Origin of the sequence: Rothia sp. HMSC061D12, assembly GCF_001836735.1 — a bacterium.
In the GTDB taxonomy this organism is placed as follows: domain Bacteria; phylum Actinomycetota; class Actinomycetes; order Actinomycetales; family Micrococcaceae; genus Rothia.
This window is the reverse complement of record NZ_KV830305.1, coordinates 713998-769455: the sequence shown is the minus strand read 5'-3', so window position 1 is coordinate 769455 and position 55458 is coordinate 713998. Positions and strand designations below refer to the sequence as shown.

Genomic DNA, 55458 nt, shown 5'->3' with positions numbered 1-55458 from the left:
CCCCATTTTTTTGGGGGGGGGGGAGAGAGGCGAGAAAAATGCCCGCGCTCGCTGTCATCTTGTCATGTTTTGGTTCTTTCGCTTTTCCCTTTGGCTAGAGTTTGGGTAAGGGATACCATAGAGTGAGGTAGTAGAGGCTAACTAACGATAATGCGCCTCCTCACCGATTCTCACCGATTGAGTGTTTCCACAGACCAAGGAGGAACCGTTGGGCGAGCACGAACCCACCGCGACCGTTCCCGCACAGGCTACTTCTGTGCAGACTGCCCCTGCGCAGCCGCGTACCGTTGCGCCGGCTGTGCGCCCGACCCCTCCCAAGACTCCGCGCCCCGTACCGGCACCGCGCGTGGACAGCCCCCTCATCAGCGCCCTCATCGCTGAGGCGGTCAGCCCCGAAGAGCTGAACGCCCGCATCGTTGAGGTCGTCTCCGAGGGCACCCCGATTATTGAGCCGGTACACCGCGAAGACGGCAGCATCAGCGAGAACGAGCGCATCGTCACCTTCCTCTACCACAATGAGCAGGCGGAGCAGGTGCTCATGTTCATCAACCGCCTGACCGATGAGAAGAACCTCGACCGTTCCCTCATGACCCGCATTGAGGGCACCGGCTGGTGGCAGCTGAGCATGCAGATGGAAACCACCTGGCGTGCCTCCTACAACTTCCTGCCGGCGCTGCCCGGCGAGCGCCCCGCCTGGCTGGGTGACGACGACCAGGTGCGCCTGCGCGCCGCCCTGGACTCCGGCGAGGGCGACCCGCTGAACCCCGAGACCGTGTGCAACCGCATCGGCCGTTGCATGGGTGTGGTGCAGCTTGAGCACGCGCCGGTGCAGGAGTTCATTCTGACTCAGGAAGAGATTGACGCGTTGCCCGCCCCCGAGTGGATGCAGACCTCTGACGGTCACCAGTACGTGCTTGGCCGCGTGGGTGACCCCGCCCCGGACGCGCCGCTGTTCGTGCAGTTCGACGGTGAGATGTGGTTTAGCCAGGGCATGGAGCAGACCCTCAACCGCGCCCATGAGGCGGGCCGTATTCCGGCGATGCACGTGTTCTTCCTTCACTCTGGCGGTCGTGAGAACCGTTGGAAGGAACTGAACGGCGACAACCCGATTGCCGACTACCTGGTGGAGATTGCGTTCCCGCACCTGGAGGCGGTGCACGGCATTAAGACCGACCCGCAGAACATTGTGATTAACGGTCAGTCGCTGGGTGGCCTGTCCTCCCTGTTGGCGGTGCTGAGCCGTCCGGAGGCGTTTGGCGGCGCGATTGCGCAGTCTTCGTCACTGTGGCAGCCGCAGGTCATGGACCGCTTGGACGAGCTAGAGGCGGCGGGCGAGATTGACCGTCTGCGCCACCTGCAGCTTGAGATTGAGGTGGGGGAGCAGGAATGGATTCTGGTACCGCCTCACCGCGAGTTGAAGGAGCGCCTGGAAAAGCTGGGCCTGAAGAATGCGCGTTGCACGGCCTTCAACGGCGGTCACGATTATGCGTGCTGGCGCGGTGCAATTGTGCCGGCGTTGGAGCGTATTATTGCTGCCTGCCGGGAGGCTGAGCGCGCTGAGCGGAGCTTAGCTGAGGAGTAGCGAGAGGTCGCCTATGAATCCTGCACGGGTAGAGCACACCCCGCATGGTGGGCGTGCGGGGGTCCTGTTAGGGTAAACACCGCCGCGCCCGTATCCTAGAGAAGTACAGCCTAAGAGAAGTGCAACACTACCGCGCCGCGAGGGGTGCCGAAGGGTACCCGGCGCAGGTTGCGCACCCGCCCTCATTGACGAGATGGCATCACGCTGCGAACGCACGCAGCACGTGAGCGCTATAGAAACCGCAAACGACACAGAAATCGAGAGAAGATGACCGTAGAACGTAGCCCCCTGGCCCCCACGCCGCTCATCCCCGAGTCTTTTGCCGCGAAGTACCGCGAAGCCGGCTACTGGATTGACCAGACTATCCCCGAGTTCCTGCTAGATACATGCCGCGCAAAGCCGCACTTCCCGGCGCTGGTGGCGCTCTCGCACGCGCAGCTCGATGAGGACGGCAAGCCCCAGCAGATTCGCCTCTCCTACGGTGAGCTGGAGGCGGCAGGTCGTGCCGCTGCGGCGCGCCTCGTTCAGGCTGGCGTGCAGCCGGGCGACCGTGTGCTGCTGCAGCTGGGTAACACCGCCGAGTACCTGGTGTACCTGCTGGGTATTTTCTGGGCGGCGGCGCTGCCGGTGTTCTGCCTGCCGCAGCACCGCACCACCGAGCTCGTGCACTTTGCGACCCGCACCGACGCTGCGGCGCACGTGTTCTCTTCGCTGACCCCGGGCGCAGATTTCACCGCCCTGCACGAGGACGTTGCCGCCGAGCTGCGCAAGAACTCCCTGGAGCCGCCGGTTGCTATTGACGTTGCGGAGCCGCTGACCCCGCTGACCGAAGAGGAGCTCGCTGAAGAGTTCGTGCCCGGTGTCATTCAGAACACCGAGAACCTGCGTGCGAGCGAGCAGGTGGCGTTCCTGCAGCTCTCCGGCGGTACGACCGGCATTTCGAAGCTGATTCCTCGCACCCACGCCGCCTACCTGTACTCGGTGCGCGGCTCGGTCGATATCTGCAAGCTGAACAACAACACGACCATGCTCGTGGTGCTGCCCGCCGCCCACAACTTCACGATGAGCTCGCCCGGTATTCTGGGCGTCATGTGCGCCTCCGGCAAGCTGGTGTTTGCGGCGGATCCGTCCCCGCAGACTGCGTTCCACCTCATTGAGATGGAGGGCGTGACCACCTCCGCGCTGGTGCCGCCGCTGGCTCAGGCGTGGGTCGCCTCCGCGGAGAAGCGCGGCGTGTCCCTGCCGTCCCTGCAGACCCTGCAGGTGGGCGGTTCGAAGCTGGCTCCGGCGGTTGCAGGCAAGATTGAGTCGGTGCTCGGCTGCACCGTTCAGCAGGTGTTCGGCATGGCTGAGGGCCTGGTGAACTACACCCGCTCGACCGACCCGATTGAGATGCGTCTGAGGACTCAGGGTTACCCGATTAGCCCCGACGACGAAATCCTGATTGTTGATGATCAGGATCAGCCGGTTAAGCGCGGCGAGAGCGGCCACCTGCTCACCCGCGGCCCGTACACGATTCGCGGCTACTACCTGGAGGAGAACGCGAACCGCTACGGCTTCACCGAGGACGGTTTCTACCGCACCGGCGACATTGTGCGACTGGTCGCAGGCAAGTACCTTGAGGTGACTGGCCGCGCGAAGGACCAGATTAACCGCAACGGCGAGAAGATTGCCGTGGACGAAATCGAAGAGCTGGCGCTGACCCACCCCGACGTTTTTGACGCCGTGGTTCTGGGCATCCCGGATGAGACTGTGGGCGAGCGCGTGGGCCTGGTCATTGTGCCGCTGGAAGGCGCCGACCTGGGCGAAAACCCGCGCCGCACGATGCACGAGTTCTTCACTTCGAAGAAGCTCGCCGACTTCAAGATCCCGGAGCGCGTGCAGGTTCTGCAGGAGCTGCCCACCACGAACGTGGGTAAGATTTCTCGCCGCGAACTGCGCGCCAAGCTTGCCGAAATTTTCGGCTAAACCCTTTGAGCTGACCATTTTCGGCTAAACCGTACGCCCTTATTCCTACCCCTATTGAGGAGAAAAATGTCCGCATTTGAGACCCTGCGCCCCATCATGGAGAAGTACATCGTCGAGCCCGACTCCCTGCAGACCGCTTTTGACGAGCCGACCACCGACCTGTTCTCCCTAGGCATGGACTCTATGGGCGCATTCGCCCTGCTCGACGACCTTGCCGCTGAGGGCGCCGTGATTGAGTTTACCGAGCTGGTGGAGAACCCGACCGTGGAGTTCATCGCCTCCCGCCTGGGCTAAGCGTTACCGCACCCCGAGTGCCCGCCTGCCGCGAATGCAGGCGGGTACCCGGGGTGTTTGCTACTCGCCTCGTTTTTCTTTGCGCAGGTTTTGTGCCGTGTTGTGTGGCTGCGTTTACCCTTGTCAGCGCACTTCTGCCAACGCACTTCTGCCAGCGTGAAGCGGCGGAGCAGTAGCCTACCTTTCACACTTACCTTTCACACACCGCATATCATCCCTAATCCAGACCCCTAATCCAGACCTTTGAGAGGCCACCATGGGCGTAGCTGATACTACCGCACCCGCTAGCTTCGGGACTGCTTCCGACCTTCGCACCGCCGCGAACCCCTCCGCACAGCACAGCGCTGACAGCCCCTGGCTGCCGCTGACCACTAACGCGCGCGGCATCTACTTTGCCGCCGCGATTGACCCGACGAACCCCTGCTACAACACTGCGGAGGTTCTGCAATGCCCCGCAGATACCGACCTCGCTCTGCTGCGTGAGGCTTTTGAACAGCTCTACCGCGAGAACGAGGGTTTCCGCGTGCGCACCCGCATTGCCGATGGTGCCGCCTCCCAGCAGATTCTGCCGCTTGAGGCGTTCCTCGAGGGTATTGACCTGCTCGTGGACGGAGGCGAACTGGACGGGGGCGAACTGGAGGAGGGCGAGCTGAACGGCACCGCAGAGGCGGGGGAGGAGAACGCCTCTGACCTGCCTGACTCAGCCCTGCCTGACTCTGATTTGCCCGCGCCGGTGCGCGCCTGGGCACAGCGCCTGCTCGCCCAGCCCCTTACCACCGATGAGGGCGTGACCGTGCGCAGCGCCGTGGCGCGTTACGGCGGGTTCCTCTGGGTGTACCATTCCTTCTCCCACGTGGTTGCCGACGGATTCGCCGCGTTCAACGGCCTTTCCCGCGTGGCGGCGATATACCGCGCCCTGTCCGCCGGTCAGCCGGTTCCGGCAACCCGCCGCATGAGTCTGCAGCAGCTGCTCGACGCGGACGATGCCGCCTCCAGCGCCCGTGACGAAGACGTCGCCTTCTGGGAGGCGAGCGGCGCCCTGGAGCAGGAAGACACCTCCCTGGCGGGTCGTACCGCATCCCCGTCGGCGCAGTCTGTGCGCCTGGCGTTCAGCATTGATGTGCCCACCCAGCAGGCTCTGCTGGATGCGGCAAAGCAGCACGCTGTCTCCTGGCCGGTGCTGGCGACCGCGGCCGTCGGCTCGTACCTGGCGCGTGTGGGTGGCTACCCGCAGGCTTCGTTCGGTGTGCCGCAGATGAACCGCATGTTCGCCCGCACCCTGCCGGAGGCGACCCGCGCCCTGGGCACGGCGAGCGCGCAGACCGGCTGTACCGCGGTGAACGTTCTGCCGGTGCAGGTTGCGGCGACTGGCCCCATCGCGGAGTCCCTGCACTCGGTGAAGGAACAGTACGCCCGCAATGCGGAGCATCCGCTGGCTCGTCAGGAAGACCTCGAGCGTACTGCGCGTAATGCCCAGTCCAGGCTGTTTGGTGCGCAGATTAACGTGGTGCCCTTTGATGCGGTGCTGCCGCTGGCGGCGCCCTCTAAGGACGAGTCCGGAACCGTACAGCCGATACCGATGGCACGAATCCACAATATCTCTGCCGGTCCCGTTGCCGACGCGACCTTCACCCTGCGCGGCATGCCCGGCCGCGGCAACAGCATCTCCTGCGAGATTGACATGAACCCGGCGCTCTACACCGCTGAGGAGCTGGAACGTCACGCCGCCCGCCTGAGCGAGTGGCTGCCCGCCTACGCGGCGGAGGCGCAGCGCGAGGACGCCTCCCTGAACAACCTCGGCTTGGCGACCGAGGCTGAGCTTGCGACCCTGCGCGAGCTGACCGCCCCGGCGCTTACCGAGCACCCGATGGAGTACAAGACCCTGCTGGATCGTTTCCGTGACGCGGTGGCAGCGCATCCGCAGGCGCTCGCGGTGCTGGATTCTGCCCCCGTGCCCGGTGAGGTGCTCACCCCCGAGTCGGAGCGCGCCTACACCTTTGACCGCGCCCTCACCTACGCCGAACTGGACGAGCGCGCCCGTGTGCTTGCCGCGCAGCTGCTGGACTGGGGCGTTCGCCCTTCCGACGCGGTGGGTCTGCGTGTGCACCGCGGCGCCGAGCAGTACGTGGCGCTGTACGCCCTGCTGTACGCTGGCGCCACCTACGTTCCGGTGCTTCCGGATCTGCCCGCCGAGCGTGTGGGCGTGATGATGGAAGACGCCGAATGCTCCCTGCTGTTGCACGGCCCCGGCCTGCACCCGCTGAGCGCGGAGGAGCTGAATCCGCAGGAGCCGCAGCGTCACGCGAACCTGCCCCAGCACACCCTACCGCAGCTGACCATCGAGGAACCTGTACAGGCACCCGCCGCCGAGGAGCTTCCGGGTGTCAAAACCGGCCTGGACGAGGACGCTTACGTGCTCTTCACCTCCGGTTCCACGGGTCGCCCGAAGGGCGTTGCCATTAGCCACCGCGCGATTGATAACCGCCTGCGCTGGCAGCAGCACCAGATTCCGGTGGGGGAGGGCGACCGCGTTCTGCACAAGACCCCCATTTCCTTTGACGTGCACGTGTGGGAGCTGTACTGGCCGCTCGCCGAGGGTGCCGCCGTGGTCATTGCCGCCCCGGATGGTCACCGCGACCCCGCCTACCTGGCGCGCGTGTTCGCCGAGCAGTCCGTCACGGCGGTGCACTTTGTGCCGACCATGCTGTCGGCGCTGACCTCTTCGCCGGCGGCGCGCCGCATCCTGGCTGATGCCGGCTTCGGTCGGGATCGAGACCAGCCCCTGCGCTACGTGGTCTGCTCTGGTGAGGCTCTGCAGAAGGACCAGGTGCAGGTGGCGGGCGAGGTTCTGGGCGTGTACCCGCTGAACCTCTACGGTCCGACCGAGGCGGCGGTGGATGTGACCTTCTGGGAGACCTCCACCGACCCGCAGCGCGAGAGCGTGCCCATTGGTGAGCCGGTCTGGAACACCGGCACCCTGATTCTTGACCCGACCGGCCACCCCGTGCCGGTGGGCGTGACGGGTGAACTGCACCTGTCGGGTGTGCAGCTGGCGCGCGGCTACAAGAACAACCCGAAGGCGACCGAGGCGGCTTTTGTGGAGCAGGCTCCTGCCGGTGCGCTCGCGCTGCTGAACGGTGAGAACCAGCGCCTGTACCGTACGGGCGATTTGGCGTGCTGGGAGATTCTTCCCGATGGCCGCGCCGTCATTGGCTACCGTGGTCGCACGGACTATCAGATTAAGGTGCGCGGTCAGCGCCTGGAGCTGGGCGATATTGAGATGGCTCTTGCCGCGGTTGAGGGCGTGAGCGCTTCGGTGGCTCTGCTGTACCGTGGCCTGCGTGAGCCTGCCCTGGCGGCGGTGCTGGAGGTGGGCGACGTGCCCGCCGAGCGTGCGGAGCAGCTGGTGGAGGCGGCGCGCGAGCATTGTGCACAGGTTCTGCCGGACTACATGGTTCCGACTCTGTGGCACACCCTGCCTGCGTTGCCGGTGAGCCCCTCCGGTAAGGCGGATCGCAAGCTGTTGGCTACCCTGGACCTGACCCCGCAGACTTCTGATGCTGAGGGCCCGCACGGTCTGCTGGAGCAGCAGCTGTGCTCGATTATTGCGGGTGTGCTGGGTCGTGAGCGTTTCGGCGTGGATGAGGATTTCTTCGCCTCGGGCGGTCATTCGTTGGCAGCTCTTGAGGTGATTGCCGCGGTGGAGGAGCAGCTGGGCCTGAGCGTGAGCATCGGTGCGCTGTTTGCGCATCCGACCGTGCAGGCGTTGGCGGCGTCCATTGCGGGCGAGCGCGGCGAGGGCGCGGAGTTCGCGCCGGTTCTGCCGCTGCGTGAGCACGTTGTGGCTCAGCGTGAACATCCTGCCGCGCACGACGAAGCCCCCGCCCCGCTGTTTATTCTGCCGCCCGCGGGTGGTTTGGGCTGGTGCTATGCGGGGTATCTCTCGCATCTTCCGGCTCAGCAGGGCGTGTATGCTTTGCAGGCTGAGGCGTTCTCTGACCCGCAGGCTGGGTTTGCGTCGAGTTTGCAGGAACTGGCTGAGGGCTACCTGGCGCAGATTGAGAAGACCCTGGCGGCGCGTTCGTTGCCGCGTCGTTTTGCCCTGATGGGTTGGTCTGTGGGCGGTACTGCTGCGGTGCAGGTGGCGGCTTTGGCGCAGGCTGCGGGTGCGCATGTTGAGCGCGTCATCCTGTTGGATGCGTATCCTTCGGAGCAGTGGCAGGGTGTGCCTGCGCCGGATGAGCAGGAGAGCTTCCGCGCGCTGTTGCGTATGGGCGGTTTGCCGGAGCCTGCCGCTGATGAGCAGCTTGATTTGCCGGGTACGTTGGAGCGTCTGCAGCGGGCGGGTTCGGCGATGGGGTACCTACCGGAGGAGAAGCTGGGCGTGTGCCTGGGTAGTATGCGTGCTTCGGCGGCGTTGATGCGTGGTGCTGAGCAGGCGTTCTTTGATGGTGATGTGTTGCTGGTGGGTGTGCCGCATGAAGATCAGCCGTATTTGGATGCGGCGGGTTGGGCGGCGCATGCGTCGTCGTTCCGTTCGGTGCTGCTGGAGGGTACGCACCCTGATTTGGTGAACCCGGCGCGTTTGGCGGAGGTGACCGGCCACTTCGCCAATTAGCCCGCTCTATCTGTAGAGTAATTAATAAATATAAATGTCCCCGATTGATGATTCATCAATCGGGGACATTTATATTTATTGGTTTTTGAGAACCCACTCTTTATATCGGAGATTAACTTCTGATTGCTGCCGTCGCTGTTCTTCTAGTTTTGTTTCATTATCTCGAATGAGCGGTTTTTGGTATGAGGCTACAAGATTGGCAAGACCTTGAGCCATTCCTGTATCTTTACTACATTGTGCTTCAATGACGCTGAGCCGAATTTCTTCTTCTGATGCCGGGGCATTATTATCACCGCTAGCGCGGGTTGCATCTGATAGTTCTTGTGTTTCCCATTCTTCGTCGCCCTTTCGTGGTGTTAAACCTTTATCCGATAGGCATTTCCACCATGCTTCACGGTATTTTTTCCATTCGGGATGATTCATGGCAGCTGCATAGGATTCACCGTGGATTCGACGATAGGCTTCTGAGAGGCCACTTTGCTCTTCGAGGCTAATGCCCGCGATCTCTTTCAACGTGGCTAAGATTTCAGGCATGCACTGTTCCATGATTTTTGTGTCATAGCCCGCGGATGATGGTGCATTCCCGGGTCGCTTGTAGTTTCCATATTTGGCGGCGTATTCGGGGTTCCAGAGACCAAACTCGCGACCGGATGAAAAGAATTTCCTATCTTCTACATCCGGGATATATATTTCGTAGGACTGGCCGTGCTTTGCGAAACAGCGCTGCCTGAGAATTTCCAAGGCTTGAGTGTAATACTGGGAATTTTCATCGAAAATGTCATTGTATTCTTCGAGTGGAGTAATGATTTGGTTGTTTTTATAGTCTAGAGTTGCTTGGGCTGTTTCATCACGTTCTAGTTGCGGGCCTGTAGAACAGGATGTGCAGGCTAGCGTGAATGCAAATGTTAAAGCCATTGCGGGCTGAAAGAATTTCTTGAGGTTCATGATTCTCCCTCCGTAATTGGATAAAGAATATGTAACAGTAAAGAAAGCGGGACTGTGTTCTACTGATGATTGGAAAGCACATGACCCGGTGAATATGGGTGTTGAGAGAATCTGGAATCTATGTGAATCCCAGAGCGATAAGCAGAATCTTGGGGGAGTGCCTGCTAGCTTGGGAGCACCCATAGCGAAAGGCCAAGACGCTATGTGCAGACCACGCACAAGGGTGTTTCTGCAGCGTCGTTACTGCTGGGAGAGTGTTCTAGAGCTTCATCATGAACCCCTATGGGTTATGGAGGGCAAATACTCATAGATGAGTGAGTCGTGCCCCCCCCGTAATGTTGATTGGGCACCCTAAAATATCCACCGATACTATGGCGAATATCATAGTTGAAGGGTGGTTAAAGCCTACCACCGGCTAGACGCACCAGGCAACCAAAATCCCGGTCACGTCTGATTTATTACATAAGAAACGCATAGTCAACGAGAATACCAACAGGAAAAAGCTCGGGCGCCCTGCACCTCGTCACAGTTAAAACACGAATGCCCCCGGTTGATAAATCATCAACCGGGGGCATCGTTTAGCTTCTAACGCAGAACCGAGGTTCTACCGCTAAATGCTTAGTGCTGCTCCAGCTCGGAGTTAGCGTTCACGTTCAGCAGGTCGTACTTAGCGAATGCCTTCGCGGGAACGTCTGCTGCAACCTCGCCGCGCTTTGCCAGCATCTGCAGGGTGCGGACAACAACCGACTCTGCATCGATGTGGAAGAAGCGACGTGCACCCGGGCGGGTGTCTGCGAAGCCGAAGCCGTCAGCACCCAGGGTTGCGAAGTCGTTCGGAACGAACTGGCGGATCTGGTCGGGAACATCCGAAGCGAAGTCGGTGGTCGCGACGATCGGGCCAGCAGCGCCTGCCAGCTTCTGGGTCACGTAAGGAACGCGAGCGGGCTGGTTCGGGTTCAGCAGAGCCTCTTCCTCAGCGGCAATGCCGTCGCGGCGCAGCTCGGTCCACGAGGTGACGGACCAGAGGTCTGCGGAGACGCCCCAGTCCTCAGCCAGCAGCTTCTGAGCCTTCTCAGCCCACGGAACAGCAACGCCGGATGCCAGCAGCTGTGCCTTGGGGCCGGAGGTCAGCGGGGACTCGCTAATCTTGTGGATACCCTTGATGATGCCCTCAACGTCAACGTTTGCCGGCTCAGCAGGCTGGTGAATCGGCTCGTTGTACACGGTCAGGTAGTACATGACGTTGTGGTCTTCGTCCTTGGTACCGTACATCTGCTCGATACCGCGCTCCACGATGTGAGCGATCTCGTAGCCGTAAGCCGGGTCGTAGATCTTGAAGGCCGGGTTGGTGGAGGCCAGGATCGGGGAGTGGCCGTCGTTGTGCTGCAGGCCCTCACCGGACAGGGTGGTACGACCTGCGGTTGCACCGATGACGAAGCCGCGGCACAGCTGGTCGGCAGCAGCCCAGAAGCCGTCGCCGGTGCGCTGGAAGCCGAACATCGAGTAGAAGATGTAAATCGGAATCATCGGCTCGCCGTGGGTGTCGTAGGACGAACCCAGAGCGATGAATGCAGCGGTTGCGCCTGCCTCGTTAATACCCACGTGAACAATCTGGCCCTCGGGGGACTCGGTGTAGGTGAGCATGAGCTGGTGGTCAACGGGCACGTAGTTCTGGCCGTTGGGGTTGTACAGCTTAGCCGAGGGGAAGAAGGAGTCCATACCGAAGGTACGTGCCTCATCGGGGGTGATGGGAGCGATACGGTGGCCGAAGCCCTTCACACGCATGAGGTCCTTCATCAGGCGGACGAACGCCATGGTGGTAGCAGCGGTCTGCTTGCCGGAGCCCTTCTTGGTCTGTGCGTAGACCTTGGACTCGGGCAGGATAATCTCAGGCTGGGTGTTTGCACGGCCGGGGATGTAACCGCCGAGTTCCTTACGGCGTGCCTGCATGTACTGCAGTGCCGGGTGGTTTGCCTCGGGCAGGTAGTACGGCGGGTTGTACAGATCCTTCTCCAGCTCCTCGTCGGAGATGGGGATGTTCAGGTGGTCACGGAAGCCCTTCAGTGCTTCCATGGTGAACTTCTTGATCTGGTGGGTGGAGTTACGTGCCTCGAAGTAGGGGCCGAGCTCCGCACCCTTAATGGACTGTGCCAGGATGACGGTGGGCTTGCCCTTGGTCTCCATAGCTTCCTTGTAGGCTGCGTAGAGCTTCTTGTCGTCGTGGCCACCCAGGCGCAGGTTGAAGATCTGCTCGTCGGTCAGGTCTGCAACCAGTTCCTTGGTCTCGGGGTACTTGCCGAAGAAGTGCTCGCGGATGTAGCCGCCGTCTTCGCCACGGAAGGTCTGGTAGTCACCGTCGAGGGTCTCGTTCATCAGCTGGATGAGCTTGCCGCTCTTGTCCTTCTTGAGCAGCTCGTCGTAGTCGGAGCCCCACAGGACCTTGATGACGTGCCAGCCTGCGCCGCGGAAGAATGCCTCGAGCTCCTGAACGATCTTGCCGTTACCACGAACGGGGCCGTCCAGACGCTGCAGGTTGCAGTTGACGACGAAGGTCAGGTTGTCCAGGTGCTCGTTTGCAGCCAGCTGCAGTGCACCACGCGACTCGGGCTCGTCCATCTCGCCGTCGCCCAGGAATGCCCAGACGTGCTGCTCGGAGGTGTCCTTGATCTTGTGGTTGTGCAGGTACTTGTTGAAGGATGCCTGGTGGATTGCGTTCAGGGGGCCCAGACCCATGGAAACGGTCGGGAACTGCCAGAACTCGGGCATGCAACGGGGGTGCGGGTACGAAGGAATACCGTTTGCGCCCTTGGTCTTCTCCTGGCGGAAGCCGTCCATCTGCTCTTCGGTCAGGACGCCTTCAACGAATGCGCGGGAGTAGACACCGGGGGAGGAGTGACCCTGGAAGAAGACCTGGTCGCCGCCACCGGGGTGGTTACGGCCGCGGAAGAAGTGGTTCTGGCCCATTTCGTAGAGGTCAGCAACACCTGCGAAGGTGGAGATGTGACCGCCAACGCCGATGCCCTTCTTCTGGGCACGCTGAACCATGATTGCTGCGTTCCAACGAATCCATGCGCGGTACTGGCGCTCGAGTTCCTCATCACCGGGGTACTCGGGCTGCTGGTCGGCGGGGATGGTGTTGATGTAGTCGGTCTTGACCAGAGTGGGGACCTTTACGCCCTTTGCACCAGCTTCCTTGAGCAGTGCGCGAAGGATGTACTCTGCACGCTCGGTGCCGTGAGTCTTGATAAGGTCCTCGAGGGACTCAGCCCATTCCTGGGTCTCTTCTACGTCGATGTCCTTGAGGCCATCAAGAAGGGTGCTCAGGGAGTGCTCGTTCGGTACGTTAGCCAAACTAATCCAACCTCTCTTCTGTGCGGTTGTGAGATCGCCCGCCGCGCGATGTTGCGTTGTCGAACAATCTTTGTGTTTAAGCGCTATAGGTCTGTGAGACCTACTTCGCTTCTTATCTCTACTATCTTAGACCTAAAGGTGCCTCTCTTGGTCTCAAATGGGGGTTTTTGTGATGTGGGTTTCGCATTGTGGCTCTCTGAGTGGAAAAAATGCGCATTAAAAGTGCTAGTTATGGTCTTTTTGCACCTAAATAGCGCGGAATGGTGGGGGCGGCGGAATGGTGCGGCATAAGGGGGCATGGTCCGTCTGAGGGGAGGGGGTCAACTATGGCTTGGTGTGGCTTGGTGTGGGGTGCAGTGGGAAAACGAAAAAAATACTGAGACATAGAACACGTTCTATTGAGTTGCGTGTTTCGGTAGAAGCCCGTATAGTTTTTTCTTGTGTTCGCCACTGGAACGGAAACGAAACAGTGAGAACTATGGGTCTTTAGCTCAGCTGGTAGAGCGCCACGTTTACACCGTGGATGTCATCGGTTCGATCCCGGTAGGACCCACCGATTACCCCGGTACCGCAAGGTACCGGGGTTTTTGTTTACCCGGTTGTATTTACCCATTGACCTGCCGCGAGAGTACCGGGCGGGAGGCTCACGAAAATAATTCGGTCGGAACTGCGATTCCTTCGAGCATAAAAGTGCACTCCACCTATATATAGCCTGCCCTCAGCGCGTATCCTTATATACATGACTGAAAACAAGAAGGCACAGATTGGTGTCACCGGCCTTGCTGTCATGGGCGCAAACCTCGCCCGCAACCTGGCACGTAACGGCTACACCGTGGCACTGCACAACCGTTCCGTAGAGAAGACCGACGCACTGCTGGCTGAGCACGGCGCAGACGGCGACTTCATCCGCACCGAGTCCCTGCAGGAACTCGTCGACTCCCTCGAGTCTCCCCGCCGCATCCTGATTATGGTCAAGGCGGGCGCACCCGTCGACGCTGTTATCGAGCAGCTCACCCCCATGCTCGATGAGGGCGACATCATTATTGACGGCGGTAACTCCCACTTCCCCGACACCATCCGCCGCGAGCACGCCCTGGCTGAAAAGGGCCTGCACTTCGTGGGCGTTGGCGTCTCCGGCGGTGAAGAGGGCGCTCTCTGGGGCCCCTCCATGATGCCCGGCGGTTCCGCAGAGTCCTACAAGCACCTCGGCCCCATGCTCGAGAAGATTGCAGCGAAGGCACCCCAGGACGGTGCACCCTGCTGCGCATGGATCTCCACCGACGGTGCGGGTCACTTCGTGAAGATGGTCCACAACGGCATCGAGTACGCCGACATGCAGGTGATCGGCGAGGCCTACGACATTCTCCGCTCCGTGGCAGGCATTGAGCCGGCACAGCAGGCAGAAATCTTCAAGACCTGGAACGAAGGCGACCTGAGCTCCTACCTGATCGAAATCACCGCAGAGGTGCTCGCACAGGTAGACGCAAAGACCGGCAAGCCCCTGGTCGACGTGATTGTTGACGCAGCTGGCCAGAAGGGTACCGGCCTGTGGACCGCTAAGGCTGGCCTGGACCTCGGTTCCCCCGTCTCCGCTATCGCAGAGTCCGTGTTCGCACGCGCCCTCTCCTCCTCCGAGCGTGAGCAGCGCGAGCAGGCACAGCGCGAACTGCCCGCAGGCCTGATCGCAACCACCGGCGTGGGCGCAGGCGACCCCGAGTTCGTTGAGGACGTGCGCCGCGCACTCTTCGCGTCCAAGCTCGTTGCATACGCACAGGGCATGGACCTGCTCACCCGCGCAGGCAAGGAATACGGCTGGGACCTGAAGCTGGACACCATCGCATCGCTGTGGCGTGCAGGCTGCATCATCCGCGCAGAACTGCTGGGCGACATCATGGCTGCCTACGCTGATGAGGCTCCCGCGAACATGCTGCTGGCACCCGCCTTCAAGAACCTCATGGAGGAGCTCGTTCCTTCCTGGCGTCGCGTGGTGGCTAAGGCAACCGCACTGGGCATCCCCGTGCCGGTGTTTGCTTCCGCACTGTCCTACTACGACGGTCTGCGCCGCGACCGCCTGCCCGCATCCCTGATTCAGGGTCAGCGTGACTTCTTCGGTGCGCACACCTACGGTCGTATTGACGAAGAGGGCGCCTTCCACACCATGTGGAGCGGTGACCGTTCCGAGGTGAACGCAGCGGACATTCACGTTCACTAAGCTCCCGTAGCTAAATACGTCAAAGCCCGCCTTCGGCTGGATGAGAATCCGGTCGGGGCGGGCTTTCGTTATGTCTTGATAAGGCAGTCCCCGAGGTATCTCACGATATATCTCAGGGGTGCAACAGGGGAGAGGAGCTGTGGATATTAGCTAGGAGCCTCCAGGCGCGCCTCTACGGGCTCAAAACGCTAGCGAGTACTAAATCCACATGGCGGGGTCAATGTACTCCACAGCGTCCACCAGGGGCTTCTTCTTCTCTGGAGTGCGCGGGCGGTGCTTCGCGGGAATGCCGGTAATAATCGAGTCGGCGGGGTGATCGTTGACCACCACGGCGTTCGCGCCAATCGCGCTATCGGCACCAATAACCACCGGACCCAGCACCTTCGCGCCGGCACCAATGGTCACGCGGTCGCCGATGGTGGGGTGGCGCTTCACCTTCTCCAGGGAGCGACCACCCAGGGTCACGCCGTGGTACAGCATTACGTCGTCACCGACCTCAGCGGTTTCGCCAATGACAATGCCCATGCCGTGATCAATGAAGAAACGGCGGCCAATGGTCGCGCCCGGGTGAATCTCCACGCCGGTCAGAAAACGCGCAAACTGCGAAAGGGTACGCGCCAGAGCCTTCGTCTCATCCTTCTGCCAGAGCTTATGGGTCAGGCGGTGAACCCAAATGGCGTGCATACCCGAATAGTTCAGCGCAATCTCGACAGCGCCACGCGCAGCAGGGTCGTGCTGGCGGACGTTCTCAATATCTTCACGCAGACGCGCAATAAAACTCATTGGGTTCCCTTTCCCTCATCGGTCGTGCTCTGTGTATGCGACCTTTCCAAAGGTACCAACAATGAGGCCCATTCACCTATTCCCGCACCCTCAGCTGTCATAGTGGACGCCCCCTCCGACATCTCAGTCACAATTCCGTGCAGAACGTAATATTTACGCCCTGCATAACTCTGCACAACCCCGCCAAGAGCCTCCACCCGCAGACGCTAGATTGGGGCACGCAAAACGCCCCGCCTGCCGTGTATGCAACCGGCAGACGGGGCGTAGCACTATAAACCTGAAACCTCCCACTAACGGGGGCTCAGAAGCTCAATTAGCCGCGGATATCCTCGTACAGAGCGGTAGAGATGTAACGCTCACCGAAGTCAGGAACGATAGCCACAATCAGCTTGTCCTTGTTCTCAGACTTCTTAGCCTCATCCAGAGCAGCCCAAACAGCCGCACCGGAAGAAATACCGCCCAGAATACCTTCCTGGGTAGCCAGCAGGCGGGAGGTGCGCATAGCGTCCTCAGCGCTGACCGGGGTCACGGAATCGTAGATGCCGCGGTCCAGGGTGTCCGGAACGAAGTTAGCGCCCAGGCCCTGAATCTTGTGGGGGCCAACGCGACCCTCAGAGAGCAGCGGGGAGTCCTTCGGCTCAACCGCAACAACCTTCACGTTGGGGTTCTGCTCCTTCAGGTACTTACCGGTACCGGAGATGGTGCCGCCGGTGCCAATACCCGCCACGAAAATGTCGACCTTGCCGTCGGTTGCTTCCCAAATCTCGGGGCCGGTGGTGTTGTAGTGAATAGCGGGGTTCGCCTCGTTAGAGAACTGAGACGCCAGGATAGCGTTCTCGGTGGTCGCAACGATTTCCTTAGCCTTCTCCACAGCACCGCGCATACCCTCGGTACCGGGGGTCAGCACAATCTGAGCACCGTAAGCGCGCAGCAACACGCGACGCTCAGCAGACATGGTCTCCGGCATGGTCAGGATGACGCGGTAACCGCGAGCAGCACCCACCATAGCCAGCGCAATACCGGTGTTACCGGAAGTACCCTCAACAATGGTGCCGCCGGGCTTCAACGCACCCGACTTCTCAGCAGCGTCAATGATGGCGCGGCCGATACGGTCCTTGACCGAACCAGCGGGGTTGTAGAACTCAAGCTTGACCGCGACGTTACCGGGAAGACCCTCGTCCAGTCGGTTCAGCTTAATCAGGGGGGTCTGGCCGGTTGCTTCAACAATGCTGTTGAGAATCTTTGCCATGGGGTGCTCCTTACATGAGCCTGGGGGGAGGCCAGCCGCGACGGGGTCTCCGCAATGAATAATCGGTTACGTGGCAACTCTACTACGCCAAACGCGCCGGGGTAACCCTGCCGTTCACAGTTCGTAATAATGACTGAAAAACTTCAAAAGAGCCGAAGGCTCAGCCTCAACCTCAACCGGCACAAAAAAGGGGCTGAAAAAGGGGCTAGAAAAGCTACCCGAAAGAGGGTACAGAAAAGCGCCGCACAAACCCTTTCTCGATAAAGGATGATGAATGTGCGGCGCTCTCTAGAAACATTATGTAGCCCAAAAGACAACCTCTGTATATAAGAGTAGTGATGAACTCTGTTCACCGCAAGCTGGAGCCACAAATTTTATTGCCATCAATGGAAAAAACAGTGAAAAACCGCATCCTGAGATGGAAAAGACGCAAAAGCGGGGGAGAGAACCAGCCCAGGGGACTAGTTGATGTCCATGTGCAGGTCCCACTTGTTGTTCAAGTAGCGACCAACTGCCTCACCGAACATCTTCACGTGACGCTTATCAGCCGCCACGGTCTGCTCCTTGCCGTCCTTGAACAGCTTCTCGCCCAGATCAACGTTCAGAGTCACGGTCCAGTTGTACGCACCCTGCGCCAGAACCGGCTGCTTAGTACCGATAGTCAAGGTAGCGGTCGGGTTCACGTACCAGGTCTTCTTCTCTTCAATACCTGCCTTAGTGGAATCCGCGTACTTCTTCATCGCCGCCAGGGTCTCCTGGTCGGTGCTGACCTCGTTCATGTAGTGCATATCACCGGTACGCAGCAGGTACTCAAACGCCGCACCGAAGTACGCCAGAGCCGCCGCGAAGCCAGCCACCGAATTCTGGTGCATAGCCTCCGGAACAATCGGGGACGGCACGTTCTGCGGCGGGTGCTCAGCATTACCCGGCTGGTACTCGCCGTGCTCCTCCATCTTCTCCAGCTTTGCCACGCCGCTGTAATCCTTATTGTCATTAGGCAGCGGAGAGCTCGACGCCGAAGCAGAAGCCGACGCAGAAGCGGAAGGGGAAGCAGACGCCGAAGCCGAAGCGCTCGGCGAAGCGGTAGCAGACTCAGAAGCCGCAGCAGAAGCGCTCTCAGAGCCAGAAGCGGAAGCAGACGCCTCAGAAGTAGCCTTAGAGCCACAAGCCGCCAGCAAAGCCATAGAGCTGACGCCCAGCACACCCAGCGCCGCGCGGCGGGTCAGGTTCTCGGACATAGTGATACCTTTCAGTCAGTCGGTGATTGCAACCAGTTTAGCCGCAAACCCAACAGGATACAGAGTTGAGTGGGCGAAGCGTGAGAAGCGCCTCGCAGATAAAAGCGTTATGACGAACTATGACGCCGCGGAGGTGGCGGACGCCTCAACGGAAGCCTCAGCAGAAGCGGCGGCAGAAGAGGAAGCGGAAGCCGCGCCGGACGCTGCCGCGCTCGCGGTAGAGGCGCCGCCCTGGGCAGCGCCTCCCTGAATGGTGGCACCGTACGCCACGCTCAGCTCCCACATCTTCGAATCAGCGTGATAGCGGCCGCGGAAATCGCACTCCTGAATCGTCACTCGAGAAGCCGGACCCGCAGCAGTCGCAGAGGCAGAGGCGCTCGGGGACGCCGCATCAGATACCAGCGCATCCTCAGACGGCTCAGTAGGCTCCGCAGACGCGGAGGCAGAGGCGCTCGCCGAGGCGGCCACCGGCTGGATCTTACCCTCAGCCACCGCTTCCGTACCAAAGTCCAGAGTGTACTGACCCTTGAACAGCAGGTTGCCATCGCTCATAATCGACGGCTGAGCGCTCGCCAGGGCATAAGACGCCGACGGGTTCACATACCAGGAACCCTTTTCCACACCCGCCAGAATCGATGCCGACAGGGCATCCACCTCAGAGCGAGTCTTCGAGGACAGCTGAATGCCGGTCGAGAACGCATCCGTGCTACCGGTCTTCACCAGGTAATCCATAGCCGCCGCAAAATAAGCAACCGCCTCATGGAAACCCGTCACCGTATTCAACGAGAGCTTATCAGTCACCTTCGGCTTCGGAGCATTACGCGGCGGATGATCCACCGTACCCTGCTCATAATTCAGCGCACCATCATAATGGGTGTACTCCACCAGACCCGAATAGTTCTGACCATCATCGCTGTACCCATTCGGGTTAGCGCTCGACTTCGAACCGCTCAGGCTACCGCCCTGAGAACCCGACTGCTGGCTAGAGCCACCCGAGCCGCACGCGCTCAACAGCGCCGCAGAACCCGCAACAGCGGAGGCGCCCACACCCAGACGCAGCAGGGAGCGGCGAGAGAAAGACTGAGAAAAAGAAGACATAAGAGAAAAACCTTGAATTCGGGAAAGCTCGTTACTACCAGAGTAAAACAGATCATGCCCTAACCCGAGTGCGAGTTAGGGCATGATGCCTCATCCTTCTGAGGGCTTAAAGGTTGTCACCATTAGAGTTGCCGCCGTTACCGGAGTTACCGGAATTGCCAGCATTACCGCCGTTAGCGGCACCACCATTAGCGCCACCATTCTTCGGCTGAGCCGACGCCTGAACCTCGTACTCATCCTGAATGGTCAAAGTCCAGTCATTATCGTGGCGCACACCGGTAATCACCAGGCCACGCTCAGTGCGGCGCACCTTCTCGGACATCTCCGCAGGAGCACCGTCAATCACCACGGTCGGACCCAAATCAATCACCAGGTCAAAGGTCCACTGAACGCTCTTCTTCACCAGAGCAGGAACAGCAGTAAACGCCGACATAGTCACCTTCGGCGACACATACCAGTCACGCGCCTGCGAGCTCTCATTCGACTCATCCATGAACGACGAGAACGACGCAACGAACTTCTCATCAGCCTTCGACTCACGTAGCGGGCCGGCGTCACCGGTCAGCACCAGGTAGTTAATCGCCGCATACACGAACGCAATCGAATCGTACAGACCCTGCACCGAGTTCTCCGAGGCGCTCGCCGGGCGCTTAGGGAACGGCACGTTCTGCGCGGGCGCAGACTCGGTCGCCGGAACGAAATTACCCTTCTTCTCATAGTTGTCGAAGGTGACCTCGCCGCTAAAATCAGTGCGCGCAGAAGCCGACGGAGAAATCTGAGGGGTATCCGCATCAGCGTTCTCGCTGGAGGAAGAACCACCGCCACACGCAACCAGCAGGGTGCTCAAAGACACGCCCGCAACGCCCGCACCCGCGTAACGCAGAGCAGAACGGCGGCTAATGCCGGTAGTGGAACTGGGAAGCCCGGAGGTCATGGGGAAAAGCGCCACGGAATACCTTTCGAGTGAGAATCTCAGGTGAGAGACGAGTGAGAGAACGCCTCGACGAGCGGATATCACACGCGGACATCCCTCTAGAGACAGTCCTAAGTATAACGCGCCCCCGCCTTCACACCCGTGCGTACCAGCGCCCAAAGGAGCGTGATATGCCGCCCATCAGCGAACTTACCGCAGTCTTACTGTAACCAGCGGGAGCATCGCGCCGAATGGGGCATAGCGGGTATAGCGAAGGAGAGGACGCGTTCATCGTCTATAGGGGAGAGGCTACTGGGCGCCCTCACCGGGAACACCGGCAGGTGCCTCAGCGCCGCCAGCAGCACCGCCCGCATCTGGGGCGCCGGGTGCTACAGTCGGCTGAGCCGTCGCAGCTGCAGGCTGAGTCGCCACGGGCTGCGCGGGAGCGGTAGCCGCAGGCGCCTGGGTAGCGGCAGGCTGAGGAGCCTGTGCGCCACCGTTCTGCGCTCCACCGTTCTGGGAGCCGGTGTACTGTCGTGCGCCGCCGTTCTGGGAGCCGCCGTTCTGGCCCGCACCGCTCTGACCTGCGCCATTCTGGGCGGCACCGTTGTTAGCGGTACCCTGTGCGGCACCGTTACCCGAAGTGTTCGCGCCAGTGTGAGCGCCGCCATTAGCCGCCACGGTGCTGTCATCAGTCACCGTCGGGGTATACGTCGAGGAAGGATGCGCGCGCGGAGTCTGAGTCGGCTTCGGAGTCAACGCCGGATCATACTGCTGAGGCGAAATCACCAACCAGCGCTTCGCTTCCTCATCGTACTCAGCGTAGAGAGCCTTAATCTCCTGTGCCTCTGTGTCCTCCAGGGGCTTGGTCGTGTTCGTCGCCTTCTCAACCTGCAGACCGTGCGCCTGAGTCACGGTGCACGCCCACGAATACTTAGTGCCGCGAGTAGTCGGCTGCTTATCGGTCAGGCGGAAGGTCCACTCACCATCAACCAGCCAGTTCGTGCCGGGCGCATAGAAGGCGCGCAGCTTCTCCAAAGAAGCACGCTGAACAGAATTATCCTGATGAACCACCTGCAGGGCCGGACCGGGATCACCGGTCATGCGGGCGTAGTTCACCGCCGCCGCAAAATACGCGAAGGTGGCGCGCAGGCTGCGGGCGTTCTTCTCGTACATGGTCTCATCCTCAACCGGGATGGGCACGGCGCTCGCCTTAGAATCAACGCTCGCGGGGCCGGCGGTCGGCTCAATCGTGTAGACCTGACCGGTCTCCGGGTCGGTGCTACTCATCGGAGCAGCACCGGTACCGGCAACGTACTTGGTCCACTTCAGCTCGCCCGACAGGTTATCGTAGGCACCCGCAATCGAAGCGGAAGGAGTGGGGGAGGCGGTCGCCTCCGCAGTCTTTTTGGAACCGCAAGCGGCAAGCATCGCACCCAGGGCGGCAGTGCCCGTGAGCGCAATAAAGTGGCGGCGGCTGTGAATCATAGTGATCCCCTTGAATGTGCTGTGATGCGGAAGTATCGGTGATAGGTGAAGAGCTCACGCCCTAATCCTCAGCCTAACATCAGCCCCTGTAAGAAAGGCGTGAAGCAGTCACCCGCGGGGCGGGTAGAGGCGTATTGAGGTGAAAATGGGCGGACCTCATCTAGCCCTAGCCTATAGATTTCACGCGTGGCACACAAATAAAAGCCCTCATCCGTGCCTCATATCACCCAATATGACGGGTTCTTTGAGGCACGGATGTAAAGAAGCTTTAGGCTGAGCCTCGAATATAACGAGCCGCCTTAGAAGAGGAGCTCTCATTCGGGGTCGGGTGCGCGCTCGGGGCGTTCGCGGACGGTTCAGTGGTAGCCGCCGGGGTGGCGGTAGCGCTCGGGGAAGACTTCGGGTCCTCCAGCATCTGCCAGCCCTCTTCACCAAAGTAGACGTACGCATCCGCCTTCTGATTGCTGCCGTAGATACCGGTGAGCTGCTCACGCTGACGGGTCTCATGGTTGAACAGGAACGCGTTCTCATCCACCTTCAGGGTCGCCTTCCAGCAGTAGACGTCCTGCTCGGTGGCGGGTACCGGCTGCGGGGAGCTTAGATTGATGCACATGGGGTGGTTGCTCTTAGAGACCAGCCAGCCAATGTTGTAGCGGTAAATGTCGCGGTACATCTGCGCCATGTGGCTAAAGTGCTCCTGGCCGGGCAGGCTCATGAAGGGGTCGGTATCGCCGGTGAGGAGCATGTAGTTCTGCGCCGCACCCCAGTACTGCAGGAAGGCGTGCAGGCCCTCAACGGTACGTTCCTTAGCCTCCGGAGGCATGGTGGGGCGAGGGACATTGACGGCACGGTGACTGAGAGTGCCGTTCGAGAAATTGCCGACGCGCTCAAAGAACTGATCGGGCAGGATCGCCGGGCCGCGGCCGTCCAGAGCGGATTTGGGTAGAGGCTCGGCGTAGGTGATGCTGCGCGTGGTGGTCGCAGATTTGGTCTGGGCGCTCTGAGGTGCCGGTGCGGCATTAGTGGGAGAGGATTCAGTGAGTGGTTGAGGGCGAGAAACTGCGTTGGGGCTGCAAGCGCTTGCGAGTGCACTCAATGCTGCTCCGGAAGAAAGAGCAAGAAGATGGCGACGTGACAGCGAACCGAACATACGCAACCTTTCGCAAGAGTAAAGACGGGCAGGCAGTAACGGGTAGCTCGAATGCAGTGAACCTCAACGGCAGTTGATTGCAGTTGCATGAGGGGTCGGTGAGCGTTCCCGATGGGTGTGGCATACCGCGGTGAGTACGGATGCGATAGAAAGGGCAGGCCAGAAGCCTCCTGAAGGAATCGGTGTGGGTTATGACCTGCCTGGTTGTCGTGCTCAATGATTCTAAGCGTACTTTCAGGTTCGAAACGACCATATCTGCGCTTGAGCGTAAAAAGTTATCAAATCTTAATATTTGCCCGTTTTATGCGGGTTATAAAACGTACCAATGTGTTTGGGATAACCGCATTAAAATCTGTTGTTTCCCCTAGAAACTTAGGGATTTTTCGGCTTTTTCTTGATATGAGTAAATCGTAAATTGGAGTTGTTGCACCTCGTGTGTAAATAGTATTTCAACCTCTCCACGTTGTCCGAACACCCATCAAAAACACCCCGAAAAGCGAACCCAAACTCCCCGCCGCCGCAACGTGCCCACCACAACGCCCATACCTGGCATGAAGCGGGTTCCCCCTATGGGACAATAGCGCTGTGACTACCACCGACTATGCGCAGCTCAAAGCAGCGCGCGAACTGCTCACTCGAATCCCCCTCCCGCTCGACGTAGAAGCCGGCGAAACCCCCGGCACCCCCTACACCGTCGCCCACGACGGCACCGCAGAGCACGGCACCGCCACCGCGCGCACCCTACTCGCCGCCATGGCACGCCAACTCGACGACTACATCCTGCCGCGTAGCGCCAGCGTCGATAACCCCCTCACCATCGTGGTCGGCGGCTCCACCGGCGCCGGTAAATCCACCCTCGTCAACCCCCTGCTCGGCGAGCCGCTCACCCAGTCCGGCGCGATTCGACCCACCACCCGCCACCCCGTCCTGCTGCACCGTGCAGAAGACGAGGCGGCGCTGTCACCCGAACGCTTCCTGCCTACCCTGCCGCGTACCCGCACCTCCGGCATGAACGCCGGATCGCAGGCACTACCCGGCCTCGACCCGAAGATTGCGCGCGCCCTCATTCCTATTACTACCTCGGCGCTGCCGCAGGGCATTGCGCTCATTGACGCGCCCGATATCGACTCCGTCTCCGAGGAAAACCGCACCCTCGCCAAGGAGCTGCTCTCCGCCGCAGACCTGTGGCTCTTCGTCACCACCGCCAACCGCTACGCCGACGCCGTGCCCTGGGAACTGCTCCACGAGGCCGCCGCACGCTCCATCGCAATCGCCGTAGTGCTCAACCGCGTGCCCGAAGGCGACGAAGAAGCCATCGAAAACGACCTGCGACGCATGCTCGACGAGGCGGGAATCCACGCCGTGCTGATTCACACCGTCACCGAACAGCAGCGTGACGAGAAGGGCATGCTCGCCCCCGTCAGCCTCGCCCCGCTGACCCTGTGGATCCGCGAACTCGGCGCCGACGCGCCCGCCCGCGCCGCCATCGCCCGGCAGACCCTCGCCGGTGCCGTTGAAACCCTCGCGGGCAACCTGCAGGTGCTCGCTGCCGAACAGGCACGCCAGCAGGCGGCACACCAGTCGCTTGCCACCATCGCCGCCGAAGAATACGAGGACGCGCTGACCACCATCGACGGTGCCCTCTCCGACGGCTCCCTGCTACGCGGCGAAGTGCTCTCGCGCTGGCACGACTTCGTGGGAACCGGCGACTTCTTCCGCTCCCTCGACAGCACCATCGGCCGCCTGCGCGACCGCGTCGGCTCCGCCCTGCGCGGCCAGCCCGCCGCCGCCCAGAAGGTAGAGGACGCCCTCGAAAGCGGCATCCACGCCGTCGTGCTGGATGCAGCTGCCCGCGCCTCCGAAAACACCCGCACCCGCTGGCGTGCCAGCCGCGCCGGACGCTCCCTGCTGGCACGCCTGGATGCGCCGCAGGCTACCTCTGCTGTGCCCGAACAGAACGCAGAAGCTAAGGGCGAGGTGCAATCCGCCGAGGACATCTTCTCCGCAGCCGTTGCCGAGCAGATTCGCCTCTGGCAGGGCTCCGTGCTCGAAATGATTCGCGAAGAAGGCGCCGATAAGCGCAAGCGTGCCCGCTTCCTCTCCCTGGGCGTGAACGCCGCCGCCGTCATGCTCATGGTCGCCGCGTTCAGCCTCACCGGTGGTATTACCGGTATTGAGGCGGGCATTGCGGGCGGTAGCGGCGTGGTCGGCACCAAGCTGCTCGAGTCCATCTTTGGTGAAGATGCCGTGCGCCGCATGGCAACCCGCGCCCGCACCGACCTGCTTGAACGCATGGCTGATCTGCTCACTGAGCACGCCCAGCCCTTCACCGCCGTACTGGAAGAAACCGACCCGCAGGCTGATGCCGAGGACATTCACCGCGCCGCTGAGCAGGTGCAGGCAATCGCCGCAGAAATGAGCACCCAGAGTCAAACCACACAGCGCCAAGCCGCAGCCCACACTAACGGCACGGTTGCTCGCTAAACCACTCCGGACAGGCACCCCGCACCACAGACGAAGAAATAACGCACTATGACTACCCCCGAGAAGAAACTCGAGAACGCCGAGCGCAATACTACTGAGCGCAACACCGAGCGAGGCGCCACCCCCGCCGTGGCAACCTCGCCCTTCGCGCGCTCCGTTGCATCCCTGAAGGACGCCATCAGCTACGGCGAAGGACGAGTCCCCGAAACCGTTCTGCTCGACGCCGCCGAAACCCTCGAACGTCTCAGCCAGCGCCGTGAACTCTCCACCGAACACACCGTCATCGGCTTCTTCGGCGCGACCGGCAGCGGCAAATCCACGCTCTTCAACGCCATCGCCGGGCAGAACATTGCCCTCTCTGCTCCCACACGCCCGACGACCTCCACCGTGCAGGCGGCAATCTGGGAAGCAGAAGGCAGCGAAGAGCTACTTGACTGGCTCGGCATCGACAAGCGCGTCTACCCGCAAACTCAGGCGCTCGCCGCCGAAGGAGAGGCAACCGAGGGTAACGAAGCAGGCGGAAACAATAAAGCAACCGGGGGAGCTGCGGCACCCAACGCCGTCACCGAACCGGCACCCGGACTCTTCAACCGCATCCGCCGAGCCGTCGGCGGACGCGGCGAAATGCGCACCCGCACCGGCGGCCTCATCCTGCTGGACATGCCCGACTTCGACTCGGTCACCACCACCAACCGCGACCTCGCCGCCCGCATGATGCGCTACGTGGACGTACTCGTCTGGGTCGTCGACCCCCAAAAATATGCCGACGCCGTCATCCACCGCGACTTCATGGTGCCGCTTGCCGCATCCGGCGCGCAGGCGCTCTGCGTGCTCAACCAGGCGGACAAACTCGCACCCGCCGAGGTGCCTGCCGTGCTCGCATCCCTCACCCGCCTGCTCCAGGCCGAGGGCACCGAAGCGCACCTGCTCGCCGCGCCCATCGCCGTCTCCGCACGAACCGGCGAAGGCGTGGACGTGCTCCGCGACCTGCTCGCACAGGTGGCCGCTGCCAAGAGCCTGTCCCTGCAGCGAACCGACGCGCAGCTGCACGCCACCGCCTCCCAGCTGCGCACCTACGCCGGGGGAGAGGGCACCGTCCTCGCCGGAGCCTACGCCCTCGAAGCGGAACAGAAGCTCGTGCAGGCGTGCTACACCTCCAGCCATGCCGAGCAGGTTCTGGAGGCAGCGACCGCCTCCTACCGCCGCACCGCGGGACAGCGCACCGGCTGGATCCTCACCCGCTGGATGAGCCGCCTGAAGGCCGACCCCCTGCGCCGCCTGCACCTGGGACAGCAGGACGAAACGAAGAGCACCTCTAAGGCTGAGAAGTCCGCGGGCATGCTCGGCTCCGAGAGCGAGAATGCACCCGAGCTGGTGGCATCCTCGCTACCTCCGCTGAGCGCCGCCCAGAAGGCGGGCATGGCAAACGCCGTGCGCCAGTACAGCAAGCAGATGGCGGCCCGCATCGACGAACCGTGGAAGCGCAGCATCAAGGAAGCCGCCCTCTCCCGCGAGGCGGAGCTACCCGAACTGCTCGAACGCGACATGGTGCGCATCGACTACGGTCTGGGCCGCACTCGCGCCCCCTGGGTCGTCTTCAATACCCTGCAGTGGATCGCGCTACTGAGTGCTCTGGTAGGTGTTGGCTGGCTGACCCTGATTTCCGGCATGGCGTACCTGCAGATTCAGCTGCCGCCCGCCCCGACCCCCGAAGGCTCCCCGGTGCCCCTGCCGACCCTGCTTCTGCTGCTGGGTATCCTGCTCGGCATCGCCTCGGCGGGTGTGGGCAGGCTACTTACCGCCATGGGCTCACGCTACTACGCACGTAAGCTACGTGGCCGCCTGCAGACCGGCGTGGAGAAGGCGGTGCAGTCCTGCGTGGTCGCACCGGTACAGCAGGAAGCTAAGCGCCTCACCTCCTACCGCAAGGCGCTGGACATTTAGCGGCGTATCATCCGAGAAGCCGCATCAGGACAAGCTGCATCAAACTAAGAGCGCACAAAAGAATCCCTCCCTACCTCAATCGAGGCGGGGAGGGATTCTTCCATTAAATCTATACGCTACTGAAGCTTAGTCCTCTTCAGTACTCTCAGCGCAGGGAGCCTGCTGAGACGCCGCAAGCTCACGCAGACCGTCCGTAATCGCCTGAGCAGCCTTAACGACCAGCTCAGGGTAGTTGCGGTTCGGCTGGCGGGTCATGCGGTCAATCGGGCCTGAGATAGACACTGCCGCAATCACCTTGCCGCCGGGCGCACGCACCGGAGCAGAGACCGAGGCGGTACCGCGCTCGCGCTCACCCACGGACTGCGCCCAACCGATGCGGCGCACAGCCGCGAGCATGGCGGCGCTGAAGTGCGCATCGCGCAGGCCTTCAACAATGCGGTTCTGGTCTTCCCAAGCCAGCAGAACCTGGGCGGCGGAACCAGCCTGCATGGACAGCTGGGTACCGACCGGGATGGATTCGTGCATGCCGGAGGGTCGTGCCGCGGTTGCCGCGCATACACGCCAGTCGCCCTGGCGGCGGTACAGCTGGGTGGACTCGTCAGCTTCGAGGCTGAGCTTCTGCAGAATCGGGTCGGCCACGGTGATGAGCTCATCGGAAATGGTGGCGGACGCGAGTTCGGTCAGGCGGGGTCCGAGCATGAAGCGTCCCTGCACGTCGCGGGCTACGAGGCGGTGGTGTGCCAGCGCCACGGCGAGGCGGTGCGCGGTCGGTCGCGCCAGACCGGTTGCCTTGACGAGGTCGCCCAGGGATACGGGGCCTGCTTCGAGGCAGTCAAGGATGAGGGTTGCCTTGTCGAGCACGCCAACGCCGGAGGAGCCGTGGGAGTGTACCTCTACCATCTGCTCGTCGGCGGCCATGTGTTCGGGCGGCTTGACGGGGTCAACAATCGGTGCGTTGTGTTGTGTGGATGCGTTGGGGTGACGCATTCCGTGTGCGTTAAAACGTGATGCGGAAGGAGTCATTCTTATATTCTATCTCAGAATATGAAAGATACCCCGGACTTCATGGACTCTTCGGGGTACAGAGCTGAAGATGGAATCACCCCCTACGGGATAAATTATGAGTTTTTCATAATAAGTGTTTATGTGGGTTTATGGGTGAAAATCTGCGAAAAGCTGCGTAAAAATGCGAGCAATCCCGCAAAATTACCCTGGAGTCATAGAGTAAACCCACACAAAAACACTTGCTGGTTCGGGGTGCTTCTAGGCCGTCTCACAGGCTAAGAATCCGTGAAAAAATATGCGACACGCCGCAGGGAAATACCGATTTGAGGGTCCCATCGGGTACATAATCCGCCCCTCACTCCGCAAACTTGCGGCACGCACCACACCGAACGCATCCACCGTAGGAACGCATCAAGCAGGAGAAAGCATGACTAGCGAACAGAACGCAACCACCGCGGGCACCCGTCCGCGCACCCTGGCAGAAAAAGTCTGGGACGCACACGTCGTCGTCCCCGGTGAAAACGGCAAGCCCGACCTGCTCTACATCGACCTGCAGCTACTGCACGAAGTGACCTCCCCCCAGGCATTCGAAGGCCTGCGCATCGAGAACCGCCCCCTGCGCCGCCTCGACCTGACCATTGCCACCGAGGATCACAACACCCCCACCGACAACATCTTCGGCACCATCGCCGACCTGACCAGCCGCACTCAGATTGAGACCCTGCGCCGCAACGCCAAGGAATTCGGCGTGCGCATCCACTCCCTCGGCGACGAGGAGCAGGGTATTGTGCACGTGGTTGGCCCTCAGCTCGGCCTGACCATGCCCGGCATGACCATCGTCTGCGGTGACTCCCACACCTCCACCCACGGTGCGTTCGGCGCTCTCGCGTTCGGTATCGGCACCTCCGAGGTGGAGCACGTCATGGCAACCCAGACCCTGCCCCTGGCACGCTTCAAGACCATGGCAATCAACGTTGAGGGCACCCTCAAGCCCGGCGTGACCGCAAAGGACATCATCCTCGCCGTCATCGCGCAGATTGGCACCGGTGGCGGTCAGGGCTACGTGCTCGAATACCGCGGCTCCGCGATCCGCTCCCTCTCCATGGAGGGCCGCATGACCATGTGCAACATGTCCATTGAGGCGGGCGCACGCGCCGGTATGGTTGCCCCCGATGAGACCACCTTCGAATACATCAAGGGCCGCCAGCACGCACCCAAGGGCGAAGAGTGGGACAAGGCAGTCGAGTACTGGAAGAGCCTGCCCACCGACGAAGGCGCCGTCTTCGACAAGGAAATCTTCATCAACGCTGACGAGCTCGAGCCCTTCGTCACCTGGGGCACTAACCCCGGTCAGGGTATTCCGCTGAGCCACGCCGTTCCCTCCCCGGATGACTTCGAGGACGAGAACGACAAGGTTGCAGCAGAACGCGCCCTCGAATACATGGGCCTGGAGGCGGGCACCCCCATGAAGGACATCCCCGTGGACGTTGTCTTCCTGGGTTCCTGCACCAACTCCCGCATCGAGGACCTGCGCGCCGCAGCCGACATCGTGCGCGGCCGCACCATCGCCGAGAACGTACGCATGATGGTCGTGCCCGGCTCCCAGAAGGTCCGCGCGCAGGCAGAAGCAGAGGGCCTGGACAAGGTCTTCAAGGACTTCGGTGCCGACTGGCGCTTTGCCGGATGCTCCATGTGCCTGGGCATGAACCCCGACCAGCTGGCACCCGGTGAGCGTTGCGCCTCCACCTCGAACCGTAACTTTGAAGGTCGCCAGGGTAAGGGTGGCCGCACCCACCTGGTCTCCCCGGTGGTTGCTGCCGCAACCGCTGTGCGCGGTACCCTGTCCGCCCCGTCCGACGTCGTGGCCTAGCACGCCGCTATAGCTAAGGAGCCATTATGGAACCCATTATTAAGCACACCGGCATTGGCGTGCCGCTGCGTTCTTCGAATGTTGACACCGACCAGATCATTCCCGCCGTCTACCTCAAGCGAGTGACCAAGACCGGCTTTGATGATGCCCTCTTCGCGAACTGGCGTAAGGATCCCGAGTTCATCCTGAACCAGGAGCCCTACAAGCACGGTAGCGTGCTGGTTGCGGGCCCGGACTTCGGTACCGGTTCTTCCCGTGAGCACGCAGTGTGGGCGCTGCGCGACTACGGTTTCAAGGTCGTTATCTCCGCTCGTTTTGCCGATATTTTCCGCGGCAACTCGGGTAAGCAGGGCCTGGTGACCGCACAGGTCGCGCAGGACGACATTGAGCTGATTTGGAAGGCGCTGGAGCACGAGCCCGGCACCGAAATCACCGTTGACCTGGAGTCCAAGACCGTAACCGTGGGTGCGCTGGTCGTTCCCTTCGAGATTGACGACTACGTGCGCTGGCGCCTCATGGAAGGCCTGGACGACATCGGTCTGACCCTGCAGAACCTCGAGGCTATCGAGGCGTACGAGGCGAAGCGCCCCTCCTGGATGCCCCGCACCCAGGAGCTCTAAATAGGGGGAGCTCTAAGCCGAGCGCTCTAAGCCCTAGACATCTCTAGATAAAGCTCGAAGGCGGTGACTGAATCAGTCGCCGCCTTCGAGCTTTTCTGTATCCTGAGCTTTTCTGCGCCCAGAACCCTGGCACATATATAAATGCGCCTCCCCGGAGTATTCTTCCGGGGAGGCGCATTCATTGACTATTTAGAGCGCACCCTCAGTGATGGGGGGTGTTCAGGGTTGCGTTCTCGGTGCAGCTGTACAGTGCAGCCGAACCGGGGGAGCGCACGCCCGCGGTCGGGTTTGCGTTCTGCGCGGTGGCAAGAGCGAAATCAGAAACCACCTCGTGGTTAATGTAGCTGCCGCCCGCGCCGCCGCCACTGCTCAGAGCGCTGAGCGAGTAGATGTTGCCTTCGTTCTCAAACTGCACCTGGCGGCCGAAAACGCCCTCGTAGTATGAGCCGACGGTCCAGATGTTCAGGCCTGCGCCGCCGCCGCCGTAGCCGGCGCCACCACCGGATGCTACGGAGGTGAGGGAGAGCTTGCCCTGGGTTCGGGAAAGCAGTGCGCCCGAGCCGCCCTTACCGCGGTAAGAGCCGGTTGCGTTCGCACCGCCGGTGCCCTTTTCTCCCTCATGCACGGAGTCGCCCCCGTAGAGGTAGTAGCGCGGGAAATCGTACGACTCAAACCAGGAGGTAGACATGGGCATGAGCTTCAGCTCGTTGTTCTCGTCGAGGATGCCGACCAGTGCCTCGCCGAGGGTGCCCGCCACGCCGGAGCGGCCGGCGGTACCGCCGGTGACCATGAAGCGCATGTCGAGGGGCTTGTCGTCCTCGTCGAGGGGCTTGAACTCCTGGTAGGGGCTTGCCACGAGCATGCCACCCTGACCGGTGTTGTCGGTGCCCAGGTCGCCGCCTGCGCTACCGCCCGCGGTGCTATTGGCATCGCGGTGTTCCATGGCGATACGCAGTGCCGGGTTCAGCTGATCCTTGGGTTGCGCGTCGAAGATGCTCTGGTGGGTGGTGAGGGTGCCCAGCTGTGCACCGCCGCCGCCAGCGCCTGCAACGGCTACGACGGTGACTGAGCCGTCACGAACGAGCTCGACCGCGGAGGAACCGCCGCCAGACGCGCCGTACACGTAGCCGCTGTCGGTGCCCACTACCTGCGCACTGCCGGTTGCATTGCTGGAGCCGGTGGAGTCGCCGCCTGCAGCGTAGCCTTCGCCGCCGAGTGCGGGCTGCGCGCCGGATGCAGAGCCGACGCCGCCGTTACCCGCCCAGACGCGCAGGATATCGCCGGACTTGACCGCCAGGACGCCGCTGAGCTGTGCACCGGCACCGCCGCCAGCCAGGGAGGCGTTCGTGACCTCGGTCAGGTAGCGGGGGGTGAAGGAGGTTGCCGCACCGCCGGCACCGCCTACAAGGTCGAAGCGGACTCGTCCAACGCCTTCGGGGACGAGCCATTCGGTGTATGCGCCTGCCTTGTCGTCGTAGCCGGTTGCGGTGGGCTTGAGAGTCAGGGCGGGGGAGCAGGTGGGCTCGCCGCTTGCCGCCCATGCGGGGACGGTTGCGCTGGCGAGGATGACGGGGGCACTCCATGCAGCGCCCTGTACGAGGCGACGGCGCGAAATGCGTGATGCAGTGTTGTGATGTGTCATTTTTGGGGTCCTCCGGTAGTTCGCGGATGCAGCCGCGAAGTAACCTGTGGTTGGTTGCGATGCGCCGTGGTTTTCGGTTGACTTTCGAATATTTACGGTAATGTTGAAGTGAATTTTTGAAGTTGAAGTGAATCAGGAAGCCGAACCGTTTTAGTTGGGCGTCATCGCAAGGTTGTATGCAGTGAATGCACGCCCGTTCCCTGCCGTGTGGCGCCGTACTGCGAGGAGCAACGGCAATGCCGGCGCCGATGCCGCAGTTGAGAGCTGGTTGACTTCTCCTTGAGAGTGGAGGCGCCGTTCAGTGGGCACGAGTGTGCACGTTATTGTAGGGGTGAGGTTGCTCTCAAGTTCAAATTCGTGCGTCAAAAAGACGAAACTAGCGTCAAATTTCGGTGAAGAACCTAAAAATGTTTGCATTAGTGTGAATGTTTGTGTATCTTTTTGTTTTTTCTGGCTCTGAATCTGAGGGGGTCAGAGCGGTTTTTCACATACACAACAGAGCAAAATCCTAGTCGCGAGTTCCAAAGGTTCTTCAGTGTTTGGAGCACCTTTACGCAGGGCTTAGAATAATGATGAATATATGCGCCCGTTTCGCCCTGCTACCGGCAGGGGCGCGGCACGACAGAACGCGGCGTATCGGCACACTGTTAAAGTTCGGCGTAAACCAGCCGACTCCACAAAGGATTTTTAATGACTGAGAACATCAGCAAGCTTCGCATTGAAGGTGGCACTCCGCTCGTTGGTGAGGTTCACGTTCGAGGCGCCAAGAACCTGGTGCCCAAGGCTATGGTCGCAGCACTGCACGGTTCGACTCCCTCGACCCTGCGTAACGTTCCCGACCTGAGCGATGTTGAAATCGTTACCACCCTCGTGGAGCTGCACGGTGCGAAGGTTGACTACGACCGTGAAGCCGGTGTTCTCACCCTCAACCCCGCACAGGACGCAACCACCGCTGCAAAGAACGCAGAGGAGATTCAGCTCTTCGGTGGTAACTCTCGCATCCCGATTCTGATGGTGGGCCCGCTGCTACACACTCTCGGTACCGCGCGCATCCCCAACCTGGGCGGCTGCAAGATCGGTGACCGACCCATCGACTACCACATGTCTGCACTGCGCAAGTTCGGTGCGGTCGTTGAGAAGGACGACGAAACCGGCACCACCCTGATTGTTCCCGAAGAGGGTCTGAAGGGTGCAGAGATTGTGCTGAACTACCCCTCCGTGGGTGCTACCGAGCAGGTTCTGCTCACCGGTGTCCGCGCTAAGGGTAAGACCATCCTGCGTAACGCTGCGATTGAGCCCGAAATTATTGACCTGATTGCTGTTCTGCAGAAGATGGGCGCAATCATCTTCATTAACGAGGACCGCACCATCGTCATTGAGGGCGTGGATGAGCTGACCGGCTACGATCACGCGTCCCTGCCCGACCGCAACGAGTCCGCTTCCTGGGCTTCTGCGGCGCTGGCTACCGGCGGCGACATTTTCGTTCGCGGTGCAGCGCAGAAGGATATGACCGCGTTCCTGAACCAGTTCCGCAAGATGGGCGGTCTGTACGAGGTGACCGCCGAGGGTATCCGCTTCACCCACCCGGCTCAGCGCACCCCCGGTGCTCAGCTGAAGCCCATCGTTTTTGAGACCAACGTGCACCCCGGCTTCATGACCGACTGGCAGCAGCCCCTCGTCGTGGCGCTGACCCAGGCTAAGGGCGCGTCTATCGTGCACGAGACCGTGTACGAGGAGCGTTTCGGCTTCACCAACGCGCTGAAGCAGATGGGTGCAGATATCGTTGTTATGCGCGATTGCGTGGGCGGCGCACCCTGCCGTTTCGAGGGTAAGGGCTACGGCCACTCCGCTATTATTTCTGGCCCCACCCCGCTGACCGGTGCCGACATTGAGGTTCCGGACCTGCGCGGCGGCTTCTCCCACATCATTGCTGCTCTGGCGGCTAAGGGCACCTCTCACGTGAGCGGTGTTGAGCTGATTGCTCGCGGCTACGAGAACTTTGAGGAGAAGCTCAAGGGCCTGGGTGCCAACTTTGAGGTGCTGGCACGCAAGGCGTCGAAGGCTCCCAAGCCCGATGCAGCAATCGTTGTTGTTGAGCCCGAGGAAGTTGAGGTTCAGGACTAGTGAGCGGACAGCAGGGAAAGCAGGCTCTGCCTGAGATTGAGCCCACCGCCTCCGGTGATGCGCTGTACAAGGTGCTCGGTAACGCTGCGCGCGGGCTGTACAAGCTCATCGCACGCGTTGAGATTACCGGCCGTGAGAACCTGCCTAAGAGCGGCGGGTACATTATCGTGGCTAACCACACCACCGAGCTTGACCCGGTGACCGTGGCTTTCCCTGCTTTCGTTGAGGGCGCCCTGCCGCGCTTCTTGGCGAAGGATTCGCTCTTCCGCGCCCCCGTGCTCGGCTACATTATGCGCAAGCTCGCGCATATTCCCGTGGTTCGCGGTTCGGTGGATGCGCGCAAGTCCCTGATTACTGCCCGCAAGATTGTTGAGGCTGGCGGTGCCGTCGTGATTTTCCCGGAGGGCACCACCACCCACGATCCGCAGCTGTGGCCCATGCAGGCGCGTACCGGTGCGGCTCGTCTGGCTCTTGCGACCGGCGCACCCGTCTTCCCGGTGGCGCACTGGGGCGACGAGCAGATTCTCGGTTACGTGGACGAGGCCGGCGAGGACGGCCGCATCAAGGAGAAGCGTAAGATTTCGCTGTTCCCGCGCAAGACCGTTCGCGTGAAGGTCGGCAAGGCTCTGGATATTGCCTCCCTCGTTGAGGATTCCAGCCCCGAGGCTAAGCACACCCGCACCGAACTGGGCGTGGTCACCGACGCAATGCTGGACGCTATCACCGCCGAGCTGGAGAAAATCCGCGGCGAGAAGGCTCCGGAGGGTCGTTGGAACCCGCGCACTAAGCGTCGTGAAGCCCCCGGTACCCCCTCGGGGCCGGTCGGTGGCGCGCTTGGTGAACCGGACGAAAAGTAGCATCCCAGCTGGGAGAATCGTAGAGGCCCTGACAGATGCCGCGGCTATTCGCTGAGGCGCCTGTCAGGGACTCGCACAATAACCTCGCAAGGAAGAGAGGCAGGTGTTTTCGTGACCTTCTTTGGACGCACCCCCGCAGCAAGCCCTGAATTTACCCCTCCGGCAACCGTGCAGTCTATTGCGGTGCTCGGCGCCGGTAGCTGGGGCACCGCTTTCGCTAAGATTGCGGCGGACGCTGCCCGTGAGCGCGGCGATGACACTCGCGTGACCCTCATCGGTCGTGATGAGCAGGCGATGGCTGAGTGCGAGCGCACCCGCGAGAACGCCCGCTATTTTCCGGGAATGAAGCTGCCGGATAATATTCACTTCACGGCGGATGCCCCCGCGGCGCTGACCGGTGCCGATATTGTGGTTCTTGCCCTGCCCGCGCAGGTGCTGCGTTCGCAGTTGCAGAGCTTCGCCCGCTATATTGAGCCGAACGCCATGCTGGTGTCTTTGGCGAAGGGCCTGGAGACCGGTACTGGTCTGCGCATGTCGCAGGTCATTACCGAGGAGCTGGAAGAGGCTATGGCTCTGCGCGGTGCCGATGTGCGCGCGATTGGCCATATTCCGCACCGCGTGTGCGTGCTGTCGGGCCCGAACCTCGCGAAGGAAATCATGGGGGAGGAGCCTACCGCCTCCGTGGTTGCGGCTCGCACTCTGCCGGTGGCTGAGGCTGTGGCTCACGCGATTGCGTGCGCGTACTTCCGCCCGTACACCAACACGGATGTGGTGGGTACTGAAATTGGCGGTCTGGTGAAGAACGTGATTGCCCTCTGCGTGGGTATTTGCGAGGGCCGCAATTACGGCGATAACTCGAAGGCGTCCATTATGACGCGCGGTCTGGCGGAGATTACCCGCCTGGCGGTGGCGTTGGGCGGCGAGGCTGCGACGATGAGCGGTCTTGCTGGTATGGGCGACTTGATTGCGACCTGCTCTTCGCCGCTGTCTCGTAACCACACGGCGGGCCGCCTGCTGGCTCAGGGTGTTACCCCTGACCGCCTGCACGAGCATATGAGCCAGACCGCTGAGTCGATTAAGTCGGCGCCGGTGGTGGCTGAGTTGGCTCGTCGTCACGGCGTGGAGATGCCCATTGTTGAGGCTGTGGTGGCTGTGCTTTCGGGCCGTATCGGCATTGAGGATTTGGCGCCTCAGCTGCTGGGGCGTTCCCTTAAACATGAAGGGCATTAAGAGCACGCAATGAACCTGAGCTCGGTAACCACCGCTGTGTTGGGCTCCGCAGGGTATGGGGCGCTGTGTGCTGCAGCTACAGGGTCGGTAGCTCAAAAAACCGAGTGCGATCGCCCGGTATACCTGTGGGAACCCGCCGATATGGGAGAAACCGCGCACCAGCTTCCGGTGACTTACACCACCGATATATACGAGGCTCTTGAGAGCGCCGATATTGTGGTGGTTCCCTGGGGCGAACAGGCTGATTCGTGCCCCGAGGAGATGACGGGGGTCATGGCATTCCGCCGATGGGCATACCTGCTGCCTCAAACCGCTATAGTGCTCGCAGCCGCAGGTTCTGCCGAGGACACCATGAACGTGTCTGAATATCTGCGGCAGATACTGCACACTGAGTTTCCAACGCGGCGTGAACGTGTGGCGGTGCTAACTATTACCGCTCATCATCTGGCGGGTACAGGTGTGATGGAACCGGTAAAAACTCACCCCAGGCGCCCCCGCACCGCCACTCTCACCACCGACGATGCGCACATGCATCAGCTGATTACCGCCTTATTTGATGGGCCTGTGCTGCGTATTCACCGTGCGCCATGACCCCGGTATCTGCGGTTACCGCAGCTTGGGTACTAGTGTCAGAAAGGCCCGTAAGAGACGATACAATGGGCTGTAAGTGGGGCGGGTACGCCCCGAAACGAACAGGGAGAAATATATGACCGAGAAGAAGACCGTCGCCCTGCTGTGCGGTGGCCGCTCCTCCGAGCACCCGATTTCGCTCATTACCGCTGCCGGCGTTCTGGGCGCTATTGACCGCACCGCCTACGACGTCATCACTATCGGTATTACCCGTGACGGCCGCTGGTACCTGACCGATGAGCAGCAGCTCGCCGAGCTGACCGCGGGCACTCGCGGTACCGCAGAGTTCCCCGCGGGCACCCAGCAGGTGTTCCTGCCGATGGGTGCCGGCGATTCCCGCCTGACCCTGATTGACGAGGACGGCACTGTGACCCGCACCGCGCCGGTGGACGTTGTCTTCCCGCTGTTGCACGGCCCCTTCGGTGAGGACGGCACCGTGCAGGGTCTGCTGGAAATGGCTGACCTGCACTATGTGGGTTGCGGTGTGACCGCATCCGCTGTGGGCATGGATAAGCACTTCATGAAGGTCGCCTTCGAGTCCGCTGGCCTGGAGGTCGGCCCCTACGAGGTTGTCACCAACCGCCAGTGGGAGTACGAGGACCGCGAGCAGATTCTGGAGCGCGTGCTGAAGCTGGGCTTCCCCATGTTTGTGAAGCCGACCCGCGCCGGTTCCTCCTTCGGCATTACCAAGGTGGATTCGGTGGAGGAGCTCGTGCCCGCGATTGAAGAGGCACGCCGCCACGACCCGAAAATCATTATTGAGGCCGGTATCGTGGGTCGCGAAATCGAGTGCGCTGTGCTCGATGGCCACCACGGCGAGATGCCGCGCGCATCCTACCCCGGCGAGATTGAGGTTGTGGATCAGGATCACGGTTTCTACGACTTTGAGGCGAAGTACGTTTCTGAGTCTTCCGCTGTGACCGTGTGCCCGGCGAACCTGCCGCAGGATGTGCAGGATCGTCTGCGTGAGCTGGCTGTGAAGGCATTCCTGGCGCTGGATGGTGAGGGTCTGTCTCGTGCGGACTTCTTCTACACAGAGGATGGCCACCTGGTCATCAACGAGGTGAACACCATGCCCGGCTTCACCCCGATTTCGATGTACAAGACCATGTGGGAGAACACCGGTATTTCCTACACCGACCTGATTAGCGAGCTGCTGACCCTGGCGATGGAACGCCCCCTGGGTCTGCGCTAGTTCTTGAGGTAGCGCTAGTTCTTGGGCGCACCGTCGTTTTGACTGCGCTTAGCAATTGAATACGTAACGGCGGGGGAGTAGCCCCTGTTGTAAGGCGCCTCGGTGCGGATTCTTGAGGGATTCGCGCCGGGGCGCTTTTTGCGCGGTGGGCAAGTTCAGCCTGTGTGAGAGGGAGAATTGGTACGTATTAGCCTCTAAATCTTGATGAGAATCGCTCGTTTTTCACTCATGAGAAAAATCACTTATATTCGCCTCGGGGTCGTTTAGATGATGGAGTGCAAGTTTTAAAGTGGTATTGATAAGGCAAAACGTAATTCTGCTCATAAGTGCATGAAATGATGCTTCTAGGTAATGAAAAGATGCTGTTGGTGGTCGTTGCACATCTTGAAGCTCAAAGATTGGTATGAAAGCGCTAAAATGAGTAATGAAGAAAAAGCCGATTCGGTAGAATAGATGAAGGTATATCCAATCTGCCCTAGCGATTGGGTATCTATTCACTCACAACGTATCAGAAAGTCAAGGACAACCTTTGGGAAAACGAAACCGTAAGGTGGTCTCTGCGAGTCTGGCGACAGCACTGGTTGCTTCCGGAAGCCCCTACGTGGCCTCATTTGCTCAAGATGTGCAAGAGGCGGCGTCTCAGGTTCCGCCCAACCCTGTCGGCACCGCAAGCCAAACCCTGGACCCCACCGCAAACGCGGCATCTTCCTCTCAGACGGCAGTACCCACGCTCGCAACCGTGAGCGCATGGCCCACCGCTCAGGGGGACAATAAGACTGACAAAGCGCAGGCAGAGCCCACCGCTCAGCCTAGCGCTTCTTCGAGTGCTCAGCCCACTGTTAGTGCTGAGCCTTCCGCAAGTGCTACGCCCAGCCCGGATGCGAACGCTACCGCGCAGCCTACTGCCGAGCCCACCGCTTCTGCTAGTGCGACTGCAAGCCCGAGTGCTACGGCGAGTCCTAGCGTAGAGCCCTCTAAGGATGCAACCGCTGAACCTACCGCTACGCCGACCGTAGCTCCTAGCGCAAGTGCCGAACCGAGTGTTGCTCCTACCGCAACTCCGACGGCTGAGCCGACTGTAGCTCCGACTGCAGAGCCTACGGTCCAGCCGACGGCAGAACCTACTGTTGCTCCCACTCCGGAGCCGACCGTTGCGCCTACTGTGGAGCCCACCGCGGAACCCACCAAGGACGCAACTCCTGAGCCTACTCAGGATCCGACTCCTGAGCCTACGGTAGAGCCCACCCCTGAACCTACTCCCGAGCCGACGAAGGATGTAACTCCCGAGCCGACCCCAGAGCCTACTCAGGACCCCACACCGGAACCGAATCCGGAGCCCACTCCTGAACCTACTCCCGAGCCGACGAAGGATGTAACTCCCGAACCGACCCAGGAGCCCTCTCAGGTTCCGGTCGTTCCGGCCCCGGTTCAGGATCCGACTAACGAGCCGACCAAGGACGCGGTCATCCCCGTGATTCCGGTAGCTCCCGTAGCTCCGGTAGAGGATAACAAGGGCAGCTCGGACTCCAAGTCGGTTACCCCGATTGAGACCGAACCTGTTGCTCCGATTCCTCCGGCGAACAACCCGGTGACCGTCCCTGGAAACCGTCAGGAAGTCTCTGGGGAAGATGTCATCATCTCCATTGAGCTTCCGCGACCGGGCAACTCCTCTGAATCCTCAAGTTCCTCTTCGGGATCTTCGAGCTCTTCACCGAGCAAGGCACCGAGCGACAGGCTTGATGGCGAGGATGACGATCCGTTGCGTTCTGGCGGCACCACCCTCGGACGAATCGCAGCTAATAACGGCTCGAATGACTCCATTCCGGGTGCGGCTGACTGGGTTGCTGGATACCTCTCGCGCAATAAGACCGACGAGGACCACTCCCACGAGGCAAGCCCCTCGAGCTCCTCAAGCTCGGTATCGGCTTCGAAGTCGCCTAGCTCCTCCTCCACCTCGGCTAGCGCCAGCCGCTCTGCAAAGAGCGTGGCAAAGGCTGATGGCGCGAACGCCGCTCAGGAGCAGGCCGTGAAGAATGCGGACGCGGACGATTCCGGACTTTCCGGCATTGCACCGCTGATCCTCTTCTCACTCATCGGTCTGGTGCTGATTGCTCTGGCAATCCGCTACTTCAGCCGCGGAGCCTAAGGCGAACATAACGCGTAAGAATACGCGATAATAGAGGATGTGAATCCTCAGACTTTTAGCGAAACGCGGGACAACCCCATGCGAGAGACACCTCTCTCAAAGCTGGGGGAGTCCCGCGTTCTGCGCGCTTTCATGCCGATTATCAACGCCCACAACGAGCAGGTTGCCGCAACGGCACGCCAGGCGGGGCGCATCGAACCCCTCGAGGTGGGTCCCGGTGACGACTGTGCCGTTCTCGCCGAGCCCGCGCCCGGTCAGCGTACCGTGGTCACCACCGACACTCTCGTTGAGGACCAGGACTTTATGAACCTCTGGCCCGGCGGTATTGCCCAGACGAGTGAGGCCGGTGAGTTCAATCTGGAACCCGCCCGCAGTAGCGGCTACGATGTGGGGCGCAAAGCCGCGACCCAGAACCTTGCCGACGTTGCCGCCATGGGTGCGCGCCCGGCGAGCCTCTTCATCTCTTTGAGCCTGCCCGGTAGCACGCCTTACGGCTGGATTGACGGCTTCGCCCACGGCATTGTGGACGGAATCAACGCCTGCGGAGCCACCGAATGCGTGATTGGCGGCGGCGATATTGGCGACTCCACCGAAATGTCGGTGACCGTCACCGCCCTCGGCTACACGGACCGCGCCGTGCTGCGCTCCGGTGCACGCCCCGGCGACACTATCGCCCTGGCGGGGCGTACCGCCTGGTCCGATGCCGGTCTGCGCCTGCTACTCAACCCGCTCTCCCTGCCCGCCACGGCACTGCTGCGTGCTATTGCCGCAGGCCAGGAAGTCGAAGCGGCGCTGGGGGCGGTAGGACAGGCGTGGGCTCAGAAACAGACTGAAAAGCAGGGCGAGGGATCGGCTGTTGCTCTCCCCGAGGGGCTCATCGAGCTTGCCCGCACCCTCACCCCCGAAGATGCCGCGCACATGATTGCGGTCTGCGAGCGCGCCGTCGCATCGCAGCACCACCCGGTCAGCCCCATCCCCGCCGGTGAAGTGGCACGCCAGCATAAGGCAAGCTCCATGCTGGATCTTTCTGACGGACTCGTCAAGGACGCCGGGCGAGTTGCCGCCGCCTCCGGGGTGCAGATGCGCCTCGACCGTGCCGCCGTGGATGCGTTCGCCAAGCCGCTGCTACCGTTGGCGCGCCTGCTGTTGGCGATTGGTGAGCGCAACGAGGCGGGGGAGAGCCCCGCATCCCTGGCGCGCACCTTCGTGCTGGTTGGCGGAGAAGATCACGGCCTGCTGGCGACCTTCCCCGGCGATGTGCCGGAAGAATTTGTGCCCCTGGGAACCTGTGTTGCGGATGCCCCGGAGCGCGGTCTGAGCGCCGAACTCTACGGTGCCGAGCGCCGCCACAATGCGGTGACCGGCGCGGCGGTCGTGATGGACGGCCGCTCCCTGGACGGCATGGGCTGGGAACACTACGGGGCTTCCGCGTAGGAGCTTCACCGAGTGCCGCGAGGTGCGTGCGGTTTATATGTTTAGTCCGTGCTTTCAGCCCGCGGGATAGACGACGGACAATACCGTACATTTAACCGAAATTGCCTAGAATAGAAGTACGAAATAGGCTGGATCCCGCCCGTGCCGCGGGCGCTGAGAAATCAGTCGGGAACTAACCGGGAAATCAGTCGGGAACTAGCCACAAACTCAGCCGAGAACCGCGCGAAACTGACGAAACCGACGAGGAGGGTAGCGTGAACGCAGAACAGAACCAGCGCACCGAAGAACGCGAGATTTACCGCCGCGCCTGCGTGCGCGCCTACCGCTTCGGCGTAGCGTGGTCCACCGCCGCCCGCACCACCATCGAACGCTACCGCGAGGCGCTCAACGAACTCAACGGGTTCCCTGTGCCCGATAAAGACACCGGCTCCAATATCGCCCATACCCTGCTGACCCTGACCGAAGAGTTTGAGCGGGGCATGGAGCAGGTTCTGCCCAGTGAGAGTCTGCCCAGTGAGGTTCTTCCCTCTGGCAAAAATCCTGGCGGGGAGGGCGCGTGCGTGCCCGAGGCGGCGGGCGCATCCGAAGAGGAAACCCTCGCCCACCTGTGGATTCAGCTGGGCGGAATCTACGAGCACGCGATTATGCGCGCATCCCGCGTGGCGCGCGGCAACTCCGGTACTCTGCTCTGCGCTTGGGCGCTGGAGGCGGTGCGTAGCTACTGGTTCCTGCCCGGAAACCTCGCTCGGGAGCTCGGCAACACGGGCGATGAGCTGCCGCTCGTGCGTGCCCTGGAGGCAGACTACGAGCGTGTGCTGGCTGGCGGTTCCCTGCCGAAGCACCGCGAAGTGAAGCTGGAGTACGCCCACGCGGAGGCGCGCGCGATGGCGTTCGCGGCTGAGCGTATTCGCGCCAGCGTGGGGGAGCAGATGGTGCCCTCCACGATGCTGTCGGTCATGGTGGAGCTCGCCCGCTTGGATGCACACTATGATGCATCGCAGGACGCAGAAGCCGCTGACGAGGCGCTGAAGGAGCGTCGACGTGCGCTGATGCGTGCCGCTCTGGAACGTACCGCGCAGTTCCCGCCCTCACCCGAGCTTGCCGGTTTCGTGGACGCCGGCGCGCTCGGCTTCTACCTTGCCGTGGTGCACTCCAACCCGCGTTGGGAAGGCGCGACCCTGAACGAGGCGCAGGTGGAGTCCATGCTGCGTGCGCCCTCTGCCGGTGTGACTTCTGTAGCTGGTTCTGCGGCACGAGTGGGTTCTGAACAGGCGGACGCTGAAACTGCCGAGCACGCAGAAAGTGAGGGGCAGAGCGGCTGGGAGCTTATGGGTACGCTGACCTGCGAGCCCCTCGCCCTGGCGCAGCTGCGCCCGGAGCTTGAAGCCATGGGCGACAGCCTGCTCATTACGCCCCTGGACATGGCGGCTGGACTCTGGGCGCTGCACGTGCACGTTCCCGAAGTCGACCCCGCCCGCAAGCTGATTATGGGCTACGGTCAGTGGTCGGATGAGCGTATTTCCTCCCTGGCGGATGGTCATCACGCCGACCACGCATGCGCTGCGGAGGGCGGCGCATGAGCCCCGCCCGACGTTCCGTGAACCCGCAGCAGGAAGCCCTGGACTTGGGGCTTCCTGAGCCTGCTCCCGCCAAAACTAAGCCGACAAATACTAAGCCCGCGAAAGCTGAGGCAGCGCAGAGTGAGCCCGTAGATTCTGAGTCCGTAGATTCAACGGTTGTGGAGCCTGCCCGTGCCGCCTCTGTGACCCGTGCTGATTCTGCGACCCGAGCTCGGCAGTGGAAAAAGGATGCGCCGCTACTGAGCGATGAGCAGCTCCGCACCACCGCCGAGCTGACCGTGCGTGATCTTGCCGCCTACGCCCGAGGCGAGGTGAGCCGCGCCGAGTTGAGCGAACGCGCGGCACAGCGCGCCAGCGCCCCCTACCGTAAGGCACTCAAGGCCCTCAAGCATTCGCTGGGTCCCGCCGCGCACACCATGACCGATGACGCTCTCTACGAGCTGGTCGATATTGCTTTGGCGGCGCGGCAGGCGGCGCAGCCGGAGGAGCCTGTACAGAAGAAACCTGCTCAGAAGGCGCCCGCCCAGAAAGCACCTGCTCAGAAGAAGACGGTTCAGAAGGAACCAGCTCAGATCGAACCGACCCCGCAGAGTGATACTCCCGCGCGGGATGCTTCGCCGCGCCCGCAGAAGGCGGAAACCTCGAGTGAAGAGGGCGAGCAGAAGCCTGCACCGAAGATGCCCGATGCGAAGAAGAGCGCGCCTGAGGTAGACGCTGAAAAGCCCGCGATCCAAAAGGTAGCGGCGAAGAAGACAGCTCCCGCTAAGAAAGCGTCCGCTGCTCAACCTGCTACCGCCACGAAGACCCCCAAGAAGGTGCCGACTGAGCCCGCCAAGGAATCGGGCACCTCTAAAGCCCCGGCGAAGAAGGCTGCTCCCGCTAAGAAAGCGCCCGCTGCTCAATCTGCTACCGCCGAGAAGACTCCGGCAAAGCCGAAAACCACTGCGGAGAAAAACCCAGCGCAGAAAACTCCGGCAAAGCCGAAGACCGCTGCGCCGAAAAGCCCTGCGAAGAAAGCTTCCGCGAAGAAGACAGCTACTAAGAAAGCTGCGGCTGAGAAGCCCGATGCAGCCTCCGCATCAGCCGCTGCGGAGGCTAAGAGCCGCGCCCTGGCGCGCTACGCCTCCGAAGACCGCATCGAAAACGCGCCGCTCAAAAAGTACCTGCCCGCGCCCAGCGCCAAGGCAATCGCCACGCATCTGGATCTGCACACCGTCGGGGAGATGCTCGAATACTTCCCGCGCAAATACCTGCCGCGCGGTGAGCTCAGCTCCTTCGCCGAACTTGTTGAGGGCCAGGACGTCACCATCATTGCCCGCGTGGTGCACGTGAGCACCCGAACTATGGCGGCGCGCCGCGGCAAAATCACGGAAGTGACCATCACCGACCGGCTTTCCGACGCCACCAGGCAGGATACACCTGCAGGTTTTGGGGCTGCCGGTTTTGGTGCCGCTGGCCTCGGGGCTGGTGGCCCTGTATCCGTGGTGCACGGGCGCGCGAACCGCCCCGGCGTATCCGGTGCATCCAGAGTATCCGGCGTGCCCGCGCAGAGCTGGCAGGCAACCGGGATGCACAACCCGCGCATTAACACGCTCGCTAACTCCACGCAGAACCCAGTTGCCCAGATTCCCGTAGCTCAGAACCCCGCGGCCCAGAACCCGGCACAGGGCAGGGGAGCACAGCCCGCCTCCTACAGCGGCTACGCAGATAGCTACGGCCAAGATTCGTTCGCGCAGGACAGTTTTGCGCAGGATAGTTTCGCGCAGGGAGGCCTCTTTGGCGTGCCCGCGCCCAGCATGACGAACCCCGGTGCGCTTATTGGCTCGCAGATGAAGCTTTCCTTCTTCAACGCCTGGACCGCCGCCCGCGAAATCCGCGAGGGTGAAACGATGATGTTCTCCGGCAGGGTCGGTATCTACCGCGGCGAATACACCCTCACCAACCCGCACTACGCCCTGCTCTCGAAGGACGCCTCCGGCGCGGACGTCACCGACGCCGCCACCGCCCCCGTGCCCGTCTACCGCGCCCCCGTGAAGCTGCCCACCGACCGCATCAGCGGCTACATGGCGCAACTACTCGAAAAGGTGCCGCTCAAAGAGCTTGAAGACCCGGTGCCGTACACGATTCGTCGCGCCCGCAAGGTGCCGTCGCTGGAGTGGACGTACCGCGCCCTGCACACCCCGGACTCTGAGGACACGTGGCGTGCCGCGCAGGCGCAGATGCGTTACCGCGAGGCGTTCGTGCTGCAGAGCGCGCTCGCCCGCCTGCACTCGGTGCGTGCCGCGCACCTGACCCAGCCGCGCCCCGCCGTGGAGGGTGGCCTCGCCGATCAGCTGCTGAAGGTTCTGCCCTACGAGCTGACCGAGGGGCAGCAGAAGGTCGGCGCTGAGATTGCCGCCGACTTGTCGAGTGAATCGCCCATGAACCGCCTACTGCAGGGTGACGTGGGTTCCGGTAAGACCGTGGTGGCTTTGCGCGCCATGCTGCAGGTTGCCGACGCGGGCGGCCAGTCCGCGATGCTCGCCCCGACCGAGGTGCTCGCCGAGCAGCATTTGCGTTCGGTGCTGGACATCCTGGGGGATATGGCGGCACCCGAAGATGCTGACGGTTCTGCTGAGGGAACTCTCGCGGGGAGCGGGGAAGAATCCGGTCGTGTGCGCGTGTGCCTGCTGACAGCCTCCATGGGTACCCGCGCCAAGCGCAAGGTACTGCAGGAACTCGCCGACGGCACCGCCCAGATTGTGATTGGCACCCACGCCCTGCTCTCCGACGAGGTGAGCTTCCACGATTTGGGTCTGGTCGTCGTGGACGAGCAGCATCGCTTCGGCGTGGAACAGCGCGACGGCCTGCGTGGTACTGACGGCGCCCTGCCGCACCGCCTGGTCATGACCGCAACGCCCATTCCGCGTACCGTCGCCATGACCGTGTTCGGTGACCTGGACGTGTCCGTGCTCGACACCCTGCCCGCCGGTCGACAGAAAATTTCGACCCACGTTGTGCCCCTCGCTGAGAAGCCTGCCTGGGCGTCCCGGCTGTGGCGGCGCGCCCGAGAAGAAATTGACGCGGGCCACCAGGTGTATGTTGTCGTACCCAAAATTGGGGAGGACGGCGATAGCCTGGAGGAGGGCGCGGCGTTCTTTGGCGCATCCAGCCTCAACGGTGCTGGAACCGGTGCAGGCAACTCTGCGCAGGGCTATTTCGGTCAGGGCGGTAGCGCCAGCAGCGACGGCAAGGTTCAGCTGACCTCGGTCGCCTCCATGTACTCCTACCTGAGCGCGGAGGACGCCCTCGTCGGCGTGCGCATCGGCACCCTGCACGGCCGCATGGACCCGGCGGAGAAGACCGCCGTCATGACCGCTTTCGAGCGCGGTGAGATTGACCTGCTCATCAGCACCACCGTCATTGAGGTGGGCGTGAACGTCCCGAACGCCACGCTCATGATCATCATGGACGCTGACCGCTTCGGCATCTCGGGCCTGCATCAGCTGCGAGGTCGTGTGGGCCGCGGCGGCTACGCGGGCACCTGCCTGCTGGTGACCCGCCAGGAGGAGGGCGGCGTGTCCCGCGAGCGTCTGGATGCGGTCGCCTCCACCACGGACGGCTTTGAGCTTTCCCGCATCGACCTGGCGCAGCGCCGCGAGGGTGATATTCTGGGTGCTGCACAATCGGGCTCGAAGAGCACCCTGCGGTTCTTGCGGGCGCTCGCCGATGCCGACATTATTGAGCGTGCCCGCGAGGATGCCCGCTCGGTGGTGGAGAAGGACCCGACGCTGGCTAAGCATCCGTCGTTGGCGCGTACGATTGACCGCGCCCTGGACGCTGACCGTGAGGCGTTCCTCGGCAGGGGATAAGTACCCGATAAGGGAAAACTCCCTGTTAGACCAGCCCACCACCCGCTGAAACCGTGACTTGAACACACCGCACTAGTTAAGAGGAGAGACCTATGAGCCGTATTATTTCCGGTGCCGCCGGAGGCGTTCGCCTTGCCTCGGTTCCGGGGGATAATACTCGCCCCACCACCGACCGGGTGAAGGAATCCCTCTTCTCCAAGCTGGAGAGCTACGACATTATTCGCGGCGCCCGCGTGCTGGATGCTTTCGGCGGATCGGGTGCGCTCGGCTGCGAGGCGCTCTCGCGCGGTGCCGCCTCCGTGACTCTGCTGGACACCTACCCGAAGGCTGTTGCGGTGATTCGCAAGAACGTTGCCGCGGTGGAGAAAGCGATGGGTCGCACCGGCTCTAGCTCTACGCGCGTGCAGCAGTCGCAGGCGCTGACCTACGTGAAGTCCGCCTCCGGCCCGTGGGACCTGGTGTTTGTTGACCCGCCCTACGCTATGCCGAACGAGCAGGTCAGCGAGCTGCTGGAGGCGCTGACCCCCAAGCTTGCCGAGGGTGCCGTGGTCGTGGTGGAGCGTTCTTCTCGCGATCCCGAGCCGGTGTGGGGCGAGGGCCTGTATTGTTTTTCGACCCGTCAGCACGGCGAGACGGTTCTCTACTATGTGGAGCCTGACGAGGCGGAGGAACAAGCGGGTGACGAGTCCGGCGCGAACCTTGAGCCCGGCGAGGATGTTGAAGAGCTCGCTGCCTAATCTCGCAGCCTAAGCTTGCGCTCGCACATCCCCCCCGCGAGCTCGACCCCTCTAACCCGCCCGCATCTAGTCATTCCAACCTCTGATATTTATTCGTGAAGGGACCGCCATGATTGCCCTCTGCCCCGGATCTTTTGACCCCGTGCACCACGGCCACCTGGAGATTATTGCCCGCGCCGCTCAGCTCTTTGACGAGGTGATTGTGGGCGTGGCGCACAATAGCTCCAAGAAGTACCGTTTCTCCCTGGAGGAGCGTGTGCAGCTGGTGCGTGAGTCCCTGCAGGAGCTCGGCATTGAGGGTGTGAGCGTGGAGCCGATTCCGCCGGGCGTGTTGCTTGCCGAGTACGCGGCGGAGCGTGGCGCGAAGGTGCTGGTGAAGGGTCTGCGTTCGGCGACGGACTACAGCTATGAGGCTCCGATGGCGAGCATGAACCGCCACCTGGCGCAGGTTGAGACGGTGTTCTTGGCGGGCGAGGACCGCTACGGTGCGGTGTCGTCCACGATTATTCGTGAGGTGGCGTCGCTGGGTGGTGACGTGACTCCCTTCGTGCCGGAGGCGGTCGCCCGCGCTCTGAAAAACGCCTAGTTAAGCCGGGTCTTGGGGCGTTAGAGAGCCTGCCCGCCCGGTGCACCCGCACCGCCGACAGGGAGCTTACCGCCCCTGTAGTAGCCCCGACCGGCTGTTAAGTGCCGCGCGGCGCCTCCTTAAGGGGATATTTAAGAGGTGAGCGCCACTTAAAGAGATTTAAACGGCGCTTAATCTTGATTAACGGTGCGAATGACCCCTAAAATGGGACTTTGGTTTATACATTTCGTAAGGAGAAACGCCATTTCACGTGCAGACGCATCGCCGCTGGTGGTATCGGTCACTAACCTGATTCACCGCCCCGGCACCATGGAAACTCTCACTGAGGTTCTGCCCGCACCGGCAGACCTGGGTAACACGCTTATCGGCGTGGAAGAGGGTTCGGATATTGACCTCGATATTCGTATGGAGTCTGTTGTTGATGGTATCCTAGTTACCGGCTCCGTCGTTGTGGATGTACACGGCGAGTGTAGCCTCTGCTTGGATCCGATTGATTACGAGATGTCGGCCAATATTCAAGAGCTTTTCGTCTTTGAGAAGGCCCCGGCTGGCGGCCCCGAAGATGAAGTAGATGAGCAGTACGCCGTTGAGGATGATTCAATCGACCTTGAACCGGCTCTGCGGGACGCAGTAATCCTTCAACTGCCGTTCCAGCCTGTTTGTAGGGACACCTGCCAGGGTCTGTGTGCCGATTGCGGTGCGCGCCTGGAGGATGACCCCGGGCATCATCACGAGGTGTTGGATCCGCGCTGGTCGGCCCTGCAGGGCCTGCTCGGTGCAGATACCGAAAACTAAATTGTTGTTACTAGAGATTGTGAGATAGCTGTGGCTGTTCCCAAGCGCAAGATGTCCCGCGCTAACACCCGCGCACGCCGTTCCCAGTGGAAGGCATCCGTGCCCCAGCTGGTTAAGACCGTTGAGAACGGTCGCGTGACCTACAGCCTGCCCCACCAGGCAAAGGTTGTAACCGACGCTGCAGGCAACGCCCTGTTCCTGGAGTACAAGGGCCGTAAGGTTGCAGACGCCTAAGAAGCGGTGAATCCTTATGTTTGAATTTCCTAGTGTTGATACTAGGGAGTTGCGTAAACGTCTCGGGGTCGATATCGACGCCGAGACGTTTTTGCTATCCCTAACCCACCGCTCCTACGCCTTCGAGAACCCCGGGGTGGAACATAACGAGCGCCTGGAGTTCCTGGGCGATTCGGTGCTGTCCCTGGCGATTGCTGAAGAAGTGTACCGACGCTACCCGGAGCTGCCCGAGGGTGAGCTCGTGAAGCTGCACCACGTGGTGGTGTCTACGGTGGCGTTGGCGAAGGTGGCGCGCGACCTGGATCTGGGCAGGTACATCCTGCTCGGTAAGGGCGAGATTCACACCGGCGGCGCCGATAAGGACTCGATTCTTGCCGACACCATGGAGGCGATTTTCGGTCTGACCTACCTGGAGTGCGGTCGCGAGGCGGCTCGTGACCTGGTGCTGCGCCTGATTGCGCCGCTGCTCGATGATGAGAAGGTCCTGAACTCTGGACGCGACTGGAAGACTGAGTTGCTGAACCTCGCCACCGCCCGCGGTTGGGGAGACGTGCGCTACGAGGTGACCGGCGAAGGCCCCGACCACGCGCGCGTGTACACTGCGGTCGCTATTGTGGCGAACCAGCAGGCCGGTACCGGTGTGGGTCCGAGCAAGAAGGAGGCGGAGCGCCTTGCCGCTGAGCAGGCGTACCGCGTTCTGGTTTAGGCTCATTCAAGTATCCTGCAGGCCTGTTAGCTCTGCGGGTTCTTGATTCTGCAGCCCCGCTGATTGGAGGGAACCATGCCCGAACTGCCCGAGGTGGAAACCGTTCGCGCAGGTCTAGCCGACCATTCGTTGGGTCGGCCCGTGCAGGCGGTGCGCGTGGTCGATGCCCGTTCGCTGCGCAGGCACCTGCCCGGTCCCGCCCACTTCGAGGCGGCACTCACCGGCAGGGTGCTGCGCGGTGCCTACCGTCGCGGCAAGTATCTGTGGCTGACCCTAAGCGAGCCGGACGGCACGCTTGCCGATGAGGCACTCGTGGTGCATCTGGGCATGAGCGGTCAGCTGCTCGTGCGCGATGAGCCGGGTGAAGCTTCGGAGAGCGATTCGGCCAGCGAAGCGGAGGCTCGCGCGGCGTTTGACGCGGAGCCGAGGCACCTGCGCGTGGCGCTGGAACTGGGACCTGTGGGAGCTGCCGGTAGCGCGGCGAGCACCAACCGGGCGAGCACCGGGCAGAAGCTCCTCTTCGTGGACCAGCGCATCTTCGGCGGCATGTTCCTCAGCCCGCTCGTGCCGGACGTACCCGCGGCGGCGGGTGAAGCATCGCTGGCTGAAGTACCCGAGTGTTTTCTGGTACCCGAGGCGGTCAAGCACATTGCCCGTGACCCGCTGGATGAGTTCTTCGACCCCGCGGCGGTGCGTCGTAAGTTCCTGCGCACCTCTAGCGGCATCAAGAAGGTGCTGCTGGACCAGTCGGTAATCTCCGGTGTGGGTAATATCTATGCCGACGAGGCGCTATGGCGTGCGCGGCTGCACTACGCGAAGCCCGCCCGCACCCTGAGCGCCGCGCAGACCCGCGAACTGCTGGAGGCGGTCACGGACGTGCTGCGCGAGTCCCTGGCGGCTGGCGGCACGAGCTTCGACGCCCTGTACGTGAACGTGCTGGGCGAATCGGGCTACTTTGAGCGCTCGCTGAACGCTTACGGGCGTGCCGGGGAGCCCTGCCACCGGTGCGCGGAGGCGGGTCGCACCTCCCTGATCGTGCGCGAACCGTTCCAGAACCGCTCCTCCTACCGCTGCCCGCACTGCCAGCGGGCGCCGCGTACTCGGTAGATAAAAGCGCACGCTAGATAAAGGCTCCATAAAGCATCACGCTAGATACGCAAATGACGGCGTAGCTACGTTCCTCCCATACGGGGGATGTAGCTACGCCGTCATTCGTTTGAACCTCAGCTGTATAAACCGGGGGTGGGGGGGGGAGTCAACCCGAAAGCCACCCCGATAAGAAGCAACTGGCGGCTGTACCTATCGCTTGTACCTGTCCCCGTAGAACAAGCCCAGACGCTCGTAGCCTTCCTCAATCGACACGGCGGGCTCCCACTGCAGAAGCTCGCGAGTGCGGCGCTGATCAAACCAGTGCGCGGTCGACAGCTGCTCGGCGAGGAACTCCGTCATCGGCGGCTCATCACCGGCGGTTACGTTCTTCGGCAGACGCTCCCAGACGCGCTCAATGACCTTACCCGCCAGAGCCGCAACCTTCGCCGGAACCGAGAAACGCGGGGCGGGAACGCCCACCGCCTCACAGAAACCACCCAGTAGTTCAGCGATAGTGCGCGGCTGACCGTTCGTCACCACCAGCGCCCGGCCCGCAAAAGCGTCGAGGCGCTGATAGCCGCGCACCACGGCATCCGCGGCGTTATCAATGTAGAGCGTGTCAATCAGGCCCGTACCGCCAGAGAGCAGCGGCAGACGGCCCGCGGCGGAACGCTCCAGAATACGCTCGACCAGCTGGGTATCGCCCGGACCCCACATCAGGTGAGGACGCAACGCACCCACGCGCAAAACCCCGCCACCGGGCAGGGCAGCGCCGTTCGCCTCCAGCGCCAAAAGCTCAGCGGCAGCCTTCGAACGCGCATAGTTACCGCGCGCATGCTCCGGGGACGCCACGCCGGCACCATCACCCACAATCGCCGCACCGGCATGAGCCACCGACGGCGAGGAAATGTACAGGAAAGAACCCACCGAATGGTTCAGCGCCGCCTGCAACAGGGTGCGGGTGCCCTTAATATTGATGCGCTCATAATCAGCCCACTCGCCGCTGACCGAAACCTTTGCCGCAGCATGCACCACGCCGTTCACGCCGGTCATCGCCAAATCAACAGCCTGCGCGTTCGTAATATCGCCGCGCACCTGCTCAAAACGCGGGCGAATCGAATCGGGCAACAGAGCCGCAATACCCGAATCGCCACGCTGAAAAACGCGCACATCATAGCCTGCACGCAGCAACGCCAGCACGCTCTCACGCCCCAGCAGGCCGCTCGCACCGGTAAAGAGGATGCGCTCGCCAATACGCGGCGCGAAATCGGGCTCCTCAATCGGGCGCAACGAACGCGGGGCGGGGTCGGTGTAGCGTGCCGCCAGCGGCTGCGCAGGCTTGCGGAACCGAGCCGTCGGCGAGCTCACCGCATGCGAGGTCGACAGACGGGACGCAGGCAGACGGGATGCGGGCTCGTGGGAAGAGGACTCACGCGAAGAATGAGTGGACATCATACTCCTTAGATTTAGAGGCCGGGCAGGCGCTTATGCCCCCGCAAGGACCTTCGACGCCCACTCACCCAGGGCGGGGCGGTCAATCTTCGAATTGTGGCGAATATCGGTCGGATGCTCGTGCACCACCAGCACCGCGGCAAGCTCCACGCCGGTATCCTCGGCAACCTTCTGACGCACCAGCTGGGACAGTTCGAAGGGAGCCACACCCTCGGCAACGGGGAAGCGGCCGGGCACGCGATCGAGCAGGGCGCGCTTGAACGCGGATGCGGACTGGCGCGCCTCCAAGGCGGCGGTGTTCGCGGAAGCCTCGATGACCAGCACCGGGGCGGCGGTACCGGCAGGGCCCACCGCGACCAGGGCGGCGCGGCGCACCTCGGGCAGCGACTCGGCGGACTGCTCAGCCGCCACCGGGGTCAGCACGCCCTGCGAGGTCAGCAGCACGTGGGCGAGGCGACCCTCAACCCATAGGCGACCCGAAGCGTCCAGGTGTCCAACGTCACCGGTATGATGCCAACCCGGAGTGCTAATAGACTGCTCCTCGGTGACCCACAGGGTGTCGTAGCGGTCCTTCACGTGGGGTGCCGACACCAGAATCTCACCGGTCACACCCGGCTCATGGGTCAGCTCATCCGCCACCGAACCGTCCTGCAGTAGCGGCGCAATGGCAACCGCCGCGCCGTACACCGCAAAGCCCACGCACACGCCGTCGCGGGCGAACGGGTCAAGCACCTCACCGGTAGCATTCGGGGTGCCCTCAGCGATCGCCTGGCAAATCATCTCGAAAGACACATCGGTCACCGGCAGACCCTCGGTCATGCCGTACGGGGTGTGCAGGGAGGCGTTCGGTACCAGGGCGGAGAGCGCCTCCAGCAGGGGCACGGGGATTGGGGCACCAGCGCTCAGAACCGTCTGAACCTTAGCCAGAGCTGCACGCTGCTCAGAGTTCAGCTCGTCGGCGGTCGCCACCACATTGACCAGGGCGGCGGGAGACGCAAACACGACCGAGGCATCGATGGCCGCCGCGGCCGAGGCCAGGGCAGATGCCGTCAGGGTCTTCGGGCGGGTCACATCCATGGTCGGGGTCACGCTGGTAGCACCCAGCGCCGGGCCCAACAGCGCAAACGGCGCGAAGCCGGCAACCAGGCCACTGCCGGGCGCAAAACCGTAAGTGTTCGCAATGGCATCACGCATACCCGCCAGCTGACGCTGCGTGTACACCACGCCCTTCGCCGGGCCGGTCGAACCGGAAGTGTACAGCACCGCCGCATCGGCATCCGGCACGGGGGAGGGGAACTCCACCACGGTCGGGGTAGGCACCGGCGCACCCGGAGTACCATCCGCGGCGGGCGCGGTAAACACCGAACCGGCAACGCCCAACAGCTTCTCCTGCACCGAACCCAGCGGCTCCACAGAAATACGCACGCCCGGCCACAGCAGGGTACGGGCGGCACTCAGAGCGGCGGGAATACCCACCAGGAAGCTCGGGTTAGCGCCCTTCAACGCGCGAGTCAGACCCGGCAGGCCCAGGCCAGTATCAGCCACCACAATGACCGCGCCCAGCTTCATGCAGGCGTAAATCAGGGTGGTCAGGCGGGCGCCCGGAGGCACCATCAGGTTCACGCGGTCACCCGGGCGCACGCCCAGGGCGTGCAGGCGGGTCGCGGCGGCGTTCACCTGCTGGTTCAGCTCAGCCCAGGTCAGGGTCACAGAGACGGAGGTGCCGTCACCCTTGGGGTCCATGTCCACCACGGCTACGGAGGTGTCGTTGGCGCGTTCGGTAAGGGCTGCGAGCATGGGGCGGAACGCCGCGGGAACGGTACCCTCAGCGGCGGTGCCCTCAGTGCCCTTAGCAGCGGCACTCTCGCCTGCAACCAGACCGTGGCGGCGCGCGCGGGCGGCACGATGCTCCGCCTCCGCATTACGCGCCGGAACCAGCACACCGTCCTCCAGCGTGCCGAAGGTCTGCGCAAGCCACGAAATCATCGGGGTGGCAATGTCGTAATCCTCAATGACCAGGTGCGACGCCTTCTCGTAGCGGTGCACCTTCGCCTGCGGCATACGCTCCATCAGGTCGAACAGGTAGCGGCGCTGGAACACCGGGTCCTTCGTGCCCCACTGGAAGAACGCGGGCACATCCAGGCCGCGAATCTGCTCGGCAATACGCTGCATCGGCGCATAGGAAGGAATATCGGTGCCGGTCGGAATATCGCCCACAAAATTACGCACACCCTCACGCCACGCCGAATGAGCGTACGGCGCGCGGTAGGTGCGGTAAATCGCCTCGTTGAGGGGGCTCGGGTACAGGCGCTTGGGCTGCTTGCCCACCGGCTGCGGCAGGGCACCATCAAGCGCCCC

Annotated in this window: 37 protein-coding genes and 1 tRNA gene (1 of these 38 only partly in view); 25 read left to right on the top strand and 13 right to left on the bottom strand. The window is 62.1% G+C overall.

Features of this window, described 5'->3' with window-relative positions; all coding sequences use genetic code 11:
- The first annotated feature begins 208 nt into the window (after positions 1-208).
- From HMPREF2682_RS02900 to HMPREF2682_RS02885, 4 genes are all read left to right on the top strand, one after another.
- Positions 209-1582, top strand: coding sequence for an enterochelin esterase domain-containing protein (locus tag HMPREF2682_RS02900; protein WP_070831256.1), 1374 nt, complete (start codon positions 209-211; stop codon positions 1580-1582).
- Positions 1583-1849: 267 nt separating this feature from the next.
- Positions 1850-3550 carry a (2,3-dihydroxybenzoyl)adenylate synthase gene (locus HMPREF2682_RS02895; RefSeq protein WP_049354603.1) on the top strand — a complete coding sequence of 567 codons (1701 nt, stop codon included), beginning with the start codon at positions 1850-1852 and terminating at the stop codon, positions 3548-3550.
- 66 nt (positions 3551-3616) lie between these two features.
- Positions 3617-3844 (top strand): phosphopantetheine-binding protein, encoded by a 228-nt coding sequence (locus HMPREF2682_RS02890; protein ID WP_005507422.1) that lies wholly within the window; start codon positions 3617-3619, stop codon positions 3842-3844.
- A 256-nt stretch (positions 3845-4100) separates the two neighbouring features.
- Positions 4101-8462: a non-ribosomal peptide synthetase gene (locus HMPREF2682_RS02885; RefSeq protein ID WP_210400849.1), complete on the top strand. Its 4362-nt coding sequence runs from the start codon at positions 4101-4103 to the stop codon at positions 8460-8462.
- Positions 8463-8537: 75 nt separating this feature from the next.
- On the opposite strand, the gene HMPREF2682_RS02880 is transcribed toward HMPREF2682_RS02885, so the two are convergent.
- Positions 8538-9407 carry a hypothetical protein gene (locus HMPREF2682_RS02880; RefSeq protein WP_070831254.1) on the bottom strand — a complete coding sequence of 290 codons (870 nt, stop codon included), beginning with the start codon at positions 9405-9407 and terminating at the stop codon, positions 8538-8540.
- Between the two features lie 618 nt (positions 9408-10025).
- Complete coding sequence (aceE, locus tag HMPREF2682_RS02875) at positions 10026-12758, bottom strand: pyruvate dehydrogenase (acetyl-transferring), homodimeric type (RefSeq protein ID WP_070831251.1); 2733 nt, start codon at positions 12756-12758, stop codon at positions 10026-10028.
- A gap of 480 nt (positions 12759-13238) precedes the next feature.
- Between aceE and HMPREF2682_RS02870 the strand changes: the two genes are divergently transcribed.
- Both HMPREF2682_RS02870 and gndA read left to right on the top strand, forming a co-directional pair.
- A tRNA-Val gene (locus tag HMPREF2682_RS02870) sits at positions 13239-13311 on the top strand.
- Positions 13312-13497: 186 nt separating this feature from the next.
- The gene (gene gndA / locus HMPREF2682_RS02865; protein WP_070831248.1) at positions 13498-14970 is read left to right on the top strand and encodes an NADP-dependent phosphogluconate dehydrogenase; all 1473 of its coding nucleotides are present in this window, start codon (positions 13498-13500) and stop codon (positions 14968-14970) included.
- A 198-nt stretch (positions 14971-15168) separates the two neighbouring features.
- On the opposite strand, the gene epsC is transcribed toward gndA, so the two are convergent.
- The 7 genes from epsC to HMPREF2682_RS02830 form a co-directional block, all read right to left on the bottom strand.
- Positions 15169-15753 (bottom strand): serine O-acetyltransferase EpsC, encoded by a 585-nt coding sequence (epsC, locus tag HMPREF2682_RS02860; RefSeq protein WP_005507433.1) that lies wholly within the window; start codon positions 15751-15753, stop codon positions 15169-15171.
- Positions 15754-16066: 313 nt separating this feature from the next.
- Positions 16067-17002 (bottom strand): cysteine synthase A, encoded by a 936-nt coding sequence (gene cysK, locus HMPREF2682_RS02855; protein ID WP_070831244.1) that lies wholly within the window; start codon positions 17000-17002, stop codon positions 16067-16069.
- A gap of 461 nt (positions 17003-17463) precedes the next feature.
- Entirely contained in the window at positions 17464-18240 is a 777-nt protein-coding gene (locus HMPREF2682_RS02850; protein WP_070831241.1) for a DUF6318 family protein, read from the bottom strand.
- Positions 18241-18357: 117 nt separating this feature from the next.
- Complete coding sequence (locus tag HMPREF2682_RS02845) at positions 18358-19338, bottom strand: DUF6318 family protein (RefSeq protein ID WP_070831237.1); 981 nt, start codon at positions 19336-19338, stop codon at positions 18358-18360.
- Between the two features lie 106 nt (positions 19339-19444).
- Positions 19445-20287 (bottom strand): DUF6318 family protein, encoded by an 843-nt coding sequence (locus HMPREF2682_RS02840; RefSeq protein WP_070831235.1) that lies wholly within the window; start codon positions 20285-20287, stop codon positions 19445-19447.
- Positions 20288-20560: 273 nt separating this feature from the next.
- Positions 20561-21739, bottom strand: a complete 1179-nt coding sequence (locus tag HMPREF2682_RS02835) for a DUF6318 family protein (protein ID WP_070831232.1) — start codon at positions 21737-21739, stop codon at positions 20561-20563.
- 268 nt (positions 21740-22007) lie between these two features.
- Positions 22008-22835 (bottom strand): DUF6318 family protein, encoded by an 828-nt coding sequence (locus HMPREF2682_RS02830; protein ID WP_246827241.1) that lies wholly within the window; start codon positions 22833-22835, stop codon positions 22008-22010.
- A gap of 639 nt (positions 22836-23474) precedes the next feature.
- Here HMPREF2682_RS02830 and HMPREF2682_RS02825 point away from each other — a divergent pair.
- The gene (locus tag HMPREF2682_RS02825; protein WP_070831226.1) at positions 23475-25373 is read left to right on the top strand and encodes a dynamin family protein; all 1899 of its coding nucleotides are present in this window, start codon (positions 23475-23477) and stop codon (positions 25371-25373) included.
- Between the two features lie 48 nt (positions 25374-25421).
- Positions 25422-27317, top strand: a complete 1896-nt coding sequence (locus HMPREF2682_RS02820; protein ID WP_070831223.1) for a GTPase — start codon at positions 25422-25424, stop codon at positions 27315-27317.
- Positions 27318-27443: 126 nt separating this feature from the next.
- Here HMPREF2682_RS02820 and HMPREF2682_RS02815 read toward each other — a convergent pair whose 3' ends face one another.
- A complete protein-coding gene (locus HMPREF2682_RS02815) occupies positions 27444-28340 on the bottom strand; it encodes an IclR family transcriptional regulator (protein WP_371440890.1) in 897 nt (298 codons plus the stop codon).
- Positions 28341-28749: 409 nt separating this feature from the next.
- Between HMPREF2682_RS02815 and leuC the strand changes: the two genes are divergently transcribed.
- Together leuC and leuD are read left to right on the top strand one after the other, a co-directional pair.
- Complete coding sequence (gene leuC / locus HMPREF2682_RS02810) at positions 28750-30192, top strand: 3-isopropylmalate dehydratase large subunit (RefSeq protein WP_070831218.1); 1443 nt, start codon at positions 28750-28752, stop codon at positions 30190-30192.
- A 26-nt stretch (positions 30193-30218) separates the two neighbouring features.
- Positions 30219-30812 carry a 3-isopropylmalate dehydratase small subunit gene (gene leuD, locus HMPREF2682_RS02805; RefSeq protein WP_005505627.1) on the top strand — a complete coding sequence of 198 codons (594 nt, stop codon included), beginning with the start codon at positions 30219-30221 and terminating at the stop codon, positions 30810-30812.
- A 202-nt stretch (positions 30813-31014) separates the two neighbouring features.
- Here the strand turns inward: leuD and HMPREF2682_RS02800 are convergent, their stop codons facing one another.
- Positions 31015-32454, bottom strand: coding sequence for a transcriptional initiation protein Tat (locus HMPREF2682_RS02800; protein WP_070831215.1), 1440 nt, complete (start codon positions 32452-32454; stop codon positions 31015-31017).
- Between the two features lie 690 nt (positions 32455-33144).
- Between HMPREF2682_RS02800 and murA the strand changes: the two genes are divergently transcribed.
- The 15 genes from murA (at position 33145) to mutM (ending at position 51666) form a co-directional block, all read left to right on the top strand.
- On the top strand, positions 33145-34578 hold the full coding sequence (murA, locus tag HMPREF2682_RS02795; RefSeq protein WP_070831212.1) for a UDP-N-acetylglucosamine 1-carboxyvinyltransferase: 1434 nt from the start codon (positions 33145-33147) through the stop codon (positions 34576-34578).
- Positions 34578-35435: a lysophospholipid acyltransferase family protein gene (locus HMPREF2682_RS02790; RefSeq protein WP_070831210.1), complete on the top strand. Its 858-nt coding sequence runs from the start codon at positions 34578-34580 to the stop codon at positions 35433-35435. Before murA ends, HMPREF2682_RS02790 begins: the two co-directional genes overlap by 1 nt.
- Positions 35436-35546: 111 nt before the next feature.
- Positions 35547-36665 (top strand): NAD(P)H-dependent glycerol-3-phosphate dehydrogenase, encoded by a 1119-nt coding sequence (locus HMPREF2682_RS02785; protein WP_070831207.1) that lies wholly within the window; start codon positions 35547-35549, stop codon positions 36663-36665.
- Positions 36666-36806: 141 nt separating this feature from the next.
- The gene (locus tag HMPREF2682_RS02780) at positions 36807-37256 is read left to right on the top strand and encodes a hypothetical protein (protein WP_141752172.1); all 450 of its coding nucleotides are present in this window, start codon (positions 36807-36809) and stop codon (positions 37254-37256) included.
- Between the two features lie 115 nt (positions 37257-37371).
- Positions 37372-38490 (top strand): D-alanine--D-alanine ligase family protein, encoded by a 1119-nt coding sequence (locus HMPREF2682_RS02775; protein WP_070831204.1) that lies wholly within the window; start codon positions 37372-37374, stop codon positions 38488-38490.
- Positions 38491-39019: 529 nt separating this feature from the next.
- Positions 39020-40636 (top strand): hypothetical protein, encoded by a 1617-nt coding sequence (locus HMPREF2682_RS02770; protein ID WP_070831201.1) that lies wholly within the window; start codon positions 39020-39022, stop codon positions 40634-40636.
- A 78-nt stretch (positions 40637-40714) separates the two neighbouring features.
- Positions 40715-42070 carry a thiamine-phosphate kinase gene (locus HMPREF2682_RS02765; protein ID WP_070831198.1) on the top strand — a complete coding sequence of 452 codons (1356 nt, stop codon included), beginning with the start codon at positions 40715-40717 and terminating at the stop codon, positions 42068-42070.
- Positions 42071-42324: 254 nt separating this feature from the next.
- A complete protein-coding gene (locus tag HMPREF2682_RS02760; protein ID WP_070831196.1) occupies positions 42325-43650 on the top strand; it encodes a DAK2 domain-containing protein in 1326 nt (441 codons plus the stop codon).
- On the top strand, positions 43647-47501 hold the full coding sequence (locus tag HMPREF2682_RS09235; protein WP_083321751.1) for a helicase-related protein: 3855 nt from the start codon (positions 43647-43649) through the stop codon (positions 47499-47501). The genes HMPREF2682_RS02760 and HMPREF2682_RS09235 overlap by 4 nt, the downstream gene beginning before the upstream one ends.
- A gap of 92 nt (positions 47502-47593) precedes the next feature.
- Positions 47594-48238, top strand: coding sequence for a 16S rRNA (guanine(966)-N(2))-methyltransferase RsmD (rsmD, locus tag HMPREF2682_RS02750; RefSeq protein WP_070831193.1), 645 nt, complete (start codon positions 47594-47596; stop codon positions 48236-48238).
- A gap of 109 nt (positions 48239-48347) precedes the next feature.
- Complete coding sequence (coaD, locus tag HMPREF2682_RS02745; protein WP_060824643.1) at positions 48348-48824, top strand: pantetheine-phosphate adenylyltransferase; 477 nt, start codon at positions 48348-48350, stop codon at positions 48822-48824.
- A gap of 186 nt (positions 48825-49010) precedes the next feature.
- On the top strand, positions 49011-49619 hold the full coding sequence (locus HMPREF2682_RS02740; protein WP_012903341.1) for a YceD family protein: 609 nt from the start codon (positions 49011-49013) through the stop codon (positions 49617-49619).
- A 30-nt stretch (positions 49620-49649) separates the two neighbouring features.
- Positions 49650-49853, top strand: coding sequence for a 50S ribosomal protein L32 (gene rpmF, locus HMPREF2682_RS02735; protein ID WP_005505656.1), 204 nt, complete (start codon positions 49650-49652; stop codon positions 49851-49853).
- Positions 49854-49869: 16 nt separating this feature from the next.
- Positions 49870-50559 (top strand): ribonuclease III, encoded by a 690-nt coding sequence (gene rnc / locus HMPREF2682_RS02730; protein ID WP_005505658.1) that lies wholly within the window; start codon positions 49870-49872, stop codon positions 50557-50559.
- A gap of 75 nt (positions 50560-50634) precedes the next feature.
- Positions 50635-51666 carry a bifunctional DNA-formamidopyrimidine glycosylase/DNA-(apurinic or apyrimidinic site) lyase gene (mutM, locus tag HMPREF2682_RS02725; RefSeq protein WP_070831189.1) on the top strand — a complete coding sequence of 344 codons (1032 nt, stop codon included), beginning with the start codon at positions 50635-50637 and terminating at the stop codon, positions 51664-51666.
- Between the two features lie 192 nt (positions 51667-51858).
- Here mutM and HMPREF2682_RS02720 read toward each other — a convergent pair whose 3' ends face one another.
- On the bottom strand, positions 51859-53100 hold the full coding sequence (locus HMPREF2682_RS02720; protein WP_070831186.1) for an NAD-dependent epimerase/dehydratase family protein: 1242 nt from the start codon (positions 53098-53100) through the stop codon (positions 51859-51861).
- A gap of 33 nt (positions 53101-53133) precedes the next feature.
- Positions 53134-55458, bottom strand: partial view of an alpha/beta fold hydrolase gene (locus HMPREF2682_RS02715; protein WP_070831184.1) — the 3' portion only. Its footprint extends 690 nt past the window's final position; only the last 2325 of its 3015 coding nucleotides appear in the window; its start codon lies beyond the right edge, outside the window — the gene reads right to left on this strand; the stop codon is at positions 53134-53136.

Excerpts from the sequence above, each read along its gene's own strand:
- HMPREF2682_RS02895 (WP_049354603.1), top strand. The coding sequence starts at position 1,850 with ATGACCGTAGAACGTAGCCCCCTGGCCCCCACGCCGCTCATCCCCGAG.
- HMPREF2682_RS02890 (WP_005507422.1), top strand. The coding sequence starts at position 3,617 with ATGTCCGCATTTGAGACCCTGCGCCCCATCATGGAGAAGTACATCGTC.
- HMPREF2682_RS02885 (WP_210400849.1), top strand. The coding sequence starts at position 4,101 with ATGGGCGTAGCTGATACTACCGCACCCGCTAGCTTCGGGACTGCTTCC.
- HMPREF2682_RS02880 (WP_070831254.1), bottom strand. The coding sequence starts at position 9,407 with ATGAACCTCAAGAAATTCTTTCAGCCCGCAATGGCTTTAACATTTGCA.
- gndA (WP_070831248.1), top strand. The coding sequence starts at position 13,498 with ATGACTGAAAACAAGAAGGCACAGATTGGTGTCACCGGCCTTGCTGTC.
- epsC (WP_005507433.1), bottom strand. The coding sequence starts at position 15,753 with ATGAGTTTTATTGCGCGTCTGCGTGAAGATATTGAGAACGTCCGCCAG.
- cysK (WP_070831244.1), bottom strand. The coding sequence starts at position 17,002 with ATGGCAAAGATTCTCAACAGCATTGTTGAAGCAACCGGCCAGACCCCC.
- HMPREF2682_RS02850 (WP_070831241.1), bottom strand. The coding sequence starts at position 18,240 with ATGTCCGAGAACCTGACCCGCCGCGCGGCGCTGGGTGTGCTGGGCGTC.
- HMPREF2682_RS02845 (WP_070831237.1), bottom strand. The coding sequence starts at position 19,338 with ATGTCTTCTTTTTCTCAGTCTTTCTCTCGCCGCTCCCTGCTGCGTCTG.
- HMPREF2682_RS02835 (WP_070831232.1), bottom strand. The coding sequence starts at position 21,739 with ATGATTCACAGCCGCCGCCACTTTATTGCGCTCACGGGCACTGCCGCC.
- HMPREF2682_RS02820 (WP_070831223.1), top strand. The coding sequence starts at position 25,422 with ATGACTACCCCCGAGAAGAAACTCGAGAACGCCGAGCGCAATACTACT.
- HMPREF2682_RS02815 (WP_371440890.1), bottom strand. The coding sequence starts at position 28,340 with ATGACTCCTTCCGCATCACGTTTTAACGCACACGGAATGCGTCACCCC.
- leuC (WP_070831218.1), top strand. The coding sequence starts at position 28,750 with ATGACTAGCGAACAGAACGCAACCACCGCGGGCACCCGTCCGCGCACC.
- leuD (WP_005505627.1), top strand. The coding sequence starts at position 30,219 with ATGGAACCCATTATTAAGCACACCGGCATTGGCGTGCCGCTGCGTTCT.
- HMPREF2682_RS02800 (WP_070831215.1), bottom strand. The coding sequence starts at position 32,454 with ATGACACATCACAACACTGCATCACGCATTTCGCGCCGTCGCCTCGTA.
- murA (WP_070831212.1), top strand. The coding sequence starts at position 33,145 with ATGACTGAGAACATCAGCAAGCTTCGCATTGAAGGTGGCACTCCGCTC.
- HMPREF2682_RS02780 (WP_141752172.1), top strand. The coding sequence starts at position 36,807 with ATGGGAGAAACCGCGCACCAGCTTCCGGTGACTTACACCACCGATATA.
- HMPREF2682_RS02775 (WP_070831204.1), top strand. The coding sequence starts at position 37,372 with ATGACCGAGAAGAAGACCGTCGCCCTGCTGTGCGGTGGCCGCTCCTCC.
- HMPREF2682_RS02765 (WP_070831198.1), top strand. The coding sequence starts at position 40,715 with ATGCGAGAGACACCTCTCTCAAAGCTGGGGGAGTCCCGCGTTCTGCGC.
- HMPREF2682_RS09235 (WP_083321751.1), top strand. The coding sequence starts at position 43,647 with ATGAGCCCCGCCCGACGTTCCGTGAACCCGCAGCAGGAAGCCCTGGAC.
- rsmD (WP_070831193.1), top strand. The coding sequence starts at position 47,594 with ATGAGCCGTATTATTTCCGGTGCCGCCGGAGGCGTTCGCCTTGCCTCG.
- coaD (WP_060824643.1), top strand. The coding sequence starts at position 48,348 with ATGATTGCCCTCTGCCCCGGATCTTTTGACCCCGTGCACCACGGCCAC.
- rnc (WP_005505658.1), top strand. The coding sequence starts at position 49,870 with ATGTTTGAATTTCCTAGTGTTGATACTAGGGAGTTGCGTAAACGTCTC.
- mutM (WP_070831189.1), top strand. The coding sequence starts at position 50,635 with ATGCCCGAACTGCCCGAGGTGGAAACCGTTCGCGCAGGTCTAGCCGAC.
- HMPREF2682_RS02720 (WP_070831186.1), bottom strand. The coding sequence starts at position 53,100 with ATGTCCACTCATTCTTCGCGTGAGTCCTCTTCCCACGAGCCCGCATCC.